The organism is Sphingopyxis granuli NBRC 100800 (genome assembly GCF_001591045.1).
GTDB classification, from domain to species: domain Bacteria; phylum Pseudomonadota; class Alphaproteobacteria; order Sphingomonadales; family Sphingomonadaceae; genus Sphingopyxis; species Sphingopyxis granuli.
Window position 1 is genome coordinate 1 of the sequence record NZ_BCUA01000026.1, and the last position, 47,338, is coordinate 47,338.

Annotated in this window: 9 protein-coding genes; 6 read left to right on the top strand and 3 right to left on the bottom strand. The window is 68.5% G+C overall.

Translation table 11 applies throughout. The features are described 5' to 3' along the window. Positions 1-127 precede the first annotated feature (127 nt). The 3 genes from SGR02S_RS08370 to alr are packed head-to-tail and all read right to left on the bottom strand — an operon-like array spanning position 128 to position 2,885. Positions 128-472, bottom strand: coding sequence for a RidA family protein (locus tag SGR02S_RS08370; RefSeq protein WP_067107944.1), 345 nt, complete (start codon positions 470-472; stop codon positions 128-130). Between the two features lie 29 nt (positions 473-501). Next, a complete protein-coding gene (locus SGR02S_RS08375; protein ID WP_067107947.1) occupies positions 502-1,749 on the bottom strand; it encodes a D-amino acid dehydrogenase in 1,248 nt (415 codons plus the stop codon). Continuing rightward, entirely contained in the window at positions 1,746-2,885 is a 1,140-nt protein-coding gene (gene alr / locus SGR02S_RS08380; protein WP_067107950.1) for an alanine racemase, read from the bottom strand. The genes SGR02S_RS08375 and alr overlap by 4 nt, the downstream gene beginning before the upstream one ends. A gap of 126 nt (positions 2,886-3,011) precedes the next feature. On the opposite strand from alr, the gene SGR02S_RS08385 reads away from it, so the two are divergent. The 6 genes from SGR02S_RS08385 to SGR02S_RS08410 all read left to right on the top strand — a co-directional run bounded on the left by SGR02S_RS08385 (position 3,012) and on the right by SGR02S_RS08410 (position 47,227). Beyond that, entirely contained in the window at positions 3,012-3,476 is a 465-nt protein-coding gene (locus SGR02S_RS08385) for an Lrp/AsnC family transcriptional regulator (RefSeq protein WP_067107952.1), read from the top strand. A gap of 190 nt (positions 3,477-3,666) precedes the next feature. Then, positions 3,667-40,701 (top strand): CARDB domain-containing protein, encoded by a 37,035-nt coding sequence (locus SGR02S_RS08390; RefSeq protein WP_067107955.1) that lies wholly within the window; start codon positions 3,667-3,669, stop codon positions 40,699-40,701. Next, positions 40,701-41,042: a DUF3467 domain-containing protein gene (locus SGR02S_RS08395; RefSeq protein WP_067107964.1), complete on the top strand. Its 342-nt coding sequence runs from the start codon at positions 40,701-40,703 to the stop codon at positions 41,040-41,042. Before SGR02S_RS08390 ends, SGR02S_RS08395 begins: the two co-directional genes overlap by 1 nt. A 15-nt stretch (positions 41,043-41,057) precedes the next feature. Beyond that, the gene (locus SGR02S_RS08400) at positions 41,058-42,911 is read left to right on the top strand and encodes a GAF domain-containing protein (protein WP_255211423.1); all 1,854 of its coding nucleotides are present in this window, start codon (positions 41,058-41,060) and stop codon (positions 42,909-42,911) included. A 148-nt stretch (positions 42,912-43,059) separates the two neighbouring features. Further along, positions 43,060-45,213, top strand: a complete 2,154-nt coding sequence (locus SGR02S_RS08405) for a PqqD family peptide modification chaperone (protein WP_067107958.1) — start codon at positions 43,060-43,062, stop codon at positions 45,211-45,213. Continuing rightward, positions 45,206-47,227, top strand: a complete 2,022-nt coding sequence (locus tag SGR02S_RS08410; protein ID WP_067107961.1) for a preprotein translocase subunit SecA — start codon at positions 45,206-45,208, stop codon at positions 47,225-47,227. Before SGR02S_RS08405 ends, SGR02S_RS08410 begins: the two co-directional genes overlap by 8 nt. Positions 47,228-47,338 lie beyond the last annotated feature (111 nt).

The following is a 47,338-nucleotide window of genomic DNA, read 5'->3' on the forward strand; positions in this document are numbered from 1 at the left end:
GGCTTTCGCCGGGGAACTGCTATTTGTCGAAAAGGGATAATGGCCGACTTGTTTCAGGGTCCAAGGTCCGCCCGCACCTGGAAGGGTCCGACCATGGATGCTGAAACGATATCGGCATTGGTGTCGGTCAGGCCGCGGCGACGACGATGATCTCGACCTTGTATTCAGGCGTAGCCAGCTTCGCTTCGCCGGTGGCGCGCGCGGGGGCGTCCTTGCCGTCGACCCATTCGTCCCACACCGCGTTCATTTCCGCGAAGTCGGCCATGTCGGCGAGCCAGATCGTCGCCGAGAGGATCTTCGACTTGTCCGAGCCGGCGGCGGCGAGCAGCGTCTCGATCGCGGCGAGCACGGCGCGCGTCTGGGCGGTGACGCTTTCGCCCGGCGCCCCGACCTGACCCGACAGATAGATGGTCCCGTTGTGGACGACCGCCTGGCTCATGCGCCGCCCGGACTCGATACGGTTGATGGTCATGCTGTTTCCTTTCGATGCTGTTGCAGGGATCATGGACGGCCGTAGCGCGCGAGCGACAGGTCGGCGGTTTCGATGTCGGGCTGCCGGCCGCCGATCAGGTCGGCGATCACGCGCGCCGATCCGCACGCCATCGTCCAGCCCAGCGTGCCGTGGCCGGTGTTGAGGAACAGGTTGGGATAGCGGGTCGGGCCGACGACCGGCGTGCCGTCGGGCGTCATCGGACGCAGGCCCGACCAGTAGGTGAGGGCGTCGATGGCGCCGCCGCCCGGGAACAGGTCGGTCAGCGAATGGAGCAATGTCTCGCGCCGCCGCTCGGGCAGGGCGTTGTTGTACCCCGAAATCTCCGCCATGCCGCCGACGCGGATGCGGTCGCCGAGGCGGGTGATCGCGATCTTGTAGCTTTCGTCCATCAGCGTCGAAAGCGGCGCGTGCGCGGCGTCGGCGACGGGCACGGTGATCGAGTAGCCCTTGACCGGATAGACGGGCAGGGTCAGCCCCAGCGGGCGCAGCATCTGCGGCGAAAAGCTGCCGAGCGCGACGACATAGGCGTCCGCCGTCACCAGCCCCCGGTCGGTTTCGACCCCGACATCGGGCCGCAGCGCCTGAATCCGGGTCCCGTAGCGGAAGGTGACGCCGCGTGCCTCCGCCATGCGGGCGAGCGCGGCGGTGAATTTGAAGCAGTCGCCGGTTTCGTCGCCGGGCAGCCGCAGCCCGCCCACCACCTTGTCGCGCGCCGCGCCCAGCCCGGGCTCGACCGCCACGCAGCCGTCGCGGTCGAGCACCTCGAACGGGACGCCGCTCGCGCGCAGCACCGCAATGTCCTTTGCCATGCCGTCGAGCTGTTTCTGGGTGCGGAACAACTGCAGGGTGCCGCCGGTGCCTTCGTCATAGGCGATGCCGGTCGTCTCGCGCAGCGCGACGAGGCAGTCCTTGCTGTATTCGGCGAGGCGGACCATTCGCGCCTTATTCACATGATAGCGCGCGCTGGTACAGTTGCGCAGCATCGCCAGCAGCCACCGCAGCATCGCGCCGTCGATCTGCGGCCGCAGGATCAGCGGCGCGTGCCGCATCATCAGCCAGCGGATCGCCTTCATCGGGATGCCGGGTGCGGCCCACGGGGCGGAATAGCCGGGCGAGACCTCGCCCGCGTTGGCGAAGCTGGTTTCGAGCGCCGGGCCGGCCTGGCGGTCGAGCACCACCACCTCGTGCCCCGCTTCGGCCAGATACCAGGCGGTGGTGACGCCGATCACCCCGCTGCCAAGAACCGCGATCTTCATGCCGGCCTCCCTGAATTGACCCCCGCGAAGGGGCGATAGTGCCGGTCGTAACGATGGCCGAGCGACGTCAGTATCTCGTAGGAAATGGTCCCCGCATCGCGCGCGAGGACGTCGACCGGCTGGTGCGGGCCGATGATCTCGACCCAGTCGCCTTCCTCCGGCTGCCCGGCGGGCAGGTCGCTGACGTCGAGCGTGATGCTGTCCATCGACACGCGCCCGAGGATCGGCAACCGCCGGCCGTCGAACCAGGCGGCGCCGCGATTGCCGAGCGTGCGCGGCAGACCGTCCGCATAGCCGACGCCGATCGTCGCGATGCGCGTCGGCCGGGTGCAGCGATGGGTGAGGTCGTATCCGACCCCGGTGCCTTCGGGGACGGTGCGGACCTGCACGACCCGCGCGTCGAGCCGGACGACGGGTTCGAGCGCGTCGGCCGGGTCGCCGCTGGGCGATCCGCCGTAGAGCGCGATCCCCGCCCGCACGACGTCCTTGTGATAGGGGGCCGCCAGAAAGGCGCCGCCCGAATTGGCGAGCGACCGGGGAACGCCGGGAAAGGCGGCCGCCAGCCGGTCGAACGCGGCGATCTGCATCGCGTTGGCCTCGCTGTCGGGGGTGCCCGACGAGGCGAGGTGGCTCATCACCAGCCGCAGGTCGACCGCCTGGCGGAAGCGATCGTCATGCGCGAGCCGGACGCCGTCTTCGGGGGCGAGCCCGAGCCGCGACATGCCGCTGTCGAGTTGCAGGACGGCGGGAAGCCGTCGATCGCGCGCGCGCGCGGTCTCGGCCCAGCGCTCCGCCTGACCGAGCGAATTGAGGACGGGAACGATCCCGTGCCGCGCGCATAGCGGCTCGACGCCCGGCGGCAGGCCGTTGAGGACGATGAGTTCGGCCTGCGGCGGAAGTTCGTCGCGGATCGCCAGCGCCTCGTCGAGATGCGCGACGAAGAAGCGGCAACAGCCGGCATCCCACAGCGCCGACGCCACCGGACCGCTGCCGAGGCCATAGGCATCGGCCTTCACCACCGCCGCAGCCGTAGCGGGGGCGACGCGCGCGGCGATGGCCGCATAGTTGCGGGCCAGCGCCGACAGGTCGATCTGCAACCGACCGCAGTGGGCCGTGGGCGCGCGATTATCTGGCAAAGACGATCCCCTTCCGGAAAAAAGAATATCAGAATAATGTTGGATTTTGGATGCGAATTACGCTTGATTATTCTGTTTTAGCGGTTTTGGTTGAATTAAGTTTCATCCTCGTGCGATAGGGTTCGAATGGACGCCATCGACCGCAACATCGTCCGGCTGCTGCGCATGAACGGGCGCATGCCGAATCGCGAGCTGGCGGCCGAGGTCGGACTTTCCCCTTCGGCCTGCCTGCGCCGGGTCGGCAACCTGGAAGCGAGCGGCGTGATCCGCGGCTATACGGCGATCGTCGCGCCCACGGAACGGGACGGGCTGATCGTCATCATCCGCATCACGCTGGAGCGGCAGACCGAGGCCTATCTCAACCGGTTCGAGGAAGCCGTCCGCCAGCACCCGGAAATCGAGGAATGTTTCCTGATGACGGGCGATCCCGATTACATCCTGCGGATCACCGCCGCCGACGCCGCGGCCTATGAGGAAATCCACAAGACGATCCTGTCGCGCCTTCCCGGCGTCGAGCGCATCCATTCGAGCATCGCGGTGCGCAGCGTTCCGAAGCATGCGGGCGTGCGGCCGAAGGGTGCGTATCGCTGACGCCGCGGCGCGATTCCGCCGTGCGCGCTCCGACTTGCCCGGCGCCTGAGGTCCGCATCCCCTATCCATAATGAAGCGCTGCGAAATTTCTCGCGCGCCATCGCGCGGGCGTGATCCGAAATCCCCCCATCGTGCGCATAGAAATATGGGATTCGATGGCGGCCGTCGCGTCGGAAGAGGGGGGATCGGAATGCTCAATGGTTTTAGGCGTGGAACGTCGCCTGGCCGCCCACTCGCCAATCTCTTCAGCTTCGGGGAAGGGGCCGCGCGCATCCGCGCCGAACAGCGCAAGGCGGCGCTGCGCCGATCGTCGATCCTGTCCAGCCGCCTGTCGGTCGAGGCGCTCGAGCCGCGCCTGCTGCTGTCCGCCGACGTCGCGCCGATCGACGTCGGACTCGGCCTTGGCCTTCCGTCCGGGCTGGTCGCCAGCATGGAGCCTTCCGCCAAGTTCCTGACCGTGATGCCGTTCGACGGAGCCGGCGCCGGCACCGGCATTGGCGGCATCGCGCCGGGCATCGACATGTCGGCGCTTTCGGTGCGGGTCGGCGGCTATGCGCTCGATGTCGACGGCGCCGACACGGCCAGCGGCTTTTATGCCCATGGCGGCTCCGGCGGCTCGGGATCGGCGGGCGCGCCGGGCACTACCGCCGCGCTGACGACTTTCGGCGGAGCGGACGGCGAGGGCGAGGGGATCTCGCTTCTGTCCTTGTCGGCCCCGACAGCCGTGCCCCCGGTCACCGGTTCGCTCGACGTGCCGGGCGCGACGCAGAGCTTCACCTTCACGCTGACCGAGGCGCGCAAGGTCTATTTCGATTCGCTGACCGACCGGTCGAACATCCGCTGGTCGCTGGTCGGGCCGAACGGCACGCTCGTCAACGGCCGTGCCTTCGGCGCGTCGGATTCGATCGATATCTCCGGGTCGAACATCCTCGACCTGGCCGCCGGCGACTATCGGCTGACCGTCGATGGCGACGGCGACGCGACGGGGGCCTTCGCCTTTCGCCTGCTCGACATCGCCAATGCGGCGCCTATTCAGGCCGGCGCGCTGGTTTCGGCGCAGAACGAGGGGCGCGCCACCGACCTCTATGCCTTCGACGCGGTCGCCGGCGAACGCTATTTCTTCGACCGGCAGACGCTGACCGGCGGCACGGTGAGCTGGCGGCTGATCGGTCCCGACGGCGAATATGTGCGCGGCCCGGACTATTACAACGATTCGGGCATGTTCGCGCTCGACCGCACCGGCACCTACACGCTCGCGATCGAGGGGGTGGACAGCAACAGCGCCGCGTTCGACTATGGCTTCATCCTGTCGCGCGTGACCGCGACCGAAGCCGCGCTGACGCCGGGCGAACTGGTGCGCGGGCGGATCGAGGGCGCGGGCGACACGATCACCTATATCTTCGATCTGGCGGGTGAGACGCGGCTGCTGTTCGACGCGCTGCGCGACGACCGCGGCTTTCAATGGAGCCTGGCCGGCCCGCGCGGCACGGTGGTCGACGGGCGCTATTTCTCCAATTCGGAAGGCAGTTCGGGCCAGCCCCTGCTGGCGCTGCCCGCGGGGCGCTACCGGCTGACGGTGGGCGGCGGCGGAAGCGACGCGCGGGGCGACTTTGCCTTCCGCGTGCTCGACGCGGGCGCGGCGCAGGACGTGACGGCGCTGCCCGGCTTCGGGGGCGCGGTCGGCGACGGCGGGGTGAGCGACGCGATCGGGCGCGGCGAGGGCGCGCCGCTCGACTATTCGGGGTTGCCCGGGACCGCCAACCACGGCTGGGACGTCAATCGGCAGAAGGACCTGATCGTCGCCGATTCGGACGCGCTGCGCCCGGCGACGCTGACGCTGGAGGCGTGGGTGCGCAGCGCGGAGGCCGTCGACGACGGCGACGGCGGCATCATCGTGTTCGGCGGCGACCCCTATCAGGCGATCCTGTTCAAGGGGTCGAGCACGTCGTGGGACGACGGCTATGGCCTGCTGCGGATCGGCGACACGGTCCGCTTCTATCTCAACGACTGGTACGACGCCTATATCGAGGCGCCGATCGAGAGCGAGCGGTGGGTGCATGTCGCCGCCACCTATGACGGCGCGGTCATGCGGCTTTACGTCGACGGCCTGCAGGTCGCCGAGCGCGACTTCGCCGAGGCGATCCGCCACAGCGGCGCGCCGCTGGTGATCGGCGGCGGCCCGCAGGCCTATTATCCGTGGAACGGGGCGATCGACGAGGTGCGCGTCTGGGACGTGGCGCGTTCGGCGGCCCAGATCGCCGCCGCCGCGCAGGCGCCGCTGTCGGGCGGCGAGAGCGGGCTCGTCGGCTATTGGCGGTTCGACGAGGCCGACGGATGGACCGCGGCCGATTCCTCGCCCTCCGGCTCGCCCGCGACCGGCGGCGCGCCGGCGACCGAAACGCGGCTCTACAGCTTCGCCGCGGCGAAGGGCGAGCATTGGTATTTCGACGTCGCGAGCCAGAGCGGCGCTTCGCTGACCGTGCGCGTCTACCGTCCGGACGGGACTCAACTCGTCGCGCCGACGGCGCTGGCCGACCTCAACCTCGCCAATCTGCCGATGGACGGCACCTATCTGATCGCGGTCGAAGGCGTTGTGGGCAACGGCGGTGCCGCCGCCTTTTCCGCGCGCATGGTCAAGGTCGCCGATCCGACGCGCGCGATCGCCGTCGATTCCCTCGTTACCGGGCGGCGCGAGCCCGGCGAGCGGCACACGCTGACCTTCACCCTGACGCAGCCGGCGCGGCTGCTGTTCGATTCGCTGACCAGCCGCTGGGACCTCCACTGGACGCTGACCGGACCGCGCGGCGCCGAGGTGAACCAGCGCGCCTTCGCCTATTCGGATTCGCTCGACCTGTCGTCGGGCCTGTCGTCGCTGCTCGACCTGCCCGCCGGCACCTATAGCCTGATCGTCGACGGCAGCGCCGGCGAGGCGGTCGATTACGCTTTTCGCCTGATCGACACCGCGAACGCCCAGCCGGTCGCGCTCGACGCCGACGTCACCGGCAGCTTCGCGACCGGGGGGACGAGCAACGTCTATCGCTTCGACGCCGCGGCGGGCGACAAGGTGACGCTCGAACGGCTGATCGATGCGACATCGAGCGACTACAGCATCGGCTGGCGGCTGTTCGATCCGTTCGGGCGGCAGGTGACGAACGCGAACTACCTCCATGGCACCTCGACCGTCGATCTGCGCGTCACCGGCACCTATACGCTTGCGATCGAGCAGCGGGTCGGAGCCGCGCCGATCGGCTATGGCTTCCGCGTCAACCTGACCGAGCATGTCGCGCTTCCCGACATATCGGGCGGCGCGCTGTTCCAGCTTGGCGACACGCTGTCGGGCACGCTGGTCGCCGGCGGCGAGCCGGGGCTGCATCGCTTCACCGTCGCCGGTCCGACGCGGCTCACTTTCGATTCGCTGACCAACGACAGCGGCAAGACTTGGACGCTGCTGGGGCCGAACGGCGTCGAGGTGAGCAGTCGCAGCTTCAGCGCCAGCGACGGCACGAGCATCAGCGGCAGCGCGGTGATCGACCTTCCCGCGGGCGGAACCTATCAGTTGCGCGTGTCGGGCACGGCCGGCGCCTATTCGATGCGGCTGCTCGACCTGGCGGCGGCGACGCCGATCACGCCCGGCGGCGCGCTGGTCGAGAGCCGGCTGCTGCCCTCGCGCGCGACCGACATGTACAGCTTCACCGGCGTCGCCGGCGAGACGCTCTATCTCGATACGCAGACGGCGCTCAGCAGCGGCAGCTTCCGGCTGATCGATCCGTTCGGCCGGCTGGTCGTCGGGCCCGTGGGCTTCGCGGACCGCGAACTGGTGCTGCCGGTCGACGGCACCTATGTCCTGTTGATCGAGGGGCGGGTGGCGAATACCGCCGCCGACGACGATTATTCCTTTGTCCTCAACCGCCCGCGCGATCCCGCGCCGCTCGACCTGACGCTCGGCGCGCGGATCGACGGCGTTCTGGCGGCGGCGGGCGACGTCCAGCGCTATCGCTTCCAGCTTTCGTCGGAGCGGCTGCTGGCCCTCGACAGCTTCACCGGCAGCACGACGCTGACGTGGCGCCTGAAAGGACCCGGGATCGATTATTCGGCGTCGCTGCGCGATGCCGACGGCGCCTTTCAGGGCACGCGCCCGCCGCTGATGCTCGCGGCCGGGGACTATGAGCTGCTGATCGACGGCACCGGCGCGGCGGTCGGCCCCTATGCCTTCCGCCTGCTCGACCTTGCCGCGACGGCGACGCCGCTTGCCGCCGATGGCGCGACGATCGCAGGTGCGCTGGCGCCGTCGAGCGAAACCGACGTCTATGCGCTCGACCTTTCCGCAGGCGAGACCATCGTCTTCGACGCACAGACGGTGCCGGCATCGAGCACGATCCGCCTGGTCGATTCCTTCGGCAACGAGGTGACGGGGGCGTTGACCTTTGCCGACCGGACGCTGGTCGCGGCGGTCACCGGGCGCCATTATCTGCTGGTCGAAGGGCGCGCCACCAACACGGCGGAAAGCAGCGCCTACAGCTTTGCGCTGATCCGGCCGGTCGATCCCGCGCCGCGGGCGATCGCGCTGGGCGAGACGGTCAGCACCGCGATCGCGCGGCCGACCGAGGTCAACCGCTTCACCTTCACGCTGACCGAGACGACGCGCGTCTATTTCGATTCGCTGACCAACGATTCGACGATCCGCTGGGCGCTGCGCGGCGCGACCGGGACGATCAGTTCCGCCGATTTCTATTACAGCGATTCCTCCGAAGCGTCGGGCGAGCGGGTGCTGACGCTGGCGCCCGGCAGCTATGAGATCGCCGTGCAGGCGGACGGCTATCGCACCGCGCCCGCCAGCTTCCGCCTGCTCGATCTTGCGGACGCGGCGCCGGTGGCGTTGGGGCAGAGCGTCAGCGGGCGGCTGGAGCCGTCGAGCGAGACCGACATGTACCGTTTCGATGCGGCGGCGGGCGAGCGATATTATTTCCAGAACCTACTGGGCATCGGCAATGCGACCATAAGGGTCATCCGGCCCGACGGAACGCAGACGCGCACCCCGGCCGGTGTCGCGGACTATGAATTCACCGCCGATCAGGCAGGCACCTATGTCGTGATGATCGAGGGGCGGGTGTGGGACGCGACGGCGCGCGATTATCGCTTTGCGCTGCACCGGGCGACGACCGCCGCGACGGCGATCGCGCTCGACGGCAATGTCGAGCAGCCGTCGCTGCTGCGCCCCGGCAAGATCGGCAATGCGCTGTCGATGACGACGCACGAGCAGATATTGGTCGACGATCCCGCGCTCGACCTGCGCGAGGATCTGACGATCGAGTTCTGGCTGAATCCCGAGCGGATGACCGACAGCTGGACGCCGCTGATCTACAAGGGCGAAGGGACCGACGGGCGCGGCTATACGCTGTGGTACAACAGCAGCGGCTATGTCCACCTGTCGAGCTATCGCGGGACGGCCAACGACACGCTGGAGACGGCGAGCGGATCGGTGCCGCAAGGACAGTGGACGCACGTCGCCGCGGTGATCGAGCGCAGCACGGGGCAGATGCGCATCTATCTGAACGGCGTGCTGGTCGCGTCGCGCACCAATGTCCCCACCGCGCCGCATAACGGCAGCGCCGCCTCGCCGCTCTATATCGGCACCGGCCCCGAACAGAACGACAGCTATCAGAAGCTGGAAGGCGCTATCGACGAATTGCGCATCTGGGACCATGGTCGGTCGGCGGAAGATATTCTCGCCGGGATGGACGGGGCGCCGTCGGACACCGGCGGGCTCGTGCTGCGGATGGATTTCGACGCGATCGCGGGCGGCACGGTCCGCAACCAGGTGTCGGGAGCGGATGTTCCCGTCCTGCGCGACCTGGCGGGACTGGACGGGGTGATCGAGGGGCGGCTGACGACGCCGGGCGATACGCGCACCTACAGCTTCACCGTCGCCGAACCGAAGATGCTGCTGTTCGATGCGCTGCACGACAACAGCCAGATGACCGTCACCATCACCGGACCGGGCGGCGTTTCGGCGGCGCGCAACATGCGCAACGGCGAAAGCCACGAATATGGCAGCGGCAATCCGCTGATCGAGGTCGGGCCGGGGACCTATACCGTGACCGTCGACGGCACCGGCGCGGCCACCGGTGCCTATGCCTTTCGCCTGATCGACGTCGCAGCCGCGCCCGTCCTGCCGCAGGGTAGCGTCGCGACGGGGCGGTCCAGCGGGTCGCGCGACAATGCCGTGTGGCGGATCGACGCGGCGGCCGGGGACCGGCTGTTCATCGACCTGCAGCAGTTCGGCGGATCGCTGGGCCGCGCCAGCTTCCGCCTGTTCGACCCCTTCGGACGGCAGATTTCCGGTCCGGTGCAGGTCGGCGACATCGACACCGGCGTGCTCGCCTATGGCGGCACCTATACGCTGGTGATGGAGATGCGCGCGGCGGTCGTGAACTGGCCGGTCGATTATCGCGTGGCGGTGTATAACATGGCGCAGACCGCGCCGGTGCCGATCACGCTCGAAGGGCCGAACCCGGATGCGCCGACGGTCGTTGCCGGGGTCGACGGCAACGCGCTGAAGCTGCGCGGGGTCGATTATGTCGAACTGCCCGACGGGCCCGACGTCGACCTGACCCGCAATTTGACCATCGAGGGCTGGTTCTTCCTCGACCGCTTCACCAGCAGCTGGATGCCCGTGGTGTCGAAGGGGCTGGGCGACACCGCGCCCTATCGCCTGGCGGTCAACAGCAGCGGCCAGATCTGGGCGACGGTGCGCGATGCCTCCGGACGCGAGGACGTCACCAGCGCGAGCGGCGTGGTGCCGACCGGCGAGTGGGTCCACATGGCGATGGTCGTCGATCGCGACAACCGGACGCTCAAACTCTATGTCAATGGCCAGGAAGTCGCGTCGCGGCAGATCCGCCTGAACGACAATGTCGACGTCGCCGACCCCTTCTACATCGGCCATTATGACGATGAGACCATCTATGCCCCGATCGAAGGGGCGGTCGACAGCTTCCGCCTGTGGGGCGTCGCGCGCAGCGCGGCGGAGGTTGCCGCCGACATGGCATCGGCGCCCCCCGCCGGGACGCCGGACCTGAAGATCGCGCTCGATTTCGATTCGACCAGCCTGCCCGCGGGCGCGCTGCTGCGCAGCACCAACCCCAATGGCGTGACGGGACGCATCGCGACGCCGGGCGCCGAGAACCGCTACAGCTTCACGCTGACCCAGACGACGCTGGCGCTGTTCGACAGCCTGACCAACAACAGTCGGCTGCGCTGGAGCCTGACCGGCCCCGATGGCGACCTGATCGTCGACGGACGCCGCTTCGACCAGTCGGATTCCTTCACCTTCACCGGCAACCCGGTGCTGGCGCTCGCGGCGGGACGCTATGAACTGACGATCGACGGCATCGACGATGCGGTCGCCGACTATAATTTCCGCCTGCTCGACCTCGCCAATGCGGCGCCGCTGGCGATGGGGAGCCGCGTGACGGCGTCGCTGACCCCGTCGAACGCGACCGCCATCCATCGTTTTTCCGCCAATGCGGGCGAATCCTTCTTCTTCGACGTGCTGAGCGTCAAGAGCGACGTGCGCTGGCGGTTGATCGACCCGAACGGCAACATCGTCTTCAACCAGCAGTCGATGGCCGACATCGACGGGCAACTTCTGGCGCTCAGCGGGACCTATACGCTGCTGATCGAGGGGCGCATCGATCAGGGGCTGGCCGCGGCCTATGATTTCATCATCTATCCGATGGCGGTGCAGACCGCGCCGCTGACCATCGGCGCGCAAATTTCCTCCACCATCTCGCAGCCCGGCGAGCGCGACGTCTACAGCTTCACGCTGACCGAACGGACGCGGCTCGTCTTCGACTCGCTGCTCTATCAGGGCGAGCTCAACTGGTCGCTGGCGGGGTCGGACGGACAGATCGTGTCGGCGCGCCGCTTCGACCAGAGCGACGGACTGAATTTCACCGGCAACCCGGTTCTCGACCTTGCGGCCGGCGCCTACACGCTGACCATCGACGGCAATCGCCAGTTCACCGGCGCCTATGCCTTCCGCCTGCTCGACCTCGCGGCGGCGGAGTTGCTGACTGCCAATCAGGGGACGACCGGCAATCTGGGGCCGCAGGGCCGCGAGACGGCCGCCTATCGTTTCGAGGCGACGGAAGGGATGCGGTTCGGCATCGATGTGCTGAACAGCCCCAACTACAATCATCGCCTGCGGCTGATCGATCCGCTGGGGCAGGTCGTGTTCGGCCCGACCTCCATGCAGGACAGCGGGCTGATGACCGCGGCGATGGCGGGCACCTACACGCTGCTGGTCGAAGGCTATGCCGCCGAAGGCAGCAATTTCAGCTACAGCTTCCTGCTCGACGTCGCGGCGCAGCCGCCCGCCAACGGAGCGACCGGACAGGATTTCGACGCCGACGGGCTGCCCTATGTGCTGGTCAATCACCAGGGGGCGGCCGCGCAGGTGCTGCGCGACGGCGAGAATGATTTCCTGCGGCTGACCGACGCGCTGAACAACAATCCGCACAACAGCGTCTTCTTCTCCGCGACCGGCAGCGGACGGCAGGACGTCGTCGATGTCGGCTTCGATTTCCGCATCGAGCGGCGCGCGGGGCAGGCGACCGACCCCGACGGCATCGCCTTCGCCTGGCTGCCCGTCGCGCTCTACGGCGCCGGCGGCCCGGGGCCGACGATCCCGCGCAGCGGGTCGAGCGGTCTCGAGCCCAATGTCGCGGGGGCGCTGGGGATCGGCTTCGACAGCTTCGCCAACAACGGCGAGGTCAACGCCAACCATGTGTCGATCCATTACAACGGGGTGAAGCTGACCGACATCGCCAGCCCCGGCCTGACGCTGGCCAGCGGCGATTGGACGCATGCGCGCATCCTGATGACGCGCACCGCCGGCGGCACGCTGCTGACCATCCGGCTGACCGCCGAGGGCGGCACCGCGATCGAGGTCGTCACCGACTATTTCATTCCCGGCATGGAGCTGGAGGCGGGGCGCGTCGCGCTCAGCGCCTCGCAGGGCACCTCGACCGGCGATCAGGACGTCGACAATATCGCCGTCGCCATGACCCCCGCGGCGACGGCGATGCCCGCCGTGCCGTTCGGCGAGGCGGTGACCGGTTCGATCGCGCGCACCGGCGCGGTCGAGCGCTACAGCTTCACGATCACGCAGCCGACCGCGGTGGTGTTCGATCCGCTGACCAACAACGGCAATTTCCGCTGGCAGATCAGCGGGCCGAGCCAGACCCCGGCGGCGCGCCAGTTCACCGCGTCGGATTCGCTGAACTTCAGCGACAATCCGGTCATGCTGCTCCAGCCGGGGACCTACAGCCTGGCGATCTCGGCCGGGACGGCGACGGGCAGCTATGCCTTCCGCCTGCTCGACCTGGCGCAGGCGGCGGCGCTGACGCCGGGCGAGCAGCAGTCGGTGACGCTGAATCCGGGCAACATGACCCAGTTGTTCCATTTCGACGCAGCCGCGGGCGAGCGCCTGTTCTTCGACTATATGAGCGGCGCGACGCTGCCCTATTGGCGGCTGATCGACCCGCGCGGCAACACGGTGTTCACCCCGCGCTCGATCGGGTCGGATTCGCAGGTCGAGCTGACCGAGACCGGCCGCTACACGCTGATGGTCGAGGGGCGCATCGCCAATGCGGAACCGCAGACGACGGCGTTCCGCCTGGTGTCGATGACCGACCGCGACGCGGCGCTGACCGTCGGCGCGACGACGCAGGGGACGGTGCCGCTGCCCGGCGACCGGATGCGCTACAGCTTCTCGCTGGCGCAGGATGCGCTGCTGCTGTTCGACAGCCTGACGGGCAACGGCAATTTCCGCTGGAGCCTGACCGGGCCGCAGGGCACGACGATCCAGGACCGCACCTTCGCCAACAGCGATTCGCAGTCGCGCACCGACGCCACGCCCTTCCTGGCCGCGGCGGGCGACTATGTGCTGACGGTGTGGGCGAACAACGACGTCACCGGCGATTATGCCTTCCGCCTGCTCGACCTCGCGTCGGCGTCCGCGATCGCGCTCGATACCGTCATCGACGGCCTGCTCGAACCTGCCAACAGCACCGGCCTGTATAATTTCGTCGGCGAGGCCGGCGACAAGCTGTTCTTCGACTATCTGTCGTCGGGGCCGACGGGGCGCTGGCGGCTGATCGACCCGCAGGGCCGCCAGATCGTCTACAACAACACCGGCGCGAGCAGCGACATGGGACCGGTCGTGCTGACGCGTTCCGGCACCTATACGCTGGTGGTCGAGGGGCATGTCACCGTCGCGGGCGCGTCGGCGCCGGTCCAGTTCAAGGTGTCGAAGCTGGTCGACAAGGTCGCGCCGCTGACGCTCGGCGCAACCCATTCGGGCACGTTCGCGCAGCCGCAGCAGGAGGATGTCTATCGCTTCACGCTGGCGGAAGGCGCATTGCTGCTCGTCGATCCGCTGACCAGCGACGGCAGCCTCGTCTGGACGCTGACCGGGCCGCGCGGTGAGGTGGCGAGCAAGGGCTTCCAGAGCTCCGACGGCGCGTCGGTCGGCGCCGCCAACCCGGTGCTGGCCGTCCCGGCGGGCGACTATGAACTGCGGGTGCGCAACAACAGCACGACCGCGCGCGACTATGCGCTGCGCGTCCTCGATCTCGCCGCCGCGACCCCGATCACCCCCGGCCTGCCGGTGACGGGGACGCTGAGCCCCGGATCGGAGACCGAGGCGTTCCGCTTCGAGGGCGAAGCCGGCGAACGCTATTATTTCGACCGTCAGGCCCTGTCGGGCGGCAGCGCCTATTGGCGGCTGATCGCGCCCAACGGGCGGCAGTTGTTCAGCGGCTATTTCAACGACGTCGACAGCTACGTCCTGCCCGACACGGGCACCTACACGCTGCTGCTCGAAGGCTATATCGGCGACGTCGGTTCGGTCTATACCTATGGCTTCAACGTCTTCGAGAACCCCGAAACCGCGCCGATCCCGATTCCGGGGCTGGAGGTGCGTCCCGCCCCCGACCTGATCCCGCAGGGCGTCACGGTCAGCGGCGAGGGGGCGATCCAGTCGGGCGGCACGATCACCGTCGCGTGGCAGACGCGCAACGACGGCACGCTGCCTGCGACCGGGACATGGTCGGACCGGCTGATCCTGCGCAACCTCGACACCGGGCAGATCATCGGCAATTTCGTAATAGCCGACAACGGCGGCGACCTGGCGCCGGGCGCGTCGCGCCAGCGCCAGACGACGGTGAGCCTGCCGACCGGCAACGCCGGCGTCGGCCGGATCGTCGCGATCGTGACGACCGATATCGCGAACGCCGTGGCGGAGGAGAATGCCTCGGGATCGGCCGAGACCAACAATGAGGCATCGGTCGAATTCCAGTCGATCCTCGCGCCCTTCATCGACCTGAGCGTCGGCCAGGTCGCGGTGGAACCGGCGAGCGGCTGGAAACCCGGCGATACCGTCACGATCAACTGGACGACCACCAACAGCGGCAACCGGCCGACCGCGGGCGCCTTTTCGGAGCGCATCGTCGTGCGCAACGCGTCGAGCGGGCAGCAGGTGCTGCTCGCCACCGTCGCGGCGGCCCCGATCGACGCGGGCGCGTCGCGCAGCGGCAGCTACAGCATCGTCTGGCCCGAGGGGCTGATCGGGCACGGCCAGTTCACCTTCACCGTCACCACCGATATCCTCGATCAGGTCGCGGAGGCGAACGACGCCGGAACCGGCGAGACGAACAACGCGGCGGCGCTGACGATCACCTCGGCCCCCGATCTGGTGATCCGCGACATGGCGATCGACGCCACCGCCCCGCAGGCGGGCGACAGCATCACGCTGAGCTGGACCGAGGCCAATATCGGCAATGCCGCGACGCTGGCGGGCTGGAACAACCGGGTGCTGGTGCAGAACATCACCACCGGCGAGACTTTGCTCGATACCGCGGTCGCGAGCGACATGCTGCTCGCCGCCGGGACGGAGCGGGCGCGCAGCTTCACCTTCAAGCTGCCCGACGGCGCGCGCTCGGTCGGGTCGATCCGCGTCACCCTGTATGCCGACCAGAATGCCGGGGGCGGCGGCAATGCGGTGCGCGAGGTCGCCGACGGCCGCAACGCCGAAGGCAACAACAGCGCGCAGCTGACGACGCCCGTCGCGGCGCGCGTCTATGCCGACCTGCGCGTCGGCGACGTCGGCGCGCCGCCGACCGCGATCGGCGGCGGGACGATGACGGTGAGCTGGCGGGTCGACAATGCCGGCGCGCCGGCATCGGCCGAGGGCGGCTGGGTCGACCGGGTGATCCTGAGCGCCGACGCGGTGCTCGGCAACGGCGACGACATCGTCATCGGCGAATATCGCCGCACCGATCCGCTCGCCGAAGGCGGCAGCTATACGGCGTCGCTCGACATCGCGCTGCCCTCCGACATCGGCGGCCTCTATCGCCTGTTCGTCGTCACCGACGCTGGACAGGCCGTGGTGGAGCCCGATACGCGCGCCGACAACGCCAGCGCGCCGGTGGAAATCCAGATCAGCGCGACCGCGCCGAACCTGGTGGCGGACGCGGTGTCGGGGCCCGCCGGCACCGTGTTCGGCGGCGATCCCTTCACCGTGTCGTGGCGCGTCCGCAACACCGGCGACGCCCCCGCCGCGGGCGGGCATATCGACCGGCTGATCCTGTCGGCCGACGGCGTCGTCGACGCGAACGATCTGGTGCTGGCCGAGGTGGTGCGCGGATCGGGGCTCGCGGTGGGCGACAGCTACACCGCCAGCGTCGAGGTGCGGGTGACCGACGGCCGCGTCGGCGACTATCGCCTGATTCTGGTGACCGATGCCGGGCAGACGGTGTTCGAGAATTTCCTGGAAAGCGACAACAGCGTCGTGTCGCCGGTGGTGCGCTTCGCCGCGACGGCGGCGCCCAATCTGGTCGTCGACAGCGTTTCGGTGCCGCCGGGCGCGGTGCCCGGCGAGACCGTCCTCGTCACCTATGTCATCCGCAACACGGGCGAGAGCGCGGCGACCGCGCCGTGGGTCGACCGTATCTATATCGACGACGACACGACGATTTCGGGCGCGCAGCAGCTTGTGTCGGTGCCGCGCAATTTCGACCTTGCGCCCGGCGAAACCTATGAGGTCAAGCAGCTCGTCACCATTCCGACCGGCTATACCGACGGCGAATGGCGCATCTTCGTGCGCGCCGACGCGCAGGGCCAGGTCTATGAAGGCGGGCGCGACGGCGACAACGACGGCATGTCGGGCGCGCTGATGCTGACCCATCCGGACCTGGTGCCGGTGCTGATCCAGGGGCCGGAAGGCGGCAACGCCGAATCCTTCTCCGAAATCGAGGTGCGCTGGCAGATCCGCAACGACGGCACCGGTTCGACGCTGGGCGGCTGGACCGATACCGTCTGGCTGTCGCGCGACGATGTGGTCGGCGCGGGCGACATCAAGCTGGGCGAGCTGATCGCACAGGCGCAGCTCGCGGCGGGCGCGATCTATGACGGGGTGCTCAAGGTCACGCTGCCGATCGACGCCAGCGGTCCCTGGCGCCTGATCGTCCAGTCGGACAGCGGCGGGGTCGTCGCCGAAACGGCGGCGGGCGAAGCGAACAACATCGGGTCGATCGCGCTCAACGTCGGGCTGTCCGATTATGCCGACCTTGAGGTCAGCGACGTCGCGGCGCCCGCGCAGACGATCGATGATCCCGCGCGCGTCCGCGTCGAGTGGACCGTCACCAACGTCGGCACCGGCGCCGGTTTCACCCACGGCTGGACCGACCGGGTGATCGTGTCGCGCGACGGCGTGCTCGGCAACAATGACGACATCGTGCTCGGCGAATATGTCCACAGCGGCGCGCTGAACGTCGGAGAAACCTATCGCGCGGGGCTCGACCTGATCCTGCCGGCCGGATTCCACGGCCGCTACACGCTGTTCGTGCAGTCGGACGCGAAGGGCGAGGTGTTCGAGAATGGCGCGGAGGCGAACCGCGGCGTGCTGGCGGGGAATTTCGACGTGTCGCCGATTCCGTGGGCGGACCTGGTCGTCGCGTCGGTCGCGGTTCCCGCCGGCGCGGTGTCGGGACAGACGATCGACGTCACCTGGCGCGTCACCAATCAGGGCATCGGGCTGACCAACAGCGGCGAGTGGTTCGATCAGGTCTATCTGGAACGGACCGACGGCACCGGCCGGGTGCGGCTGGGCAGCGTCAACCACCTCGGCTATCTGGCGCCGGGCACCAGCTATGACCGTACGGCCAGCTTCCGCCTGCCCGACGGGCTGTCGGGCGCCTATCGCATCGTCGTCGAGACGCCGGGGTCGAGCGACCCGCGCAGCGGCCCCTATGAGTTCGTGTTCACGACCAACAACAGCCGTGCGTCGGACGCGATGGCGATCGCGCTCGCGCCGCCGCCCGACCTGGTCGTCGACAGCATCTCCTTCCCCGCGACGGGTGTCGAGGGGCAGGTCATCGACGTCGAATGGACCGTCCGCAACGCCGGCACCGCCAATGCGACCGGGACGTGGACCGACCGCGTCTATCTGCGCAAGGTCGGCGACACGGGCGCCGGCACGCTGATCGGCACCTACAGCTACACCGGGCCGCTGGAGGCCGGAAAGACCTATAGCCGCAAGGAGGAAATGCGGCTGCCGTCGAAGACGAGCGATCAATATGAGCTGATCGTCGTCACCGACGCGGGGAACAGCGTCTACGAGCATCTGAACGAGGACAACAACCGGCGGGTCAGCAGCACCGCGATCCTGGTGTCGGCGCTGCCGCGACCCGACCTGCGCGTCAGCGAGGTCATCGCCCCCGACCGCATCACCGCCGGCGCGACCGCGTCGATCGAGTTCAAGGTCGTCAACCAGGGGCTGGTCGCCGCCAACGGGCTGTGGACCGATCAGGTGTGGCTGTCGCTCGACGACAAGATTTCCAACGACGACATATTGGTGTCGAGCCTGCAGAACCCGTCGGCGCTCGGCTCGCTCGAGGAATATCTGTCGGCTTCGGGGACCTTCACCATCCCCAAGCGCTTCCGCGGCACCGTCTATATCCTCGTCGCCACTGACAGCGGCAACGCCATCGACGAATGGCCGAACGACACGGCGCAGAGCAATATCGTCGCGCACGAGATATTCGTCGACCCGATCCCCTTCGCCGATCTGGTGGTCGACAGCGTCGTCGCCCCGGCGCAGGCGTTCGAGGGCAACAGCGTCACGGTGCGCTACAGCGTCACCAACCGCGGCGCCGGCGACACCGACCTCGGCCGCTGGACCGAGCAGATCTGGCTGACCCGCGACAAGAACCGGCCGCATCCGGGGCAGGGCGACATCCTGCTGACGACGCTGACCTATGACGGCGGCATCCTGGTCAAGGATGCGGGATACGACCGCGAACTGACGCTGACGCTGCCCGAGGGGCTGGTGTCGGGCACCTATTACATCATGCCGTGGGTCGACCCCTATGCGACGCTGCTCGAGGATTCGCTCGCGCCCAACGTCAATCCCGACGACCCGAACGAGATCAACAGCAGCAACTATCGCGCGCGTGCGATCGACATCGTCGGCGTCCCGCCGCAGACTTTCACCCGCGCGATCGCCGTCGATGCGGTCACGGCCGATCCGGTCGGCGTCGGCGGGGGGCAGTTCAACGTCAGCTGGACGGTCCGTTCCAACGGCAACGCGGCTGCGGCCAAGTGGATCGATCGCGTCTATCTGGCCGATGCGCCGCTGCTGGAAAATGCGACGCGGCGTTTCGACCTCGGCAGCTTCGACAATCTGAAGCCGCTCGACCCCGGCCAGTCCTATACCAACAGCCAGACCTTCACGCTGAACCCCGCGGCGGCGGGGATGTACGTGATCGTCGTGTCGCAGCTGGCGGGCGATCCGAACAATCTCGACAACAACGGCTTTGCCGCGACCAGCGTCACCAACGCGCCCGCCGACCTGCGCGTCGTCCAGGTCGTGCCGGCGGCGCCGACGGCCCCGGCCTATTCGGGCGAGAAGACCAGCGTCACCTATACGGTCGAGAACCGCGGCGGCGCGGTGTGGAGCGGCACCCAATATTGGACCGACGAAATCTGGATATCGAAGGACCCCGTGTTCGACACCCGCCGCGCGCAGAAGGTCGCGACGGTCAACGTCACCAACGGCCCGCTGGGCGCCGGGGACAGTTATAGCCGCACCGCCGAATATTCCCTGCCGGCGGGGGTCGAGGGCGAATATTACGTTTATGTCGTCGTGAACTCGGCCGGCAACACGCCGGTGCCCACCGACATCGTCCGCGACGGCGGCAACAGCGCCCTGCTCGACCGCTTCGCCAAATATGCCTTCGAACTGCCGCAGGGCAACGTCGGGCAGGCGGCCTTCCCGGTCGTCTATCGCGAGCCCGACCTGCGCGTCACCGAACTGACGCTGCCCGACACTATCGCCGCGGGCAGCACGATCACCATCAGCTTCAAGGTCGAGAATGTCGGCAACCGCGCGACGCGCGAGGACAGCTGGACCGACCGCGTCTATCTGTCGCTCGACGCCTCGCTCGACGAAGGCGACTGGCTGATGTCGCGCGAGAGCGCGCCCGGCGTGATCGTCCGTGCCGAGAACAAGCATGTCGGCGTGCTGGAGGCCGGCGAATCCTATTACGCCACCGTGACGGTGACGCTGCCCTTCGAGCTGAACGGGGCGATGCACGTCATCGCGATGACCGATTCGGAGCTCGCCGATTCGGGCTATGCGAACAGCACCCTGTCGCCGCGCCTCAACGGCGTGCGCGGATCGCTGGCGGGCAAGGTTCGCGAGTTCCAGGGCGAAGGCAATAACAGCACCGCGAAGGCGGTAACGCTGACCCCCTATACGCCGCCCAACCTTCAGGTGACGGCGCTCACCGCGCCCGAACGCGCGGTGCGCGGACAGACCTTCCGCCTCGAATATCGCGTGACCAACAACGGCGGGGCGACCCCGGCGCTGCAGGCGCAGTGGGACGACCTGATCTATCTGTCGCGCGACCCGTTCCTCGACCTGACGTCCGACCGCTATATCGGATCGGTCCGCCACACCGGCGGGCTGGCGGCCGGCGACAGCTATGACGTCGCGCTGGACCTTGCGGTGCCGACCGACCTCGGGACCGAGGCCTATTATGTCTTCGTTGTGTCCGATCCCGCGCGCTACAACGCGACCGGGCAGGTTTTCGAGAGCGACGAGCGGGACAATGCGCGCGTCAGCGCCGTCCCGATGGTGATCGAATTGCCGCCGCCGACCGATATCCAGGTCATGGACATCACCGTGCCCGATACCCAGCGGCCCGGCGACGAAGTGACGATCAGCTGGACGGTGAAGAATGTCAGCGACGTCGTCGCGGCGGGGCGCTGGACCGACGCCGTCTATCTGTCGCGCGATGCGACCTGGGACGTCGGCGACAAGCTGCTCGGCCGCGCCGATTACGGCGGCGTCCTCAATCCCGACGGCACCTATACGCTCAGCCTGACGACGACGCTGCCCGGCGCGGCGGCGGGCGACTATCGCATCATCGTCCGCGCCGACGTGCGCAACCAGTTGCACGAGGATGTCGGCGAGGCGAACAACACCACCGCGTCGGCCGAGACGCTGTCGATCGCCGTCGATACGCTGACGCTCGGCATCCCGCTGACCGTCGCGCTGGCGCCGGGGCAGGAGCGGCTCTACCGGATCGAGGTTCCCGCCGACAAGACGCTGCGGCTGCGCGTCGGCTCCGACGACGAGCGCAGCATCAACGAGGTGTTCGTGCGCCACGACGAGGTGCCGACCTCGGCCGCGTTCGACGCGACCTATACCGGCCCACTGGCGCAGGAACTGACGGCGATCGTCCCCGGCACCGAGCCCGGCGTCTATTATGTGCTGGTGCGCGGCTACAGCGGCCCCGCCGACGGATCGCAGGTGACGCTGGTCGCCGACCTGCTGCCGCTGGTCATCACCGACATCCAGACCGATCGCGGCGGCGATTCGCGCTATGTGACGACGACGATCAAGGGCGCGCAGTTCCACCCCGACGCCATCGTCAAGGTGTCGCGTCCCAATATCGCCGAATATGAACCCGTCGCGTGGAAGGTCGTCGACGCGTCGACGATCATCGCGACCTTCGATTTCACCGACGCGCCGCACGGCCTTTACGACATCAAGGTCATCAACCCCGACGGCGCCCAGTCGAGCGAGCCCTATCGCTTCCTGATCGAGCGCGGGATCGAGCCCGAGGTGACGATCGGCGTCGGCGGCCCGCGGGTGATCCTGGCGGGCGACCAGGCGACCTATTCGGTGGCGCTGGAGAACCGGTCGAACCTCGACGCGCCCTACACCTATTTCCAGGTCGGCGTGCCCGAGCTGGGCAGCAACCAATATGTCTATGGCCTGCGCTTCCTCGACTTCTTCACCAACGTCCGCGGCGCGCCCGAGGGCGTGCTGGCGGGGGTCAACGCGCTGGTGCCGTGGCTGGGCCTCGAATCGATCACCAACACCAACGGTCAGCTCATCACCTCGGGCTTCCTCTACGATCATCCGGCCGACGGCTTCACGGGCTTCACCTTCAACGTGTCGACCTATCCGGGGCTGAAGGCGATGGCGGATCGCTCGTTCGAGGCGTTCCGCGCGCAGATGGCGCAATCCTTCCCGTCGCTCGACAATCTGCTGGCGGCGGGCGAGGGGAATCTCGAAAACTGGTGGGATGCGGTCAAGGACCTGATCGCCGACCAGCTTCCCGCCGCGCGCGGGGTGCTCGACCAGCTCGACTTCGTCGGCCTCTATCAGTCGAACGCCGCGACGCCGAGCCGCGACGAGATTCCGTTCATCCCGTTCCGCTTCCACATCCTCGCCTCCGCGACGACGATGACGCGGGCGGAGTTCGTCGCCTTCCAGATGAACGAGGCCCTGCGGCTGCGCGACGCGATACTGGCGGCGGACGACGCGCCGCCCGCGCTGCTGGCGCTTGCCGCGAGCGAGCGGGATTGGGTGAACCTGTATCTTGCCGCGCTGGAGGATGCGGGATTGCTGCGCCCCGAGGGCGAGGTGCCGCCGATCCGCACGCAGGCGCATATCGTCAGCCTGATGGCGACGCTGGCGTCGGGTATCCTCTATGGCCCGGCGGGCAGCGAAATCCGCTCGAACGGCGATTACCTCGGCTTCTTCGAGCAAGTGCGCGCGCTGTACGGCCACAAGAACGGCCAGATGGCGGCGATCGAATATATGGATCCGCGCCAGAGCCCGCGCTACACGGGCGAGGTACCGATCCCGGCGCTTCCCGACGCCGCCGACTATGATCTGGGCCTGAGCGGTCCGACCTGGTTCGAGGCGTTCCGCGTCTATGTCCCCTGGGTCGATTTCGCGCAGCGCGGCGCGGGCCTGCCCGCCGATTTCCAGATCAACGGGCCGGAGCCGGTCGATGGCGATCCGCTGGCGCAGCTCGATTTCTCGCGCTTCTTCACCAGCGGCGGCGCGGGTGGGCGGCTGGCGTCGATCACCGGGCCGCAGACCATGGACACGCTGGGCTGGCTGCCCGCGTCGGCCGAGCTTCCCTACAGCATCGGCTTCGAGAATTCGGCCGGATCGTCGCGCTACACGAACGAGATCCGCATCGTCACGCAACTCGACCCGCAGCTCGACGCGCGCAGCTTCACCTTCGGCGACATCCGCATCGGCGACATCACCATCGACGTGCCCGACGGGCGGACGAGCTTCCAAGCCGAATATGACTTCGTGCGCACGCGCGGTTTCATCCTGCGCGTCAGCGCGGTGCTCGACCTCTATCAGCAGCCCGCGAGCGCGAGCTGGCTGATCCAGGCGATCGATCCGGTGACGGGCGAGGTGCTGCAGGACACGACGCGCGGCCTGCTGGCGCCCAACAACGCGCAGGGGTCGGGCGCGGGCTTCGTTTCCTATGCGGTGCGGCCCGCGGCCGACGTCGCGACGGGCGAGACCATCGCCGCGTCGGCGCGCGTGCTGATGGACGGCTTCGCGCCCGAGGACACGACGATCCTCAACCAGATGGTCGACGGCAAGGCGCCCGAAAGCCGCCTGACCGCGACGCGCATCGGCACCACCGACGATTATCGCATCGACTGGAACGTCCGCGACGACAATGGCGGGTCGGGCGTGCGCCACGTCACCCTTTATGTGGCAGAGGATGGCGGCGATTTCCGCATCTGGCAGCGGCGGCTGACCGACGCGTCGGGATCGCTGGTGTTCGAGGGCGAGGCCGGAAAGACCTATGAGTTCCTGGCGCTGGCGACCGACGTCGCGGGCAATCGCGAGGTGCCGAAGCCCGGCGTCAACGCCGTCGCCGACGGATCGGGCGTCAATCTGGGCGCGCTGCCGACCGTGCCGGGGACGACGCCGCCCAATTTCGGGCAGGCGCCCGAACCCTCGCCCGCGCCGTCGACCAACGCGCTGTTCACCGCGGCTGAAGCCAAGGTTCCCGCCGCAGCGGCGCTGTCGGCGCCCAGCGAATTCGATGCGATCTTGAGTCCGTTCATCGCGCGCGCCTTTGCCGTGGGGATCGGGCAGAGCGACGGCGGCATCGGTCCGATGGCGATCGTCGAGGCGCCCGACGGCAGCATCCTGGTTTCGGGCGGCGCCAATCGCGGTACCATCTGGCGCTTCGACGCGCGCGGCGGGGTGGCGGGCACGCCGCTCGCCGAACTCGATGTGCCGGTGTTCAACATGGCTTTCGACCTCGAAGGGCGCCTGTGGGCGACGACGGGCGGCGGCGCGCTGCTGCGGCTCGACCCCGACACCGGCGCGGTAATCGAACGTCATGGCGACGGCATTACGATCGCGATTGCGGTCCACCCCGAAAGCGGCGCGATCTATGTCTCGACCAACGCCGGCATTTCGGTCTTCGACCCCGACGACGGCAGCTTCACCCAGTGGAGCCGTGACGAGAATCTGCGGGTCGGAAGCCTGGCCTTCGACGGCGACGGCACGCTGTGGGCCGTGACCTGGCCCGACCGCAAGCAGGTCGTGCGCTTCAACGACCGCGCGCGGGCGGAGACGATGCTGACCTTCGACGCGCCCGCCGATTCGATCGCCTTCGGGCGGAGCGGAACGCGGCTCGAAGGGCTGATGTTCGTGTCGCACACCGCGGGCAAGGTCGCCGACACCGGCCTTGCCGCCGAGGGCAGCGAACTGACGATGGTGGACATGGCGACGCTGCGCCGCATCGCGGTGGCGACGGGAGGCTCGCGCGGTGACGTCGTGCATGCGACCAGCGACGGGCGGCTGCTGATCAGCCAGAGCGGGCAGGTCGATGTCGTCGCCCCGGCGACCGTGCCGGCGGTCGTCGCCACGAATCCGCCCGCCGGATCGAATGCGGTGCTGCCGATGCCGTTCCTGACCGTGACCTTCGATCAGGACATGTTCGTCGGTGCGGCCGGCGATGCCGCCTCGGTCACCAACCGCCAATATTACGAGCTGACCGACGACAGCGGCAGGACGCACGCGATCCGGTCGGTCTCCTACGACGCGACGACGCGCACCGCGGTGCTGGAGGTCGGGACGTTGCTCGCCGGCAATTACCGGCTGACGGTCAAGGCGGGGCTCGCCGCCGCGACCGGCCAGCGCATGGCGGTCAATTATCAGAGCGCGTTCCAGGCGTATGACGATATTTCGATGCTGGTCGATGTCGTGTTCAGCGACACGCGGATGGACCGCCTGACCGGCACCATCTCCTACAAGGTGACGATCACCAACCGCACCGACGGACCGATCACCCTGCCGGCGCTGTTGACCATCGATCCGCTCGGCGGCTTTCCGGGCGTTCCGACCGACGCCTCGGGCCGCACCGACGACGGCCGCTGGCTGGTCGATCTGGCTTCGGCGCTGCCGCCGGGCGGCGTGCTGGAGGCCGGGCAGAGCACGAGCGGCCGCACCGTGTCGATCACCGCGCCGGGCGACCGGCGGCTGGAGTTCGCCGCGGGCATCGTCGCCGGCACGCTGCCCAACACCGCGCCGAGCTTCACCAGCCAGGCGCCCGACCGCGCCAGGGTCGGCCAGGCCTTCGCCTATCAGGCCGCCGCGAGCGATGCCGAGGGGCAGACGGTCGTTTTCGGCCTGCTGACCCATCCCGACGGCATGACCATCGACGCCGACACCGGGCTGATCCGCTGGACGCCCGGGCCCGACAGCCCGGCGAGCGTCGCGGTGGTGGTCGAAGCCTTCGATTCGCGCGGGGCGGTGTCGCTTCAGCGCTTCGTGCTGGCGGTCGAAGGCGGCAACAGTGCGCCCGAGTTCCGCAATGCGCCGATCCGCGTCGAGGGGGCGGAAGGGCAGTTGTTCGAATTCCAGCTTGCCGCCACCGACGCCGATTTCGACCCGCTCACCTATTGGGTCGACGGCCTGCCCGCCGGCGCGAGCTTCGACCCGGCGACGCGCATGTTCAGCTGGCTCACCGACTATCGCTCGGCGGGCACCTATGACGTGCGCTTCTATGTCACCGACGGGATCAGCCGGGACGAGGCGCTGATCTCGCTGGTCGTTGCCGACCGCAACCAGCCGCCGCAGGTGGTGCCGGTCGCCGACCGCAGCGCCCGCGAGGGCGATTTCATCCGCTTCCGCATCAACGCGACCGCCGACAGCGACCGGCCGCTGACCTTCTCCAGCCCCTCGCTGCCGTTCGGCGCGACGCTGAACCCGATGACCGGCGCGTTCGAATGGACGCCGACCTATATCCAGGCCGGCGACTACAACGTCACCTTCGACGTCAGCGATGGCGAAACCACGGTGCGCTTCACGACGAAGATCACGGTGCTCAACGCCAATGCGGCGCCGGTGTTCGACCAGCTCGACGGGTGGCAGGTGCTCGAAGGCCAGCTTCTGGTCTTCAAGGCGTTCGCCTTCGATCCCGACAATCCCTATTACACGCCCGCGCTGCGCAACATGCAGACCGGCGAGATCGTGGCGACCACCAGCCTGCCCAAGACGGTGACGGTCGAGCTGTTGTCGGCGCTGCCGCCGGGCGCGACCTTCGACCCCGAAACCATGGAGCTGCGCTGGACGCCCGACAATGCGCAGGCCGGCGATTACGAGCTGCGCTTCCGCGCCACCGACACGGGCGACGGCGACGAGCCGCCGCTGTCGACCGAGATCACGGTGCCGATCCGCGTGTTCAACCAGAACCGCCGCCCCGAAGTGCGGACGATCGAGAATGTCACCGTGGCCAAGGACACGGTGGTCGAGATTCCGGTTTCGGCCTTCGACGCCGACGGCAATCCGCTGCGCCTCGCGGCGATCAACGAAAGCCCGTTCCAGCCGCTGCCGCCCTTCGTCACCTTCGTCGACAATGGCGACGGTACCGGGGTGATGCGGATCGCGCCGGGCGCGAACCATCGCGGCGACCATGCGGTGACGGTGACCGCGACCGACGACGGCGACGGCACCGGGACCCCGCTGACCGGCGCCTATACCTTCATCATTTCGGTCACGAGCCCCAATGAAGCGCCGGTGATCGGCCATATCGGCAATCTGGTCGCGGTGGCCGGGCAAAAGCTGACGGCGACGATCGACGTCCGCGACATGGACCAGGATGCCTTGTCCTATGCGCTGTCGGGCCTGCCCGGCGCGACCGTGACGCCGACCTCCGTCTATGGCCGCGTGACGCTGGAGTGGACGCCGACGGCGGCTGAGATCGGCAGCTATGACGCCAGCCTGACCGTCATCGACAGCGGCAACGGCGTCACGCTGGCGGCCAGCGACACGCGGGCGTTCCGCGTCGTCGTCCGCGCCGCCAACAGCGGCCCGCAACTGACCCCGGTCGGCGACAAGGCGATCGCCGAGGGCGAGGAACTGCTGTTCAGCCTGCGCGGGATCGACGCCGACGGCGACGACATCAGCTTCACGATGGAGGGTGCGCCCGAGGGCGCGACGCTTGATCCGGTGACCGGTCTGTTCCGCTGGAAACCGGCGCTGAACGCCGCCGGCAGCTACCAGATCCTGTTCGCGGCCGGCGACGGCCATTCGCGCAGCACCGAGCGGGTGACGATCACCGTCGCCAATGCGAACCAGACGCCGCTGTTCGTGCCGATGGCGACGCAATTGCTGCGCGAGGGCGCCGCGTCGACCTTCACCGTCGTCGCGGCCGATGGCGACGGCGATCCGCTGTCGCTGTCGGTGGTCAGCGGCCTGCCCGCGGGCGCGCTGTTCGTCGCGGCGCGCGGCGAGCTGCAATGGACGCCCGGCTATGACCAGGCGGGCGATCATCTGATCCGCTTTGCCGCGACCGATCCGTCGGGCGCGGTCGGCACCATCGACGTGCTGGTGCGCGTCGCCAATGTGAACCGCGCGCCCACGATCACCGAGGGTTATCATGCCTTCCTGATCGGCGAGGAAAAGCGCTTCCGCATCGCGGCGCAGGACCCTGACAGCGACGACACGCTGACCTTCAGCGCCGAAAACCTGCCCGAGGGCGCGGGAGTCGACGCCGCGACGGGCGAGTTCGTCTGGACGCCGGGACCGGGGCAGGCGGGCGACTATGTCGTGACGCTGATCGTCAGCGACGGGCGCGCGACGACGCGGCGGACCGTGCTGATGCGGGCGCAGCTCGAACCCGCGGCGCCGACGCTGCGGATCGAGACGACCCCCAGCTTCGCTGCGACGCCGGGGCAGAAGGTGCTGCTCCATCCGACGGCGGACAGCCTGTCCGACATCGTGTCGCTGCGCCTGTGGGTCGACGGGCAGGAGGTCGCGCTCGACGCCAATGGACGCGCGACGATCACGGCCGGCAATCCGGGCAAATATTGGGTGCGCGCGACGGCGGTCGATGCCGATGGCGGAACCGCGACGGTCGAGCAATGGCTGAAGGTCCGCGATCCCGCCGACAAGGCGGCGCCGGTCGTCGCGTTCGGCGGCGGGATCGACGCGATGCTCGTGCGCGGGGCGCTCGACGTGCGCGGCAGCATCGCCGACACCAATCTCGATTTCTGGACGCTGCAACTGATCGGTGCCGACGGCAGCGTGCAGGACATCGCGCGCGGCGATGCGACCGCCGACGGCGTGCTGGCGACGCTCGACGGGCGGCGGCTGGCCGACGGCTTCTATACGCTGCGTCTGACCGGGCGCGACATTTCGGGACGCACGAGCGTCGCGAGCGCGGCGGTCGAGGTGCGCACCGGTGCCGACAAGGCGGGGCGCTATCAATCGACCCATGTCGATGTTTCGGCGCAGCTCGGCAGCGTGCCGTTCGCGCTGACCCGCGCCTATGACAGCCTGACCGGCGAATGGATCTTCCTGGGCCTCGACGTCGCGATGGAAACCAACGCCGGGACGCTGCCCGGCGTCGGCGGGGCGCTGCCCGGTTTCGAGCAGGGCACGCGGCTGATGCTGACGCTGCCGACCGGCGAGCGCGCGGGCTTCACCTTCCGCCCGGTGGCGGAGACGATCGGTTCGGTGACCTTCTATCGCCCCGCCTGGGTGGCGGACAGTGCCAACGGCTGGACGTTGCAGTCGGTCGACCGCCAGCTTCGCAAGGTCGGCGGCGCCTATTTCGATGTCGAGACCGGGCTGGCCTACAATCCCGCGTCGCCGGTTCACGGCAACCGCGACTATGTGCTGAAGGGACCGGACGGCACGACCTACGTGATCGACAGCGGCAATGGCACGGTGGAAATCCGGTCGGCCGCGGGAATGCTTCTGGTCGGCGATGGCGGCGTGACCGCGCTGGGCGGCGCGGCGCTCCAGTTCCTGCGCGATGCGGCGGGCCGCGTCGTGCAGGTGACCGGACCCGGCGGGTCGGCCACCGTCTATGAATATGACGACGCCGGACGGCTGACCGCGGTGCGCGACCTCGCGACCGGGGCGGGGGTCCGCTACGGCTATGTCGACGGGCGGCTCGCCATCGAGATTCCGTCCGATGGCGAGGGGCGGCGCATCGACTATGCCGCCGACGGCAGCGTCACGACCAGCGTCGTGCGCGACGATCTGGGCAGCGCCGCGGCTTTCACCGGCAAACCCTTCGCCGGCACGCTGCCCGCCGGGGGCGGCAGCGACAGCTATGCCTTCACCGTGCGCGCGAGCGAGATCGCGGGGATGGAGAGCGGCGCGTTGATCCTGCGGGTCGCGACCACGGGCGATGCGATCCCCGAAATCGCCGGGCTGACCGCCATCGCCAGCAGCGTGTCGGGCGGCCAGCGGGTCACGCTGTTCGCGCTGCGCGAGGCCGGACTGCACGAACTGATCGTGACCGGCGCCGGTGCCTATGGCGTCGAGATGCGCATCGCCGGCGACATCAATGGCGACGGCAGGGTCGACGGCGTCGACAGCGCGGCGGTGATCGCGGCGCTGGCGGGCGCCGATGTCGACGGCGATGGCGTCGTCGATGCCACCGACACGCAGCTCGTCGCGGCCAACTACGGCTTCCGCGCCAACCAGGCGCCGGTGATCGCCGACGCCATCGATGCGGTGAAGACCCACGTCGACCTGTCGGCCTGGATCGATCTGGGCCAGATCGCGACCGATCCCGACGGCGACCGCCTCTATTACCGGATCGTCGGCGTCACCGGCGGCTCAGCGGTGCTGACCGCCGACGGCCGCTCGGTCGTCTTCACCCCCGACGCCGGGTACAGCGGCGCGGCCGCAATCCGGATTTCCGCCGACGACGGCTTCGGCACCTCGGCCGAGGGCGTGATCGACATCGCGGTGTCCGACGCGCGGCTGGTCGCGATCGATTTCGACCTGCGCCGCGTCCGCTTCGCCGAAGAAGGCGGGGTGGCGCCGATCATGGTGATCGGTCAGTTCGAGGATCAGGCCGACGTCTATCTGCCGCTATCCTATCTGAACGTGACGGTCGCCAACCCCGAGGTGGTGCGCTGGGGCGAGGATGGGCTGCTGACCGCGCTGCGCGACGGCGCGACCTACATCAAGGTCGAGCGGGGCAGCATCGCGGCGGCGACGGTCGTCACCGTCGGGGCGCCGAAGGACGGCGACGAGATATTGACCGCCGTCTACAATATCGACGCCTATCCCGACAATGTGACGATGATGGCGGGCGGCGCGACGCGCCGGATCGTCACTGCGCAGGACCCCGAAAAGCAATATTTCCTCGACGGCGCGGAAGCCGGAACCACCTATGTTTCGGGCGACACCGCCGTGGTCACGGTCGATGCCGACGGCGTGATGCGCGCGGTCGGTCCGGGGGTGACGACGGTCACCGTCATCAACCGCTTCGGCGAGGACCGCATCGAGGTGCGCGTGTCCGATCCGATCGTCGGCAATTTCGTGCAGATCGGCAAGGACGGCGCGATCGTCGCCAATACCGACGGCATCACCATCGGCTTCGGCCCCGGCGGGCTGGACGGCGACGCGACGGTGACGATCGAGTCCATCGCGCTGGGCGACCTGCCGGTCGCGATGCCGAACGAGGATATCTTCGATTTCGTCGGCGCGTTCGAATTCGATGTCGCGGGCGCCGAATTGACCGGCCCCGTGCAGCTGGCGGTACCGGCCGCCGGCGGTGTCGGCGCGGTGGGCGACGAGGTCTGGTTCTTCCAGAAGATGCTGCTGCCGGTCGGCGAAAACGGCGCCGAGGTCGAGGTGTGGACCGTCATCGATTCGGGCCGCATCGACGAAGACGGCATGGCGCGCGCCGAATCGCCGCCGTTCCCCGGCCTGACGCGGCGCGGCCAGATTCTGGTGGCGCGGGTCGCGTCGCCGCTGCCGCGCATCCAGCTCGACCCCGGCTATGCCGCCGCGCTGACCGCGATCATGGTCCCGGCGCTCGGCATCGCGGCGTCGGGCGGCCTCGGCGGCGCGGTCGTCGGTCTGGGTCTTGGCGCGACGGCGATCGCGCTGATGGCCGCGCCGACGCTGTTCGGGCTCGCGGAGCTCGAGGTATGGCGCACCTATGCCGATGGGGAGGTTCTGAAAACGACGCTCGACGTCACCATCTCTCCGACCGACCTTTACACCAAGGTCACGGCCACGGTGCCGACGCCCAAGAAGATCAGCGACGGCACGCCGGAGATATTGGGCGGCACCGTGCAATTCGTGGACGGCAAGCCGGTCGCGGTGCTGACGGGGCGCAATTTCATCTATCCCGCCGCGACGGCGGCGCTGGGCGCGACGACGGCGGGCGACAGCTTCGCCGACATGCGCGTGGTGCTGCGCAACGGCAGCCAGGAGATCGTCCTGACCAGCGACAAGATCCGCGTACGCGAAGGCGGGACGCAGGATTTCGCGGTCGTCGAGTTCGACGTGCCGCAGCGCGTCCTGCTGGGCGTCACGGAAATCCGCGTCGAACGGCCCGCCGCCGGCACGATGCTGGACGCCAAGGGGCGGATTCCCGCGAATGCCCAATATGTGGCGAGCAAGACGATCACCATTGACAACAAGGGCGGCTTTGCCTTCGCGGGCGATGCCAGCGGCGTCCAGATCATCGACCTTGCGCGCAAGGACGAAGGCGGCGCCGACCTGCTGGTGGGGCGGATCGAGTTGGGCGCGCCCGTGACCGAAATCGTCGTGACGACCGACCTCGGAAGCGCCTTCGTGGCGACCCAGAAGGGCATTGCGATCATCGATACGCTGACGCTTCAGCAATATGACGCCGATTTCGACACGCCCGAAGTGGACATGATCGAAATCCCGGGCGGGGTGACCACGCTCGCGGTCGATCCCAACAACCGCTACCTCTACGTCGGCGGGCTCGGCAAGGTCTACATCATCGACATCGACCCCGGTTCGGCGACCTACCTGCAACTGCTGGAGAATGAAACGCACGCGATCAACGTCGCGATCCGCAGCGGCGGCGAGGAGTTCGGCCACATCACCAGCATGGCGATCAACGCCGACGGCACGCGCCTCTATGTCGGCGTGCCGGTGTCGGAGATGTACGGGCCGCGCGGCTGGACCAACTATGGCAAGGACCATGGGCTGGTGATGGTCATCAACGTCGACGACCGCGACCGTCCGAAGGCCGGCCAGCCTAACGCCCGCAAGTGGCGCGAGGTGATCGGCAAGATCGACGGCGGCGTCGAGGTTTATGACATCCAGGCGACGGCGGAAGCCGACAAGATGGTGTTCGTGTCGCGCGGCGATACGCGCAACGGCGTCCACCTGCTGAGCGTCACCAACAACAATCCGGCCAATTTCCAGGTCAAGCATGTCGGCGTGGCGCCGGTGATCAACGAGGGGCCGATCGGCGTCCGCGACGTCATCAACAGCATCGCCGGCATCTATTATTCATCGACCAAGCGCGTGACGCAGGGCCAGATCTTCGACCTCGACATCCGCAACGCCGCGGGCATCGCGGTGACGCCCGACCTCAGCTACATGTTCGTCGCCGACTGGGGGCTGCCCGTCTATATGTGGTACGGCGACCAGACCGTCGCCCGCGATGTCGATGCGCTGCACCAGACCGGGTCGAAGATCATGGTCATCAAGAATCCCTTCTCCGCCGCGCCGGAGATCGTGGGATCGACGACGCCGATTCCGCTGGCGTTCCTGGAGGAACTGCGCGTCGACAGTTCGGGGCAGAAACTCTACGCCAACTATCGCGGCCTCGGGAACATCGTCGTCCTCGACATCGACGTGATCCGGGGCATCACGCCGGGGGCGAAGGACACCGACGGCAGCTACAAGTGGAAGCAGACGCCGATCGACAACGTCAATTTCGGGCATCCCGACATCTATCCGATCGATCCGGAAAATCCGGGCAGCTTCGACGATCCGACCAACCCGCCCAACTATCTGTCGATCAACGTCGCCAGGCATGGGCGCGGGCTGGCGTTGCAGCAGCTCGACGCGCTCGAACTGCTCGCGCCGCTCGGCAAGCAGGACCTGCATGGCGCGGGCGCGCCGCAGCTGACCTTCGAATGGCGGCTCGATTCGACGCTGACCGGTACGAAGAACGCCAAGGCGAAGCTCTACGTCAGTTCGCTGCTCCCCGGATCGGGCCTGTGGCCCGATGATCCGCCGTCGATCCGCAACCTGTTCGACAGCGATCCGTCCGCGGCCTCGATGGCCGGGGATCACCACCCCAACCGCATCCTGACGACGCGCGAGCTCGACCCGGGGGCCTATCTCGTCAAGGCCGACGGCACGGTGGTCAAGCTGCCCGACGACCCGAACAATCCGCTCGATGGCCAGACCTGGCAGGTCACTTTCTCGCCCGAATATGCGAAGGCGATGACCGCGGGACAGCGTTACTACTGGGGCGTCGAGATCGTCGGCAAGGGCATGCGCGAAGCCGCGTCGTGGCAGGTCAAGGAAGTGGTGGCCGACGCTCCGTTCAACGGCGTCACGCTGCTCACCCACGGCTTCCAGCTCGGCCTTGGGATGATGAACTCGCCCGCGCTGTTCGGGTCGGCGTTCGAGCAGGACGGCGGTGTCTTCACCGATATGGCGGGCTTTATAACCGACGCCAGCGGCGGCGGCGTGGTGCTTTTCTACGACGGCAAGACCGGCGACTGGGTCGACCGCACGACGGGCAAGCGCAACGCCGCCGCGCTTGCCGAAGCGCGCGGCAAGGCGATCGTGCTGGTCAGCGACTGGTCGAGCCAGTCGGACATCACCGACACCGGCTTTGCGGAGGCCGCGGCCGATGCGCTGTTCGCGTCGCTGGTCGAGCTCAACCGCGCGTCGGGCGGCGGGATATTCCAGTCGCCGCTGCACTTCGTCGGGCACAACCGCGGCTCGGTCGTCAATTCGGAGATCATCCAGCGGCTCGGCACCTATTTCGAGGGTGCGGGGGGCGAGGACGGCATCCACATGACGACGCTGGACCCGCACGACTTCAAGCAGGACGCGCTCAACATCCCGCTGACGGACCTCGTCGAACTTCTGTTCAGCGCGGCTTCGGCGGCTACCTTCATGTTCCCGCCGCTTTCCAAGACGATCAATTACGTCAGCAAGGCCTTCACCAAGCTGATGAAGGTGGTGGGCAAGCTGGGGCTGAAACTCAATCCGGTCGAATTCGCCGATTTTTCGGACCCGACGGTGCAGGTCTGGAGCAACGTCAAGTTCGCCGACAATTATTACCAGGCGACGGGACTGACCGAGGTTAAGCTGTCGGAAATCACCGTGGGCGGCAAGACGATCACGCTGCTGCCCGACAGGATCACCGGCCCGATGAAGAAATATATCTTCACCGCGACGATGAACGGCCGGTCGCTGGTCAACAACGCGCCCGGATCGGCCGGAGGCGCCTTCACGCCCAACCGCCCCAATCTCGACGTCAACCTCGAAGGCATTTCGGGGATACAGGGCGACGACACGCTGTTCGCGATGTTCGGCCTCGGCGGACCCGACAGCCGTATCCTCCATTGGTATGCGGGCACCATCAACACCAACGTCGACAATATCCAGGGCTATCCGATCTTCCGCCGCGTCGTCGACGAGGGCCGCAGCACCTATGCGCTGGGCATCGAGACGCAGGAATTCGGCACCGCACCCTGGTATCAGGTCTATCCGGTGCTGGTGTCCGGCGGAAAGGGCGGATCGAGCGGCGCGCTCGACGGCTTCGTCTCTCCCGCGATCTGGGACGGCATCGGCACCGGCTGGTTCTTCAGCGCGGTCGGCGGGGGCGCCGGGGTGCGGCCGGGAGCGATCGGCACCATCTCGCCCGTCTATGACAACGGCAAGGTGGCGAGCGCCGACAACGACAAGGCGGTGCCGACGATTTTCAACGGGGATTTCGAAAGCGGAACCAAGCAGGCGATCACCAGCTTCCTTCAGAATTTCATCTTCGATTCGGGCTATGGACGCTTTCCGCTGTCCTATGAACTGCCCGGCTGGTCCTATCACGGCGGGTCGGGGTTCACGCTGAACACCGAGGGCACGCTCTTCGGCTATCCGTTCCCCGACATCGATATCACCGGCATCTTCACCGTCCAGACCAGCCTTTCCACCCTGTTCAAGGAGGTGATGAACAACGTCCTGAAGAAATGGGCGGATATTCTCGCGACCAAGCTGGCCAGCGCCTTCATTCAGGAAAAGCACGGCGGGCCGCCGATTCCGACGTCGGAATCGTCGGAAGGATACCGGCAATGGTACAATGAATATTGGCTCGAACGCGCGGCGGGCGATTTCAGCCAGGGCAAGGCCGCGCTGCAGGCGATGGCGACGGTCCAGATCATCCAGGCGATCGACAATCTGATCGGCCGGCTGCTCGACGCCGGGGTCAGCTTCAATACCGAGGACGGCATCGTCACCAAGGATTTCTCGCTGTCCAAGCTGTATGAAAAGTCGGCGACCGCCGACAAGGCGGGGCTGGACGGCGTGGCATCGCTGATCACCCAGGTGTTCAACGCCTATATGGACCATTTCTTCCCGCAGCAGTCCGACTATGCGCTCATCATGGGCGGGCAGAAGCTGCTCAAGGATTTCATGTCGACGATGATCGAAACCAGCGCGATGCTGGCTGGAATCGATCCGACCTCCGGCGATGTCCAGCGCGCCGAGACGGCGGCGCATGAATTCATCGACAAGGTGGTGAATTTCAGCGCGATCACCCACAATCGCCTCTACGTGCCGGCCAATGCGAATTATCTGACGTTCGACACCTTCGTGCCGTGGATGATGACCGCCAATGCCGCGATCAAGGTGACCTTCACGCCGGTGGATTCCAGCCTCGGCTCGCACAGCGAGATCGTTCAGCTCAAGCCCGGCTTCATGTCGAACAACAGCTACAGCGTCGAAGTGCCGCAGGCCTATAAGGGCAAGGTCATCACCTTCACGCTCGAGCCGGTGGACATGGAAAACACCGCCACCATCGAGCACGCCTTCATGGAGCCTTCCGGGATCGAATATCGCATCCTGTGGCCCAAGACGGCGGAAGGATCGCGGCTGCTGAGCGAGCTCGATGCCGACCAGATGCGGCTGCTGGAACAGCAGGGCGACTGGCTGGTCAAGCATCCCGACGTCAAGGTCCGCATCTATGGCTATGCCGACGAGCGCGGGGACGTGGCCTATAACGACGAGCTCGGGCTCGACCGCGCGGCGGCGATCACGCAGTTCCTGCGCAAATATCTGGCCGACCGCAATGCACATCCCGAACGGGTGCTCGACCCGATCAGCCGCGGCGAGCGCTTCCCCAGCATGCAGGAGAAGGATACGGAAACGCGCTGGACGATGGACCGCCGGACCGAAATGCTGGTGGAAACATGGGATGGCGTCCCGACCAGCGGCGTCGACCGGACCATCGACCTGTCGGAGACGCTGAGCCAGATCTTCCTGCTCGACGCCGTGCGCTTCACCGCCGTGAAGTCGGGCTCGCCGATCCTGCTCGACCCCAGGGACATGGTGACGACGTCGGCGGTGGAACCGCTGACCGCGGACCAGCTCGCGCCGATCGTCACCGCGGCGCAGGCGCGCTGGGTCGCGTCGGGGCTGATCGATGGCGCGGGCGCCGCGCTCGACCGGATCACCGTCGAGATCGGCGAACTGCCCGACGGCGCGCTCGCCCGGTTCGAGAACGGCGTCATCACGATCGACGCGGATGCCGCGGGGCGCGGCTGGTTCGTCGATGCGACGCCGATGGACGACGCGGAATATGAGGGCGGAACGCTGGCCCAGCTGCTCGCCGCCGCGCTGGGCAGCGAAGCCGAGGGCAAGGTCGACCTGCTGACCGTCGTGATGCACGAGATGGGGCATGCGCTGCGGCTCGACGACGTGCCGACCAGCCAGCCGACGCGGTTGATGACCGAGATGATCCGGCTCGGCGAACGGCGCCTGCCGAGCGCCGCCGATGTGCCCGACGCGACGAAGCCCGCGACGCCGCAGGGCGACACCGGCACGCCGCCGCCGACGATCACCCTGTCGTCGACACCGGGCGGCGCGGGCGTGCTCGCGGTCCCGCCGGGCAGCGGACTGCCGCTGGCGTCGGGACCCGTGGTCACCACGCTCGCCAACGGCGATTTCGCCGCCGCAGGCGGCTGGAGCGCCTTCGGCGGCGCGAGCGTCACGGGCGGCGAGGGCGTGCTTGCCGAGGACGGGCGCTATCTGTCCTATCTGCGCCAGGCCTTCGCCATTCCCGACGGCGCGACGGAGATCAGCTTCGTCATCCGTTCGGCCACGCTCGGCACCAACGGCAGCCTGCCGCCCGACGCGTTCGAGGTCGCGCTGCTCGATCCGGTCACCGGCCGGTCTCTGCTCGGAGCACTCGACGGGCTGGACCTGACCGATGCGTTCCTCAACCTGCAGGCCGACGGGACGCTGCATCTTGCGCAGGGGGTCAGCGTAACCGGGACGCCCGGCAGCGGGTCGGCGGTCGTGACCGTGTCGCTGCTCGGCGTGGCGCGCGGCAACGGCGCCCTGCTGTCGTTCGACCTGATCGGCATGGGCGATCAGGACAGCCGCGTCGTCATCGACGATGTGACCTTCCGCACCGTGCCCAACCAGGCGCCGGTCGCGGTCGACGACGCCGTGGAAGTCGATGAGGACGGTTCTGTCCTGATCGATATGCTCGCCAACGACAGCGATGCCGACGGCGATGCGCTGACCGTCGCCATCCTGACCGGCCCGACGCGCGGCACGCTGTTGCCGCCGACGGTGCCGGGCGGGCCGTGGACCTATGTGCCCGATGCCGATTTCTTCGGGACCGACAGCTTTACCTACACGATCACCGACGGGCTGAGCGCACCGGTCTCCGCGACCGTTTCGATCACCGTCAACCCGGTGAACGATGCACCGGTTCTGGAGCCGGTGGCGAACCGCAGCGTGGTCGAAGGCACGGCGCTGTCGGTGCAGCTTGCCGCGACCGATGTCGACGATGCGGCGGCGGCGCTGACCTGGACGCTCGTCGAAGGGCCGGCCGGGATGACGCTGTCGTCGAACGGCCTGCTCGCCTGGACGGCGGCGGGGCTGGGCGACCGGACCGTGACGGTTCGCGTCACCGATGCCGCTGGCCTGTCGGCCGAACGCAGCTTCCTGCTTCGGGTGACGCCGGTCGGCAACGAAACCCCGGTTCTGGCGCCGATCGCGCCGCAGAGCGTCGAACAGGGCAAGGCGCTGACCGTGCCGCTGTCGGCGAGCGACGCCGATGACGCGGCGGAGACGCTGGTCTGGTCGCTGGTCAGCGGTCCCGCGGGTGCGACCGTGGGAGCCGATGGCGTGTTCCATTGGGTCGCGACCGGCGCGGCCGGGCCGCGCGAGGTGGTGGTGCGCGTAACCGATCCGAAGGGCGCGTTCAGCGAGCAACGCTTCACCATCACCGTGGCGGCGGCGGCCAACGAAGCACCGGTGCTGGCGCCGATCCCCGCGCAGAGCATAGAGCGCGGGCGGCTGCTGAACGTCGCGCTGTCGGCGAGCGATGCCGACGACGCGGCGGAGACGCTGGTTTATAGCCTCGTCAGCGGTCCCGCAGGGGCGCGGGTGACGGCGGACGGGCGGTTCGAGTGGATCGCCGCGGGCGCCGCCGACACGCAGATGGTGACGGTGCGCGTGACCGATCCCAAGGGGGCGTTCAGCGAGCAGAGCTTTGCCATTGCCCTGCTTGCCAGTTCCAACCTGCCGCCGGTGATCTCCCCCGTGGCGGACGTCGCGGTGGATGAAGGGCAGGCCGTTTCGGTCCAGCTGGCCGCCAGCGATCCCGATGGCGACGCGAGTGCGCTCGTCTGGACGCTGGTGTCGGGGCCGGAAGGAGCAAGCGTCGACGCCAACGGCCGGTTCACCTGGCAGGCGCTCGACGGCGATGCGACGGTGCCGGTCGTCGTCCGCGTGACCGATGCGGGCGGCGCGTCGGCCGAACTCGCCTTTGCCATCGCAGTCCGCGACGTCGCGCCGACGCTGTCGGTGACCGGTGAGGCGACGGGGCAGGTCGCGCAGAGCTACACCGTGCTGCTCGGCGCCATCGACCCCGGTCAGGACACGCCGATCGAGTGGATCATCGACTGGGGCGACGGCTCTACGCCGACGCGGATCGTCGGCACCGCCACGGCGGCAAGCCACGACTATGCGGTGGCGGGCAACTATGTCGTCCGGGCGACACTGGTCAACGAGGATGGCAGCTTTGCCGCCGTGCCGCTGGCGCTGTCGATCGCCGATCAGCCGCAGACGCCGCCGCTTCAGGTGACGCAGGCGACGATCGCCGACGGTATCCTGACGATCCGCTTCTCGCAGCCGCTGGGCGCCGAGCAGGCCGGGCGGACGGTGACGCTGGTCGGCGAGCGCTTCGGGGCGATTGCGGCGACGATCCGTTACGACGCCGATGGACAGGGCTTCACCCTGTCGCGCACCGACGGCAAGCCGCTGCAATACGACCGCTACAGCCTGTTCATCGGCGACGACGGCTTCCTGAGCCGTGACGGCCGGTTGCTCGACGGCGATGGCGATGGGGCCGAGGGCGGCGACTATCGCGCCTCGATCCTGTTCGCGCGCGCCGCGGCGGGAACCGCCGAGCTGCCCGACTTCGTGCGCGGGCCCGGCGAGCAGGTCGATGTGCCGCTGGCCGACCGTGCTGGCTTGCAGGTGCGCTTCACCAGCGAGGGCGGGGTCAGGACGCTGTCCTTCCGCGTCACTTACGACCCGGCGCTGCTGACGATCGACGGCATATTGCGCGGGGCCGATCTTCCGGCCGACGCGGTCGTCGACTTCCGCACCGAAGCCGCGCCGGGCGGCAAGCGCGTGGCGATCGTCTCGATCGTCAGCGACACGCCGATCCCGGCGGGCGCGATCTGGCTGCTCAGCTTCGACGCGCGCGTTCCGGCCGACGCACCCTATGGCGCGAGTGAGCGGCTGACGGTCACCGTCGACAGCATCAACGCGGCGGCGCCGAGTTCGACGCGCATGGACGAGGCGGTGCAACTTGTCGGCTTCCTCGACGACCGCTCGCCCGAATTCGACGCGCTGCGCCAGGTCGAGCGAGTCGTCGACGGCCTGCCGATCCTGTCGTCTTCGTCGGCGGAGCGGCCGCATTTCGATGCCGTCACCTATGGCACGCATGCGGCGGTCGCCAAATGGGCGGGCGACATCCATGCCACCGCTTCGGGCAAGACGAAGAAGGCCAAGGAGATCGCCGCCGCGAAGGATGCCGCGCGCAAGAAGGACGCCAAGGCTGAAACCGCGCCAGCCGCTCCGCGCGGCAGGCAGACCGCCGCGGCGACGATCGACTTCGGCGCCACGCCGGTGCTGATGGCGAAAACCGAAGCGCCGGAGCAGGTCGATGCGCCACTGGCACAGTGGCTCGCCGGCGCGGTGGATGACGGCGACGCGCTCGACCTGATGCTGGTGGCGCTTCCGGCGCTGCTGCTCGACCGCCGTTCCGATCCGCGCCCGCGCCGCGGCAAGGGCCGCAGGAACAAGGATCGTAAATGATGAGCGACGACAAGCGACCGGCGAAGGCGAAAGCGGGTGGACGCGCGGCGGCCGGCAAGAACACGCCCGCGCCGCCGCCGCGTCAGCAGACGCTGAAGTTCCGCACCGACAATCTGAAGAGCAGCTATTGCAACATGGCCAACGTCACCTCGACCCGCGAAGAGGTGGTGCTGAATTTCGGGGTCAATCAGAATTGGGACCAGCCCGGCGCCGCGCCGGGACCGCTCGAGGTCGATGTCCAGCACCGCGTGATCCTCAGCCCCTTTGCCGCGAAGCGCCTCAGCGATGCGCTGGGCCAGTTGGTGCGCGATTATGAGCAGCGCTATGGCCCGCTCGGCTGATGCGCGGATGACCGGGTGAGCGTGGCGGCCGACATCGGGACCGCGTCGCGGTCGCAGGGGGCGGACGAGGCCCGGCTGTGGGCATCGCTGGCGTCGGCGCGCGACGCGGGGTCCTTCTGTCAGGCCTGGCTCGACCTGCAATGCGCCCGCACGCGCGGGGTCAGCGCCGGACTGATCCTGCTCGAGGGCACCGGTGGCGCCTTCGCCCCCGCGGCGGGATGGCCCGCCGGCCCGCAGGAGCACCCCCATCTGCGCAAGGTCGCCGAGGCGACGCTCGCGAACGGGCAGGTGGTGGTCGAAGGCGATGCGGACGATCCCGACACGATGGGCATCGGCTATCCGATCGCCGCCGACGGGCGGATGATGGGCGCGGTGCTGCTCGCCGTGACCGGGCTGACCTCGCCGCAGATGCAGTTGCTGCTGCGCGAACTCCACTGGGGCGTCGGCTGGATTCACTCGCTGGTCTGGCAGCACCGCTCCGCCGGCGACGAAGGGCGCACGGAGGCGGCGACCGCGGCGATGGACGTGCTGGCGGCGATGCAGGAGCATGACACGCTGGCCGAAGCGGAACTGGCGCTGTGCAACGCGGCGACGATCGCCCTCGATGCCGACCGGGTGTCGCTGGGGCTGGTGCAGGGCGACCGCGTCAAGCTGTCCGCCATGTCGCACGGTGCGTGGTTTCGGAAACGGTCGGACGTCGCCGAGGCGCTGGAAGCCGCGATGGACGAGGCGATGGACCAGGACATGCTGCTGTCGGTCCCGCTGGTGCGCGAGTGCGATCCGATCCTGTTGCAGCAGGACCGCCTGCTCGCGCTGGCGGGCAAGGGCGCGGTCGCCAGCGTGCCGATGACCGACCGCGGACTGCCGGTCGGGGTGCTGACGATCGAGCGCGCGGTCGATGCCGATCCGTTCGATGCTCGCGACCTGCTGCTCGCCGAAACGATCGCGGCGCTGGTGGCGCCGGGGATCGCGCTGCGGCGGCGCGAGGAAAGATGGATCGGCGGCCGCATCCGGCGGCACGGCATGGATGGCGCGCGCGCGCTGTTCGGCCCGCGCCGTCCGCTGGCGAAGGCGCTGGGGATCGGCGCGCTGCTGTTGCTGATGATCTTGTTCGTTCCGTTCGCCCAGTTTCAGGTGCGCGCCGACGCCGAACTCGAAGGCCAGGTGCAGCGCGCGGCCTCGGCGCCCTTTTCCGGCTTCATCGCGCGGTCGCAGGCGCGCGCCGGAGACGTCGTGCGCGCGGGACAGGTGCTGGCGACGCTCGACGACCGCGACCTGATCGTCGACCGCGCCCGCGCGCTCGGCGAGGTGCAGCAGCTCGACCGCCGCTATCGCGAGGCGCTGGCCAAGCACGAGCGCGCCGACATGAGCCTGGCCGGCGCGCAGCTTCGCCAGGCGGAGGCGAGCCTGCGCCTGATCGAATATAAGCTCGCGCGCACCCGCATCGTCGCGCCGCTGTCGGGCGTGCTGGTGTCGGGCGACCTCAGCCAGAAGGTCGGGACGCCGGTCGAGGAAGGCGACGTGCTGTTCGAGGTCGCGCCGCTCGGCAGCTTCCGTGTCGTGCTGAACGTCGCGGAGGAGGATGTGAATTATCTGCGCCCCGGGCAGCAGGGCCGCTTCGCGCCCACGGGACTTGCGGGCGAGACGGTGCCCTTCACGGTCAGGCGGATCACGTCGGTCACGGCCAATGTCGATGGCGAGAATGTATTCCGCGTCGAGGCGGAACTGGCGGGCGACCGCCGCGCGGTGCTGCGCCCCGGCATGGAAGGCGTCGCCAAGGTGAAGATCGACCGGCGCAGCAACGCCTGGATCTGGACGCGCGGCCTGCGCGAATGGCTGCGGCTGTTCTTCTGGAAGTGGCTGCCCTAGAGCATGAAGTATTTCGTTGAATCCGTTCGTGTCGAGCGAAGTCGAGACACCCATCGGCCCGGCGCCACGCTGATGGGTGTCTCGACTTCGCTCGACACGAACGGGTTTCTGGATCTGCCTCGAGATAGGCTGTCGGATTGGGCGCGCGATGGCCAATCCCTTTGAAAGCGCCTCCTGGTTCCAGGTCGCCCGGCTGAGGCCCCGGCTCAAGACGCATGTGCGCGTCCGGCGCCACCGCTATCGCGGCACGGTGCAATATGTGCTCGACGACGGCGCCGCCGGCAAGGCGCACCGGCTGACGAAGGGCGCGTGGCGCTTCGTCGGGCGGCTCGACGGCGAACGGACGGTCGAGCAATTGTGGGAGCGGCTGGTCGAGGAACTGGGCGAGGACGCGCCGACGCAGGACGACGTCATCACGGCGCTCGGCCAGCTGCACGGGTCCGACCTGCTGTCGACCGACATGCTTCCCGATACCGGCGAGCTGATCAAGCGGCAGAGGAAGCAGCGGCGGCAACTGCTGATGCAGAATCTGAAAAGCCCGATGTCGCTGCGGATTCCGCTGGTCGATCCCGATGCCTTCCTGACCCGCGCCATGCCGTGGGTGCGGCCGCTGTTCGGCTGGGCCGGGCTGGCGCTGTGGCTCGCCGTGGTCGGCGCGGCGCTGCTGGTCGTCGGCACCCACTGGCAGGAACTGACGACCAATATCATCGACCGGGTGCTGTCGACCGACAATCTGCTGATCATGGCGGTCTGCTATCCGCTGGTGAAGACGATCCACGAACTCGGCCACGGCTTCGCCGCCAAGGCATGGGGGCGCGAGGTGCGCGAGATGGGCGTGATGCTGCTCGTGCTCTTTCCGGTGCCCTATGTCGATGCGTCGGCGGCGAGCGCCCTGCCGAACAAGTGGCAGCGGGCGCTGGTCGGTGCCGCCGGGATGGTGTCGGAACTGTTCGTCGCCGCGATTGCCGCGCTGCTGTGGGTTGTGCTGGAGCCCGGGCTCGCGCGCAGTTTCGCCTATAACGTCATGCTGATCGCCGGCATCTCGACCGTGCTGGTCAACGGCAATCCGCTGCTGCGCTTCGACGGCTATTATATCCTCGCCGACCTGCTCGAAATCCCCAACCTCGGCTCGCGCGCCAATCGCTATTGGGGCGATCTGGTCAACCGGCATGTCTTTCGCACCCACGACATGCCGCCGTTCGATGCGACGCCGGGCGAGAAACGCTGGTTCCTCGTCTACGCCCCGGCGGCCTTCGTCGCGCGCATGGTGATGCTGTTCGGCATCGCGCTGATCGTTGCGTCGCGTTTTTTCCTGATCGGCGTCCTGATCGCGCTGTGGACGCTGTGGACCGGGGTCGGCCTGCCGCTGTGGAAGATGGGGGCGCATGTCGTCAGCAGCCCGCAACTCCACCGCAACCGGGGCTTCGCGATGCGGCTGACGGGCGGCGCGGTGGCGGCGGCGCTGCTGATCCTGTTCGTCATTCCGGCGCCGCACCACGTCAACGCGCAGGGGGTGGTGTGGCTGCCCGACCAGGCGCATGTGCGCGCCGCGACCGGCGGCTTCATCACCCGCGTCGCCGTGGGAGAGGGGAGCTTCGTCCGCGCCGGGCAGTTGCTGATCGAGACCAGCCAGCCGACGCTGGAGACCGACGTCGCGCGGCTCGACTGGCGGCGGCGCGAGTTGCAGGCGGCGGCCGATGCCGAACTGGGCGGCGACCGCGTCAAGCGTCAGATCGGTCAGTTCGCGATCGACGAGGCCGAACAGAAGCTGGCGATCCAGCGCGAGCGCTATGGCGAGCTTCGCCTGCTCGCGGGGGCGGAGGGGCGGTTCGTCACCGCGCTGGCGCCCGCGTCGGACCTGCCGGGGCGGCATGTCCGCCAGGGCGAACTGATCGGCTATGTCACCCCCGGACAGGCGGAGGTGGTGCGCGTCGCGGTGACTCAGGACGACATCGACCTCGTCCGCCGCGAACTCGTCCGCGTCCGCTACCGCATCGCCGCGCTGCCCGGCGCGACGCACGAAGGGCGTGTGGTGCGCGAGGTGCCCGGCGGCACGCGCGACCTGCCGAGCGAGGCGCTGGCGCTGGGCAAGGGTGGCACCATTCCCACCGACCCGACCGATCCGAACGGGCGCAAGGCGCTGGGCCGCGTCTTCCTGTTCGACATCGGCCTGCCGCCCGAACTGCGGCAGGTGCCGTTCGGGACGCGCGTCCATGTCCGCTTCCAGCTCGGCTGGGAGCCGATCGGTTGGCAGGTCGCGCGGCGGCTGCGCCAGTTGCTGCTGTCGCGGTTCAATGCCTGAGCTGTCCGTCCTCCGCGAGCGCGCCCGCGACCTGTGGCGCGAGGTGCGCAGCGACGCGCGCCCGGTCATCGCGCCCTATCCCGAGCGCGGCCCCGCGCCGTCGTGGAAATGGGATCGCCCCGTCGACCTGCTGGTCGGCCGCGCGCTGGCGGGCGCGCGGCCCGCCATGCTCGCGCGGGCGGAGGCGATCGCGGAGGCGGCGGAGGCGCTCCGCCCGCTGGATGACGCGGACCTCGACGCGCGCTGCGCCGCGCTGCGCGTCAGGCTGATGCGCCATGGACTTTCCGACCCGGTGTTGATCGATCAATGCTTTGCGCTGATCCGCGAGGTGACGGGGCGGATGCTTGGGATGCGGCATTTTCCCGTGCAGCTGATGGGCGGTCTGGTGATGGTCGAGGGCGGCCTCGCCGAAATGGCGACGGGAGAGGGCAAGACGATCACCGCGCTGCTGCCCGCCATCACCGGGGCGATGGCAGGAATGCCGGTGCATGTGTTCACGGTGAACGACTATCTCGCGGAGCGCGACGCCGCCAAGCTGCGCCCCGTCTACGAACGCTTCGGGCTCAGCCTGGGGGTGGTGATCCACGGGCAGGAGACGCCCGAGCGCCGCGCCGCCTATCGCGCCGACGTCGTCTATGGCACCAACAAGGAAATCACCTTCGACTATCTGCGCGACCAGACCGCGCTGGGGCCAAAGCGCGGCGCGGCGCGGCGGGTGATGCGCGACCTGTTCGGCGATCGAGTGGCCGAACCGCTGATCATGCGCGGCCTTTATTTTGCCGTGGTCGACGAGGCCGATTCGATCTTCATCGACGAGGCCCGCACGCCGCTGATCCTGTCGGCCGAGATGCCGGCGAACGACGACGGCCTGTATCTGGCCGCGCTCGAACTGGTGCGCCAACTGGAGGAGGGGCGCCATTACCGCATCCGCGAGGCCGACCGCGCGGTCGAACTGACCGAGCGCGGACATCGCGTCGTCGCCGAGCTGTCGGAAGGGCTGCCGCAGACGCGCTGGCGGATTCGGCAGGCGCGCGAGCAGATCGCGTCGCAGGCGATCGCGGCACTGCGCCTCTATCAACGCGACCGCGACTATATCGTCGCCGAGGACAAGGTGCAGATCGTCGATGAATCGACCGGCCGCGTGATGGCCGACCGGTCGTGGGAGGGCGGGCTGCACCAGTTGATCGAGGCGAAGGAGGAGGTTGAGCTGTCGGGCACGCGCAACACGATGGCGCGCATCACCTATCAGCGTTTCTTCCGCCGCTATCTGCGCCTGTCGGGGATGAGCGGGACGGTGAAGGAAACCGCGCCCGAACTGTGGGCCGACTATGGACTGAAGGTCACGGTCGTGCCGCGCAACCGCCCCAATCTGCGCCGCGATCGCGGGCACCGGCTCCATGCCGACGCCGCCTCGAAATGGGCGGCGGTGGCAGAGGCGGTGCGCACGGTGCGCGAGGAGGAAGGGCAGCGGCCGATCCTCGTCGGGACGCGCTCGGTCGGGGATTCCGAGGCGGTTGCCGCCGCGCTCGACCGCATCGGCATCGCCTGCCGCATCCTCAACGCGCGGCAGGACGCCGAAGAGGCGGAGATCGTCGCGGCGGCGGGCCGGATCGGCGCGGTGACGGTCGCGACCAACATGGCCGGACGCGGCACCGATATCGAATTGTCGAAGGAAGCGCATGCGGCGGGCGGGCTGCACGTCATCCTGACCGCCTTTCACGAAACCCCGCGCATCGACCGCCAGCTCGAAGGGCGCGCCGGGCGGCAGGGCGATCCCGGCAGCACGCAGGCGATCACCGCCATCGACGACGAGCTTTACGCGCTGTTCGCCCCGCGCGCCGCACGGGCGCTGAAAGCGTCGGCAAAGGTCTGGCCGATAGAGGGGCGTCCCGCGAACCTGCTGCGCCGCTGGGCGCAGGGCGCGGCCGAGCGGCGTCATGCCGCGTCGCGCCGCCAGACCGAATTGTCCGAGGAACGTCTGCAAAAGACCATGGCGTTCAGCGGCACGGCGTAGGGGGCGGGCCCTGAAGATCGCATCAGGCTTTCTTCCGCATTTGCGCCGACCCTGGATCGGGTCGGCACATATGTCTTCAGGCAGGTAAGGGGCTGTTCCCCGGCGAAAGCC

What these genes read in the sequence shown, in the direction of transcription:
- SGR02S_RS08370 (WP_067107944.1), bottom strand. Translation starts at nt 472, where the DNA reads ATGACCATCAACCGTATCGAGTCCGGGCGGCGCATGAGCCAGGCGGTC.
- SGR02S_RS08410 (WP_067107961.1), top strand. Translation starts at nt 45,206, where the DNA reads ATGCCTGAGCTGTCCGTCCTCCGCGAGCGCGCCCGCGACCTGTGGCGC.
- SGR02S_RS08395 (WP_067107964.1), top strand. Translation starts at nt 40,701, where the DNA reads ATGAGCGACGACAAGCGACCGGCGAAGGCGAAAGCGGGTGGACGCGCG.
- SGR02S_RS08375 (WP_067107947.1), bottom strand. Translation starts at nt 1,749, where the DNA reads ATGAAGATCGCGGTTCTTGGCAGCGGGGTGATCGGCGTCACCACCGCC.
- SGR02S_RS08405 (WP_067107958.1), top strand. Translation starts at nt 43,060, where the DNA reads ATGGCCAATCCCTTTGAAAGCGCCTCCTGGTTCCAGGTCGCCCGGCTG.
- SGR02S_RS08390 (WP_067107955.1), top strand. Translation starts at nt 3,667, where the DNA reads ATGCTCAATGGTTTTAGGCGTGGAACGTCGCCTGGCCGCCCACTCGCC.
- SGR02S_RS08385 (WP_067107952.1), top strand. Translation starts at nt 3,012, where the DNA reads ATGGACGCCATCGACCGCAACATCGTCCGGCTGCTGCGCATGAACGGG.